We start from the raw sequence: 57,671 nt of genomic DNA on the forward strand, positions 1-57,671 counted from the left end.
TTATTATTATTTCTAATGCGGATTTTTATTAAACTTCATTAAATTTGATATTCGTATAAACGAATGTTATTTGCTTTTTTTCATTAACTAAATTAATTACCCCTGAACTGTTAACTAAAATGTATTTTGATGGCCATAATGTTGAAGTTGATATCTGCCCAGACTTTGTTTGAGGCGTTTGTTATCTATCCAAATCCGCAGTGGCCGGATATTAATCCGGCCATTTAGATTATTAATAATCGTAGAGGTTATCTGGGGCTAACTTCAATGGGGAGAAAATCTGATGCACCCCATTCGGCCCAGGAACCGTCATATAAAGATACAGAACGAGCTTTTATTGCGTGTAACCCCAATGCCAGTACCGCAGCGGTTACGCCGGAACCACAGCTAACAACGATCGGTTTTTCCAGATCGACACCGTTAGATTGGAAAATATCCCGCAGAATCTCTGGCGATTTGAGCTGGCCTTGCTCAATCATCTGCCCCCAGGGAATATTGATGCTGCCGGGAATATGCCCTAATCGCAGGCCGGGGCGAGGTTCCGGTTCCGCGCCAGCAAACCGTGGCGTCGGGCGCGCGTCCAGGATCTGCGTGTCCGGTTCGTCTATAGCGGCGAGAACCTGCTCGTAATTTTTAACAGATTTCTCGTTTAGCGTGGCGGTAAACCACTGTGGAGCCGGATTGGCTGGCCCGCTTTCCAGTGGCAAACCGGCTTGTTTCCACTGTTCAATACCGCCTTCCAGCACGCGAACGTCACGGGCGCCAAAAGTGCGAAATGTCCACCAGCCTCGCGGGGCTGAGAAAAGGTTGCCATCGTCATACAACACTATCGTGTGCTGATCGTTGATACCCAATTTACCCATTGCTTCACCGAATGCTTCGGCGCTGGGCAACATGTGAGGCAGATCGGTACTGTGGTCGGAAACCTCATCAATATTAAAGAAAACCGCACCGGGGATATGGCCTTGCTCAAACTCGGCTTGAATATCGCGTTTAGGGTTTAGCCCCGGCGGTGATAGCCGGGCATCCAGAATAACCACTTGTTTATCGTCTAAATGTTCAGCCAGCCAGTGCGGGCTAACCAGAAAAGAAGGGTTCATCGAAAGTCACCTGTCCGTGGGTTAATGAAAATATTTAGCTTACAACTATATATCTAAATTGGGCACAGAGGCTTTTCTCTCGTCACTATCTTTCCCTATTGCGCGTTGGCTCGAATTTTTCCCGTTCCCTTGGTAGGGATTAATACGGGCTTATCAGTAGCGCCGCGGGGGATTTGTGGTGAATGGCTATACTGTATGGTTAGGCGAGTATGCATGCCAGCCGAGCGAGGTTGAAATTCACCCGTTTCACGACCTTGGGGCTGACTACCCATCATGATGATAGCTGGGAGAAGTGGCTAAGTTTGCGTAGGTTTAATGGATAGCCGCTGAAGATTAAACGAACGACTAAGGCAAATAAAGTCGACATAGTTATTGATTTGTTAATAGTTATTGGGTCATAAAGAACCCTGTAACTCATTAAAATCCTTCGATGATAAGAGGCAAACCGATGGCACTAACCCTTACCCTTAGACCTGTTATAGCACTGGCAACCATCATGTTAAGCCTGACGACTGGTCTAGCACAGGCGGCAGATAGCGTGCGTGTGGGGTCTAAAATCGATACTGAAGGCTCACTGCTGGGCAATATTATTGTGCAGGTTCTGGAGGCCAATAATATTAAAACCACCAACAAATCTCAGTTGGGTACGACCAAAGTGGTGCGAGCGGCGATCAGCGCGGGTGAAATTGATATTTATCCTGAATATACCGGCAACGGTGCCTTTTTCTTCTCAAATGAAAAAGATCCGGCGTGGAAAAACGCTCAGGCCGGTTACGAGAAAGTCAAAGCGCTGGATTATGAAAAAAATAAGCTGGTCTGGCTGGATGCAGCGCCGGCAAACAATACTTGGACCATTGCGGTTCGTCAGGATTTAGCCAGTCAAAATAATCTTAAGACGCTGGCTGATTTAGGCAAATGGATAAGCGATGGTGGTCAGTTCAAACTGGCGGCTTCGGCAGAATTTATTGAACGCCCAGATGCGTTACCTGCGTTTGAGCAGGCGTATGGCTTCAAATTAAATCAGGACCAACTGCTGTCGCTGGCGGGAGGCGATACGGCTGTCACCATTAAAGCGGCGGCGGAGCAAACCTCCGGTGTGAATGCGGCTATGGCTTACGGCACTGACGGCCCAGTGGCCGCTTTGGGCTTACAAACGCTGACTGACCCTAAAGGCGTTCAACCGATTTATGCCCCGGCGCCGATTATCCGCGAAGCGACGCTGAAGCAGCATCCTGAAATTCCTGCCGTGTTGAATCCGGTTTTTGCAACTCTTGATGGCTCAACCCTGCAAAAACTGAATGCGCGGATTGCCGTCGAAGGACAGGATGCGAAGAAGGTTGCCGCGAGCTATCTAAAAGAGAAAGGGTTTATCAAAGGTTAATCCTCGTAATGAAATACTGACCGGCGACGGATTGCATCTTTAGCCGGTCATGGAGACTTTTTGTTTATGTTAGTCAAAAACCGCGTGCTGCTGGCGCTGGTGACGTTGCTGATTTTGGCAGGTGCCGGGCTTCCTTTTCTCAGCCACGCGCAGAATCGGTTGATTTCAGGGCAGGGTATTGCCTTCTTGTCTTTATTACATGGGCCTGCGGGGTTAGTGCTGTTGCCCGTTATCGCTTTGATTGCCCTTTCTTTCGTTTCCCCTAAACCTTGGATTTACGCGGTTATTGTCCTGATGGCGGAGTTGCTGCTATTCGGTTTGGTCTGGTTGGCGGGATTTACTGCCTTTCAGCTTTCCGGTGGCGAAGAGAGCCTGGTTCGCACTTCGCTGAGCGGCGCTTTCTGGCTAATGGCCGGATTAACCTTTCTGATTGCCGTCGATAGCCTTTCCAGAGCAATTACCAGCCCGCTGTGGCGTATGTTAGCCAGCGTGCAGGTACTCGCCCCTGTGATTATTCTGTTGTTTATCGGTCAGTTGGATCAACTGTCGCTGATGAAGGAATATGCCAACCGACAGGACGTCTTCGCTGATGCCTTCTGGCAGCACCTCGGAATTTTGTTGGCGACAGTTATTCCTACCGTTTTGCTGGGAATCCCGCTTGGGATGCTGTGCTTTCGTTCTTATCGCCTGAAAACCGCTATTTTTTCCGTGCTAAATATCATCCAGACGGTGCCTTCTATTGCGTTATTTGGTTTGCTGATCGCGCCGCTGGCGGGGTTAGCCGCAGCCTGGCCGTGGCTGGCAAAGCTGGGAGTGAGCGGGATCGGTCTGGCTCCGGCAATTATTGCATTGGTACTTTATGCCTTGCTGCCGTTGGTTCGCAGCGTGGTTGCCGGATTGGAAAGCGTACCGGATAGCGTGATGGAATCGGCGCGGGGAATGGGGATGACCGGTAGCCAACTGTTTGTTCGGGTGCAAATCCCGCTGGCGTTGCCGTTGATTCTATCGGGCATTCGCATTGTGGCAGTGCAAACCGTCGGGTTAGCGGTGGTTGCAGCCCTGATTGGTGCCGGTGGATTAGGCGCTATCGTGTTTCAGGGATTATTAAGCAGCGCATTGGATTTGGTGTTGCTGGGCGTTATACCGGTGATAGTGATGGCCATCGTTGTTGATTCACTGTTTAAATTTATGGTTTCTTTTCTGGATGTGACCCGCCGATGATTCATTTTTATCAGGTTAGTAAATATTTTGCCGGCAAACTGGCGGTAGATAATCTCTCACTGGATATTGCCAAAGGGGAGTTTACCGTCTTGATCGGCACTTCTGGCTCGGGTAAGTCCACGACGTTAAAAATGATTAACCGGCTGATCGAGCACGATGAAGGGCAAATTCACTTTGCCGGTGAAGAAATTCAAAAATTCAAACCCGAAGATTTGCGCCGTCGGATGGGCTACGCGATTCAATCTATCGGCCTGTTTCCGCATTGGACGGTAGAGCAAAATATCGGCACCGTTCCGCAACTGCTTAAATGGCCGCGTGAGAAAATCCGCCAGCGGGTCACGGAGTTATTGAATCTGTTGCAACTGGATGCGGATCAGTTCCGCCACCGTTATCCTCATGAGCTTTCGGGTGGGCAACAGCAGCGGGTTGGGGTTGCCAGAGCGTTGGCTGCCGACCCGGAAGTGCTGTTGATGGATGAACCTTTCGGCGCGCTGGATCCGGTGACTCGCTCAGCGTTACAGTTTGAAATTGCCCGTATACACCAAATGTCAGGCCGAACCATAGTGCTGGTAACCCATGATATTGACGAAGCCTTGAATCTGGCCGATCGCATTGTGCTATTGGATCAGGGGAAAGTGGTGCAGCAAGGCACGCCAATTCAAATGTTGACGCAGCCGGCTAACGATTTTGTGCGTGATTTCTTTGGCCGGAGCGATTTGGGGATCAAACTGTTGGCACTTGGTTGGGCGGCGCAGCGTATGAGGGTTGGGGAAAGCGTGGCGGGAGAGCCGATTTTGGCGTCAACCAGCCTGCGGGAAGCGCTTTCGCTGTTTGTCTCACGTAAAGCCGATAGATTGCAGGTGATCGATGAATTATCACAGCCTCTCGGCGTGCTCTATTTTTCCGATCTGATCGCCAGTCAGGAGCAGCCATGACCTCATCTATTTGCCGTTGGCTATGGCGTAGAGTTACCGATCCATTGATTTGGGCAATATTACTACTGCTGGGATTGGTATTTGGCATGCCATCGCTGCATGGCCTATTTGCCGCCTGGTTCCCCAATCTCGATCGCCCTATTTATTTACAGGATACGTTCTGGTCGTTATTGGAAGCTCACGTGTTGCTGGTGCTGATTTCCAGCCTGATCGCCGTGTTTTTTGGCGTTGCAACAGGCATTGCCGTTACGCGTCCGGCAGGGAAGGAATTTCGTTCGGTTGTAGAAACGGTGGTGGCGATAGGGCAAACCTTCCCGCCGGTGGCAGTGCTAGCGATAGCGGTGCCGGTGATGGGGTTTAGCGAGAAACCGGCAATTATTGCGTTGGTACTCTATGGGTTGCTGCCGATACTGCAAGGCACGTTGACAGGGCTGGAATCCGTGTCTCAGGCCACCCGTGAAGTCGCTCAAGGCGTAGGTATGAGTGCCAGGCAGATTTTGTGGCGCGTAGAATTGCCGCTCGCCGCTCCGGTTATCGTCGCGGGGATTCGCACATCGGTGATCATCAATATTGGGACTGCCGCAATTGCTTCTACGGTCGGTACCAAAACCTTAGGTTCTCCAATCATTATCGGTTTAAGTGGTTTTAATACTGCTTATGTTATTCAGGGCGCTTTGGTTGTCGCGCTGTTAGCTATCATTACCGATATGTTGTTTGAACGTTGGACGCGAAAACTCGCGGCCTGGCGCGAGTTACAATCGGTATCTCCGTCGAATAACCCGTAATTCAGGCTTGTTATCTTCAGCGATACACAGGAGTTTTTGGTGATCTTCTTAATTGTATTCGGAGTGCATCAAAGTGACGCTTTGCCATTCTGGCTGTGTTGACGCAGGCATTGAATCGCTCAGGCGTGCATCAGCGGGCCGATAGCATGCTTTAGCCAGAAGAGCTATTGGTACATTGGCGGCATCCGGACTGCCACTAGTTTGCTCGGTAAATATATCTAGCGGGTAATTAACCTTAATTAGACAGGGAATTAAAGCGGCCCTAACTGAGCCAGCAGCGTGAGAGAGGCTATTGCTGCTGGATTTTCACGTCACCTCTTTCTCTGAATATACACTGATTAACGATATGTGAATTATCGCGGTCAGACAGGGCTTGGCGAATTTATAACATAAACAAAAATAATTAATTAACGGTATTAATTTGCTTACTTATTAACTGTAGTCAGTTAAATAAAAATCGTGTCTGAAATCATTAATGTCTAACACCAGGGTTGACTCAAATATGATTTATATCAATTCGCTTGATTATAATTAATTTTTAATATGTTTATTTATACAGCGTCGTTTCATTTATTAGAAGAAATACAGCCATTCCCTATAATTAAATTAATTGAAGATAACTGTAAATTCATGTATTTACAAATACATACAAAAATATACAAACATTTTTTTATAAATTACGTTTCATCTTACATCTGATTTTATTGGTTATGCTCGAATTACATTCATATTCTATTAATCAATGGCTTGGCTGGTTTATAAAGTCAAAAATATTAATTAATTGTGATGAGTATGTTTTAATTCGTAATATTAAGTAATTTATTGATTTAATTCAATTGGTTGTAGTTGACTGATTTTCTGGTTGATTGTCTATTTTTTATTAATGTTTTTTTACGATTTAGATAATTTACGAATTTTTTACCTACCTAATTGGTTGTTGCGTCATGTTTTTTTGATCAGGATTAAAATTTCCTTAGAAAATTTATTTTCTTTCTTTATAAATTTTATCGTCTATCTTTAAATACGCATGCGGTTATTACTCATTATTTCATCCCATTCCTAGGGGTTTGTAAGGATTACCTATGTCTACAGATGATCAAAAGGTGGGCCTCATTCCTGTCACCTTGATGGTAGCAGGCAATATAATGGGCTCTGGCGTTTTTCTTTTACCTGCTAACTTGGCTTCAACGGGCGGAATAGCTATTTGGGGATGGTTGGTCACTATTATTGGTGCGCTAGCACTTTCGATGGTTTACGCAAAAATGTCATCCTTAGATGATAGTCCCGGTGGTTCCTATGCCTATGCACGTCGCGCATTTGGGCCATTTTTAGGGTATCAGACCAACGTACTTTATTGGTTGGCCTGCTGGATTGGGAATATTGCTATGGTGGTAATTGGGGTCGGTTACCTCAGTTATTTTTTCCCAATCTTAAAAGAACCTATGGTATTAACCATCACTTGCGTAGTGATCCTGTGGATATTTGTTGGGCTGAATATCGTCGGTCCTAAAATGATTACGCGGGTTCAGGCTGTTGCCACCTCATTGGCATTAATCCCAATTGTTGGGGTTGCGCTGTTTGGCTGGTTCTGGTTCAAAGGCGAGACCTACATGGAGGCATGGAACGTCAGCGGACTAGGGACTTTCAGCGCGATTCAAAGCACTTTAAACGTGACTTTGTGGTCATTTATTGGGGTTGAAACCGCCTCTGTAGCCGCTGGGGTAGTTAAAAATCCTAAACGCAACGTACCTATTGCTACCGTCGGTGGCGTATTGATCGCCGCGGTATGTTACGTCCTGTCCAGTACCGCCATTATGGGGATGATCCCGAACGCCGCGCTGCGTGTTTCTGCCTCGCCTTTCGGTGATGCGGCTCGTTTAGCATTGGGTGATACCGCGGGTGCCGTGGTTTCCCTGTGTGCTGCAGCCGGTTGTCTAGGCTCACTGGGGGGCTGGACGCTGGTAGCCGGTCAAACCGCCAAAGCGGCGGCGGATGACGGCCTGTTCCCGCCGATTTTCGGTAAGGTCAATAAAGCCGGTACGCCGGTAGCCGGGTTGCTTATTCTTGGCGTATTAATGACTATCTTCCAAATCAGCAGCATTTCGCCAAACGCGGCGAAAGAGTTTGGTCTGGTCTCTTCTGTTTCGGTCATATTCACTTTGGTGCCTTATATCTATACCTGTGCGGCCTTGCTACTACTGGGGCACGGGCATTTGGGCAAACAGATCAAGACCTATGTCGCCATTACCATGGTTGCGTTTGTGTACTGTATTTGGGCTGTGGTGGGCTCCGGTGCAGAAGAAGTGATGTGGTCATTTGTGGTGCTGATGGTTATCACTGCGCTTTATACATTTAACTATAACCGTACCCACAAAAACCCGTTCCCGCTGGATGCTCCATTGGATAAAAGCAATTAATTCATCACCCCGCGCCGAAAGGGGCGGGGAAGCATAAATCTGATGTTTTGGTCTTATAACAAGGACAACTACGATGATTGATTTAAGTCGTCACAAAAAACGCAACGTTTTGGTGGTGGACAGTAATATTCTCGAAGCCAATACCGCGAATGGACGAGCCGTTAACGAACTGATTGAAGCCCTGAGGGACATTAATTTCAATGTTATTGCCGCCGCGACCTTTGAAGACGGTATCGCTACGGTCGCTTCAGACTCTTCTTTGTGTTGTATTTTTGTTGATTGGACATCCGGTGGCAATGACGATGCCTCCCACAGCCAGGCTTCCGAGCTACTAAAAGAAATTCGCCGCCGCAATAAGGATGTGCCGGTATTACTGATGGCAGAGCATTCTTGTATTAATAGCCTTAGCCTGGAAACCATGCGCTTGGTGAATGAATTTGTCTGGATGCATGAAGATACCGCTGAATTTATTGCCGCTCGCGCCCATGCGCTGATCGTAAAATATTATGAACAGCTGCTGCCGCCGTTTACCAAAGCACTCTTTAAATATACCGAAGATAACCCTGAATACTCTTGGGCCGCTCCCGGACATCAGGGCGGGGTAGCATTCAGTAAAACGGCTGTAGGCCGCGAATTCCTCGATTTCTTCGGTGAAAACCTGTTCCGTACCGATACGGGTATCGAACGTGAATCATTGGGTTCGCTGCTGGATCACAGCGGCCCGATCAAAGATTCAGAAGCTTACGCCGCCCGCGTTTTCGGGGCGCATATGAGCTATTCCATGCTGAACGGGACCTCTGGTTCTAACCGTGCGATTATGGCGGCGGTAGTGGGAGATAAAGAAGTTGCTCTGTGTGACCGTAACTGTCACAAATCCATCGAGCAAGGATTGGTCATGACCGGCGCGCTGCCGGTGTTCTTTATTCCTACACGTAACCGCTACGGTATTATCGGGCCGATTCCCAAGTCTCAATTCAAGCCGGAGTCTATCCAGCAAAAAATTGAGCAAAACCCATTGAAATCACAGGCTAACAGTACAAAACCAGTCTATGCCGTAGTTACTAACTGTACCTATGACGGTATGTGCTACAACGCTAAACAGGCGCAGGATCTGCTGGCGGAAAGTGTTGATCAGATTCATTTTGATGAAGCCTGGTATGCTTATGCCCGCTTCAATCCAATGTATCGGGATCGCCACGCGATGCGCGGTAATCCGGCGGATCACGATCCCGATGGTCCAACGGTGTTTGCGACCCAATCAACCCATAAACTGTTGGCGGCGCTGTCTCAGGCTTCTTATATCCACGTGCGTAACGGTAAGAAACCGATTGAGCATTCTCGTTTTAACGAGTCTTACATGCTGCAATCGACCACTTCTCCGCTGTACGCCATTATTGCCGCGAACGAAGTTGGCGCAGCGATGATGGACGGCGAGCAAGGACACGCTTTGACGCAGGAAGTGATTAACGAAGCGGTCGATTTTCGTCTGGCGCTGGCCAGAGCCCATGATACTTTCGCTAAGCAAGGGGAATGGTTCTTCAAGCCGTGGAACGCACCGGAAATTACCGATGCTAAAACGGGTAAGAAAGTGCCGTTTGCGCAGGCATCTCGCGAGCAGCTGGCAACGGACCCGTCTTGTTGGGTTTTGAAACCGGGGGAAAACTGGCACGGCTTTGATCAATTGGAAGACGATTGGTGCATGTTGGACCCAATTAAAGCCGGCATTATGGTGCCGGGCATGGGTGACGACGGCAAAATGCTGGACAAAGGGATTCCAGCGGCGGTGGTAACGGCCTACCTCGGTCAGAAAGGGATTGTCCCTTCACGGACCACCGATTTTATGGTGCTGTGCCTGTTCTCAGTCGGCGTAACCAAAGGGAAATGGGGAACGTTAATCAACGTATTACTGGAATTCAAACAGCACTACGATGACAACACGCCAATTGCCCTGTGTCTGCCGAATTTGGCGAAAAACTACCCGCAGCAATATGGAAAAATGGGGCTGAAAGACCTGTGTGACGACATGTTCGCCCACATGAAAACCAGCGAAATGGATAAATTGCAATCTGAAGCTTTCAGTAACTTACCTAAACCGGTTACTTTGCCGCGTAAAGCATTCCAGGATCATATGGCAGGTCGGTGTGAATTGCTGCCGATTGATCAATTGGCGGGTCGTATTTCAGCGGTTGGGGTTATTCCTTACCCTCCGGGCATCCCTATCATCATGCCGGGGGAAAGCTTTGGTTCTAACGATGAGCCTTGGCTGCGCTATATCCAGAGCATCGCGGAATGGGGTGAAAAATTCCCAGGTTTCGAGAAAATTCTGGAAGGCTCCGAGCAGAAAGACGGTAAATACTCTATTTGGGTACTGAATAAATAATATTTGGGTACTGAATAAGTCATTACCGATCGTCAAACCGCAGAGAGAATTCTGTTTGTGGTATTAAAGGGCAAAGAGCGATGGACGCGCACTTTGCCCTTTTGGCGTTTAACGGTCTGACAAAGTTAAGAAATATTTATGATTGACAGGGCGTTATAATTTGGACAAAGGCAATGCAGACGTTGTTAAGGAACTGAAAGAGTAACGGAGGGTTGATCTGTCTATTCGCTGTGCCCCCCTCCGCTCGCAGGTGGTTGAATGGGGGAGGGGCTAACAGTCTTTTTACAGCAGCGATGCATGATGAATAGAGTAGTGATTAAGGCTGCTTTTGACCGGCGTTAGACATCCCGGCCGGCGCGATGTCACCCAGCGGAGAGTGTACCGTTTCGGTTTCCTGCGGCGTGGTTGAACGGGTATACATGTTCAGACCCGCCAGGAATACGCCGCCCAGAGAACTCAGAGCCATCACCGCAAACAGGGCGATCAGTAATTTCTTCTGCATAGTTATATTTTCACTTTTTATCGAAACAGCAGGAATTATAGACGGTTCCCTTAGCGAAACAAGGGCGCGGCTTTTAACGCTTACCAATTAAAAACTTGCCCAATGTTATCAATACGACCGCCGAGACAATAACCGCCAGTGCCAGCCACTCGGTTAGAGACAGACTCTCGCCGGCAAATCCGATGCCCAACAATACTGCCACCACCGGGTTAACGTAGGCATAGCTGGTCGCCACCGCCGGAGGGACGTTTTTCAGCAGGAACATATAAGCGCTAATGGCCAGCATTGAGCCGAATACAATCAGGTACATCAATGCCAGAATTCCGCTGGTGGTTGGCGGTTGCGTCAGTTTTTCTCCGCTTAAGGTTGAGCCCAGCAGTAATACTACGCCAGCAACTAACATTTGAGCCGCGCCAGACATCGCGCCTGCGGGTAATGCCAGTTTGGAACTCCAGATCGAACCAAAGGCCCAGCTCGCCGAAGCCAGTAGAATCATCAGCGCGCCGGTAGGATTTCCCAGTAAATTGCTGCCAGTATTCAGCAAAATGATACCAACCAGTCCCAGCCCAATGCCAGCCCACTCCAGTTTGGTATTCTTCATGCCCCACAGCATACTAAAACACAGGGTAAATAGCGGAACGGTGGCGACCATAACCGCCGCGATACCGGAAGGAACGTGCTGATGTTCAGCAATAGTCACCAGCCCGTTACCAATGGCTAATAGCAAAATTCCGATGGCGCTGGCCGCCAGCCATTGGCGTGGTGTCGGTAACTGATGGCCGCGAATAGCCAGAAAACTGAACAGAATAATCCCCGCCACCAGATAACGAATCCCGGCCATCATCAACGGAGGCCAGCTTTCTACGCCAATACGAATCACCAGATAGGTAGATCCCCAGACGAAATACAGCGTGAAAAGCGCACCAATTAACGCCCACGGGTTACGGCTAGTTTGCTTTAGCATGATTCTTCAACAGGTAAGGACGGGAAAGAGTGGTTTAGTAAACATGATCTGGCTGATGATAAGCAAAGGATTAAATCTGTTTTTTGCCCCATTATCTATGGGGATAAACTCCCCGCAATCAATAGGTCTTTATCTATCGTATTTTTGGCGTCAATGGATTGAGGATATTTGGACACATTTAAACCAATGAAAATTTTTTTCTGATATAGCATGCTGAATAAATCAGCATTTTCAGTTATTGGTTTGGAGTCCCGCTTGAGAATATTGAACATTCGAGGGTCAGTGCCAGGTATTCTGGGGCTGGCGATGACTTACGGGTTGCTAAGCCATAGCGCAGCCGCCAGCCCACCCTATGCATTTTTATCTACTGAAGATCTCCAGAAGAATCGGCAGCTTATTACTGAGCAGCAGGCGCCGGAACTCACTCAAGAAGCGTATTCCCAGCTAATTCGACAGGCGGATAAGGCGTTAGCGCGGGAAAATATGAGCGTGATGGATAAACGCATGACGCCACCCAGCGGTTCTAAACATGATTATCTCAGTCTTAGCGCCTATTGGTGGCCGGACAGCCAGCGCCCTGACGGTTTACCCTGGGTTCGTCAGGACGGCGACATTAATCCGGCCAGTAAAAATGAGGACAGCGACGGCGTTCGGCTGGCGGACTTCACCGCGCAGGTGCAGGCTCTGACACTAGCCTGGTATTTCTCCGGTCAGCAAAAATATGCGGATAAAGCTGTCGGGATGATCCGAGCGTGGTTTTTGGTACCGGCTACGCGGATGAACCCAAATCTTAATTTTGCTCAAGGCGTTCCCGGCGTGGCAGAAGGGAGAGGTTCTGGTGTGCTGGACGGACGTTATTTCGCTATCCGAGTCGTGGATTCGCTGATCATGCTGCGTAAAAATCCGAGCTGGACGGCGCAGGATGAACAACAAATGCATCAGTGGATGACGGATTATTTGTATTGGTTGCAAACCAGCCCGTTGGGAAAAAAAGAGGCGGCGGCTAAAAACAATCACGGCAGTTGGTACAAAGTGCAGGTTGCCGGAATTGCCTGGTATTTGCAGCGTGACGACTTGGTGTTGGACATGGCCGAACAGATGAAGCCGCTGCTGAATTATCAGTTGGAGGCCAATGGCGCACAGCCGTTGGAGTTGGCTCGAACGCGTTCTTTCCATTATAGCGACTTTAATTTACAGGCAGTGACGCAACTGGCTACGCTGGCGAACAACCTGCATTTGGATTTATGGCGCTACCAAACGCCTAACGGCAGCGGGTTACTGAAAGCGCTGGATTTTATGGCACCTTATATCGATAAAAACCTAGATTGGCCTTATCCCACGCGGGATCGCTTTGGCATTCGGTTGATACCTTTATTGAGTCAGGCGGACAAAGCGTTGGGCCAACCTCGTTATCAGCATTGGATCGCTCTGGGCAGTTTCAGCCCCCCGACAGGAAAATCTGTAGCCAAGGCTCGTGGGGCGGTGAACGGGGCTTTACGAGATAACTGGCTGCTCCAGGCTCCCGAGACGCGTTAATGTTGTGTATGAATGAGATTAACATATAAAAAAGCCGGGAATTAATCCCGGCGAATGACCTGAAAAATACTTCATATAAAATGAGGGTAATGCTTTACAGAAGACTTAGAACTGATAAACCAAACCGACGGCAACGATATCGTCATTATTCAGTTTCAGTTTATTGTCGTTGCTCAACTGGTTAATTTTATAATCTACGTAAGTAGACATGTTTTTATTGAAGAAGTAATAAGCGCCTACATCAATATATTTAACCAAATCGACATCGCCTAGACCTTCAATATCTTTACCTTTTGACTGAACATAGGCCAGAGAAGGTTTCAGACCGAAATCGAACTGATATTGAGCCACTAATTCAAAGTTTTGTGCTTTATTTGCAAAGCCGCTCACTGATGTTGGGGTGTTATTAATACTGGCCGTACCGGAAATTGGCGTCATATTACGGGTTTCGGCATAGGTTGCCGCCAGATAAACGCCGTTATCATCATATTTCAGCCCCGTGGCGAAGGCTTCAGCTTTATCGCCTTTACCGAATGTGCCAGCCTTCTGAGCGGTTGTGCGGTTGGAGGAGGTATACGCGGCACCGATGCTAACGCCTGATCCAATTTCATAGCTGGACGCCAGACCAAAGCCGTCGCCGTTCTGTTTCGAAGTCCCGCGGGAAGTATCGTCGTTTTTGCCTTGATATTGCAGGCTAAATTTCAGACCGTCCACCAGACCGAAGAAATCGCTGTTACGATAAGTGGCAACGCCATTGGTGCGGCCAGTCATGAAGTTATCGGTTTTTACATAGCTGTCGCCACCGAATTCCGGCAGCATATCGGTCCACGCGCCGATATCGTATAACACGCCGTAGTTACGGCCATAGTCGAAAGAACCCAATCCGGCGTAGCGCAAACCGGCAAAGCCTAAGCGGGTTTTGGTATCGGCGGTGCCTTCGCTTTCCGCGTGGTTAACCGCAACATGATATTCCCACTGACCGTAGCCGGAAAGTTTGTCATTAATTTGGGTGACGCCTTTAAAGCCAAAACGAACGTAAGATTTATCACCATCATTACTTTTACTGTCAGAAAAATAATGCAAACCTTTTACTTTTCCGTATAAGTCGAGTTTATTGCCGTCTTTATTATAAACTTCCGCAGCGTGTGAAGTAGTGGCAATTAAAAGCGCCGGTATTAACATTGCCAGAATATTAATTTTCATGTTTTTGCCCTGTTTTCTTCATTGAAAGATGCCAATCATCAAAGTTTTTGCTGTATTCAATATCTGTCTGAACTTTCTCAGCGCAGAATTTTTACCGCATCTGTGTGATGTATTTATGACAAAGTGAATTTAAGGATGAGATAATAAAAAATAATTGATAATCAGCGGTGAAGGCGCTGAATTATTCTACGCATTCGCGGTCCCGAATAGGCTGACGTGAGCGGCGCACTGTGGGACAATAGGGCAACATTCAGTTTAGATAAGATATGCATGGCGTTATCCCCCGCAGTAAAAGATCAAATCAGCCAGTGGTATAAGGCCCTTGGGCAACAGATTCCGGACTTTGTTTCTCGCGCTCCGCAGCGTCAAATGATAGCTGAAGTGGCGAAAACGCTGGCCGGCGATGCCGGACGACATTTGGCTATCGAAGCCCCAACCGGCGTGGGGAAGACCTTGTCGTACCTGATTCCCGGTATTGCGATCGGCCGCGCGGAAACCAAGCCGCTGGTGGTGAGCACCGCTAACGTGGCGCTGCAGGATCAGATTTACAGCAAGGATTTGCCGTTACTGAAAAAAATTATTCCCGATTTGAAATTTACCGGCGCATTTGGGCGCGGACGCTATGTTTGCCCGCGAAATCTGGCCGCCATGTGTACCGATGTCTCTGGCCAGGGCGATTTATCGCTGTTTTTGGGCGATGAGCTGGCGCCAGCCAACGGCGAGGAGCAGGCAACCTGCGTGGGCCTGTCTAAAGCGTTGAGCAGCCACGTTTGGGATGGGCTGCGCGATCATCATCAACAATCTATCAGCGATTCTCTGTGGGGCAAGCTCAGCACTGATAAAGCCAACTGCTTAGGGCGCAACTGTCATTATTTTCGTGAATGTCCGTTCTATATTGCGCGTAAAGAGATCGAAACCGCCGATGTGGTGGTAGCCAACCATGCTTTGGTCATGGCGGCGCTGGAAACTGAATCGGTATTACCGAATCCAAAAGAATTATTATTGGTGCTAGATGAGGGGCATCACCTGCCAGATGTGGCGCGGGATGCGTTGGAGATCGAAGGTGAGATCACCGCCGTTTTTGCCAATATGCAGTTGGATATGATTGCCCGCCTGGTGGATCAGTGCATGGTGCAATATCGGCCGAAAAACCCGCCTAAACTGGCTAATTCGGAACGGTTAAAAGATCACTGCGAGCAGATGCGGGAGCTGATTCTGAACGTAGAACAACAGGTTAGCCAATTGCTTCCTACGGATAGTATTCAAGCTACTTATCGTTTTGAAATGGGCATCCTGCCGGAAAGCCTGACAGAAAGCTGCGCCAAATTATTTAAGTTAACCGATGCACTACGCGGTTTAGCCGAGTTTGTTCTTAATGATTTAACCGAACAAACCGGTAAGCACGATATCGTGCGGCTGCATCGGGCGATTTTACAGATGAGCCGTACCTTCGGTTATCTGGAGGCAATGACCAAACTGTGGCGTCTGGCCGCAATGGATAAAGCTTCAAATGCGCCTATTTCTAAATGGGTTACGCGGGAATATCGCGAAAATCAAACTCATCTGTCCTTCCACTGCGTGGGGATTCGCGTGAGTGATCAGTTAGATAAAATGCTGTGGCGCAAAGTCCCCCATGTCATTGTGACGTCGGCTACGCTGCGTTCCCTCAACAGCTTTGCTCGCCTACAGGAACTCTCTGGTTTGAGCGAAAAGACCGGGGATCGTTTTGTGGCGCTTTCCTCCCCGTTTAACCACGTTGAGCAGGGCAAGCTGGTTATTCCCAAAATGCGCGTCGAACCGACGATGGCGAACGAAGCGGAGCATTTGGCCGAAATGGCGCAGTATTTCCGAGCCGAACAGGCCAGCGGTCGCCATAAAGGTATGTTGATTTTGTTTAGCAGCCATCGGGCGATGCAAACCTTTCTGAGCCACATCACCGATCTGCGTTTAATGCTGCTGGTTCAAGGTGATCAGCCGCGCTACCGGTTGGTTGAAGAGCATCGTAAACGGGTGACAAAAGGCACGCCCAGCGTACTCATCGGTTTGCAATCCTTCGCGGAAGGCCTGGATCTGAAAGGGGAGTTACTGACGCAGGTGCATATCCATAAGATTGCATTTCCGCCGATTGATAGCCCGGTGATTTTGACGGAAGGAGAATGGCTGAAATCATTAAAACGCTATCCGTTTGAAGTGCAAAGTTTACCTAGCGCTTCATTTAACCTGATTCAGCAGGTGGGGCGCTTGATCCGCAGTAATGAGTGCCACGGCGAAATTGTCATTTATGATCGCCGTTTACTGACCAAAGGCTACGGCTCACGCTTATTGGCGGCGTTGCCCGTTTTCCCTATTGAACAGCCGGAGATGCCAGAGGCGGTAGCGGTGCCTATTGCGGCGAAAAAAACCTCGGTTAAAGCAGCGACTACGCGAAAAAAAGCCCCTAAACGTCGCCGCACGGACGTTACGTTGGGCAGCTAACGACGTGGTGAAAAATAAGCGAATGGCAGTGAGCAATTCATTGCCATTTTTATTTGTAGCCAGGCATTTCAAACGGTTTCACGCAATTCTCTTTCACCTCAAAAAAATCCGTGGCTAAGATTAAATTAGCCGCAGGTCAGTTAACTCTTATTTGCCAACTCATACGAGTTAAGTCTGGGCGTACCTCCGGCAGTGGCGTAGTTCAGCTTCCAGCCCATTTTAAGGGTCTATCCGGCGTCTGAGGTAAGCAGCATGAAACAGGTTATGGCAGAGTTTATCGGTACTTTCTGGTTAGTTTTGGGGGGCTGCGGTAGTGCGGTGTTGGCGGCTATGTTTCCAGTGGCGGGAATCGGTTTTTTGGGCGTCGCATTGGCGTTTGGTTTAACCGTCGTCACTATGGCTTATGCTTTGGGCCACGTCTCCGGCGGGCATTTTAATCCAGCGGTGTCGCTGGGGCTCTGGGTGGGTGGGCGATTTTCCGGCGCGCAGTTGATTCCCTATATTATTGCGCAGGTTCTGGGGGGATTAGCCGGTGCCACGGTATTGTATCTTATCGCCAGTGGTAAGTCCGGATTCGACGTCACCGCAGGCTTTGCCAGCAATGGTTACGGCGTGCGTTCTCCGGGGGGCTACAGTTTGCAATCGGTGTTGATTGCCGAAGTGATTCTGACAATGGGGTTTGTGATGGTGATTATGGGCGCGACGGATTCCCGTTCACCCGCCGCGGCAGCGCCGTTAGCCATAGGTTTATGTTTAACCTTAATCCATTTGATCTCTATTCCGGTGGATAATACCTCGGTTAATCCAGCGCGAAGTACTGGAGTGGCCATTTTTGCCGGTGGAATTGCCTTACAGCAGCTTTGGGTATTCTGGTTAGCGCCGCTGATAGGCGGTGCTTTGGGCGGTGGCCTTTACCGTGCGTTGTTTAGCCCTACGGCGTCGAAGACCTGATTCTAATTATCCGCTCCCCGCGACGCCGATTGGGCTGCGGGGGCGTTTTCCTCGCGCGGCCAGCAACAAAATCTCCAAAGTTTTACCGCTTATCCAACCCCACAGGCCGCCATGATTGATACCTGACAGTAAAATGGCCAGCACGCTAATCAGCAATAGTAGACAGATAATATCCAATCTCTGCTGGCCTGTATCAAGGAGCAATTCGCATACTTTGCCCCGACAGCCGGCAAAGCTCAGTAAAATCAGCGCTAAATTGAGTAAAAATACCCAACGCCAGCCTAAGGTGCTAACCCGTATTCTGCCCACCACCGGCCCAATCGCCCATCCCGGCTCGTTTACGCCCAACAAAGTGCCTATCTCTGGTGCGGGCTTGTTTCGGGAAAGGCGGCCATCAGGCTGACCGTTACGTATAAAGTACAACCCAGATTGCTCACTGTAATAAGCGAAAGAGATTCATCATCCAAATGCTATCGGCCAGGCCAGCGCTTGGTAATGATAAGCCAAACAGCGGCATCCCCAGATAAAGTATCCGATAGCGAGCGTAGCGACCCGCGGTGACCATAAAAGCGCAGAGTGCCATCAGGAACAATAAAACGCCTCACTGTAGGTTTTCCGCGCTGGCGGAAAATGCCTGTTGAATGGCGGGAACCGCGGTATTGACGATAGTCAAATCGATACAACCTAAAGAACTGGCCAGACTGATACCGGTCAGCATGAGAGCCTATTGTCGACGGGTCAGAGGTAAATCCGAAGTGAGCGCTGAGGACATAGGCATAATCCGGGAAGAAGAAACCCTCACGGTGTAGTGGCTAGTTAAGTGACTCAGTTGCGCCATTTTTTCTTTTTATAGCGGAATTAAATTCTCCAATGGGGTATCAATCAGTACAGATTTATTTAAGATGGGTGATATTCATTGGGCTTTGATAAGGAGAAAGTGATGATTTCCGGCGATCGTTTGCACGGCATACGAGCTTTTGTCCAGGCGGCGCAGGCTGGCAGTTTTAGCCGTGCTGCAGAACAGCTTGGTTTATCCCGCTCAGCGGTGGGTAAAGCAGTGGCGCGGCTAGAATCCCGCCTGTCGGTGCGTTTGTTTCAGCGCACCACTCGTAGCCTCTCTCTCACCGACGAAGGGCAGATTTTCTATGAGGATTGCGTAAAAGCGCTGGATGCGCTGGACGCCGCAGAGATTCAGTTGGCGGCGCGAGCCGTGGCTCCCAGCGGGCGCTTGCGCGTGTCATTGCCGATATTGTTCGGCCAGCAGTGGGTGATGTCGCCGTTGCTCGAATTAGCCGACAGTTTTCCCGCGCTACAGCTGGAAATTTTGTTTTCCAATCGCACAGTGGATTTTGCGGAGGAAGGCGTCGATCTGGCTGTGCGTATTGGGCATATTGGTGATGTTGCCGGGTTGGCGGCGCGAAAACTGGGAGAACAACAGTGGGTGTTGTGCGCCAGTGCTGATTACTTAGCTACCTATGGTCATCCCACTTCCATTTCGGATTTAGCGCATCATCGCACGATTAGTTTGTTACGAAATGGTCGCAGCCAAACGTGGCGTTTAGTGAATGACGCAGGCAAAACCGAATCTATAACGCCAGCCAGTCGTTTACGATTGGATAATATGGCGGCGGTAGCCACGGCTGCGGAAGCGGGGCACGGTATCGCACTACTGCCGCGCTGGCTCGTCAACCCTGCGCTGCAAAGCGGTCGATTGATGGAAACCTTGCCAGGCAACACTGGCGCCGGTTCACCGATTAATATTGTCTGGCTAAAAGGGCAGGTGATGCCCGCGCGGATTCGGGCGGCGATTGATAGGCTGGTGGAGGCATTTACACCGCAGGCTCCCTGGGAGTAAGTGAGCCGGTTTTAGCCGGATCAAACCTGAGTTATGCTAAACAAAATAGCGAGAGGAAGCCTTTGTTGATGGATTACCGCAAAATTATCAAAGAAGTAGGACGTGGCAAAAATCACGCCCGCGATTTGGATCAGCAGACAGCCTGTGAGCTTTATCAACGAATGCTGGCGGGGCAGGTGCCTGAACTGGAGCTGGGGGGCATTCTGATTGCTTTTCGTATCAAAGGGGAATCGGAGGAGGAAATCCTCGGTTTTTATCAGGCTATGCAACAGCAAGTGATGGCGCTACAGGCTCCTGAAGGTCGGCCAATGCCGGTGGTGATCCCCAGCTATAACGGTGCGCGTAAACAGGCTAATTTGACACCGCTTCTGGCGTTACTGTTGTCGCGTTTAGGGCTGCCGGTGGTCGTACACGGCGTGACCGAAGATAGCACTCGCGTGACCAGCGCTGAGATTTTTCAGGCGCTAGGCATGCCTTGGTCTGAGACAAAAGAAGATGCTCAAACTCGGTTGGATAACGGCCAGCCGGTATTTATTCCGGTATCTGCATTTTCCCCAGAGTTAGATTGTCAGCTACAAATGCGCTGGCGTATGGGGGTGCGTAATAGCAGCCATACCTTGGCAAAACTGGCGACGCCATTTCTGCATCAGCGAGCGCTGCGTTTGGCCAGCGTTTCGCATCCAGAATATATGCAAAAGGTCGGTCGATTCTTTCAGGCTATTGGCGCGCCGGCGTTGCTGCTACAGGGAACTGAAGGGGAAGTTTACGCTAATCCGCTGCGCAGCCCGCCGCTCCACGCGATCGTTGGCGGTGAGCAAAGAGTCTTGCTGGAGCGTGCAGAAGAAAGCGGCGTGCCTGATCTACCTGTATCCAAAGATGCAGCAGAAACTGCCCGCTGGATTGAACGCTGTCTGGCTGGCGAGGTGCCGGTTCCGTTGTCGATCCTCAAGCAGTTAGCCTGCTGTCAGGTTATTGCCGGGCAGGCAATATCGGTAGAGCAGGCATTGCGGCAATTTGCTGCTAAATAATCCGGTTTTCACAGAATAAACTGCGCGGTTTCCGCCAGTCTTGGTCCTGATTGGCTTCCCGCTGGCATCAGGTCGGTGAGGGCTTTTAGCGTGATAACCCTATCAATGATGGAAGGAATCCTATGCAACAGGCTTTGAGTTATTTCAACGCGTTGAATCAAGATTATCTGGCAGTGCATCAGGCCAAAGAAGACCTGTTTTGGCAGAATTACATGGGTTTGGGGGATGCCGACGTTGGGAAGCAATTCTCGGCGGCGGAGACGGCATACAAAAGGTTTATTGCGGAAAGTCGCCGTTTAAAAGAGCTGCGTGAGCTGATTACGGCATTAGAAGCCCAGCCAAAAACGCCGGAAAATCAGGATTTGCTTCACGGGCTGCGGGGCTGGTATCGCTTTTTTGACTGTAATGCCATTGAAGATCCTCAGGCGCAGGCTTTGCTAGATGAAATTATTGCCTTCGAGTCCGATCTTTATCAGCGGCGCAAAACTCACCAGCCAATGCATTTTAATGCTAAAGGTGAAAAAGTCGCGGCTTCCCTGGGCGAGTTGCTGACCAATCAGGCTACTAATGAAAATGAAACTTACCGACAAAGTTCTCAGCAGGCGCTGCGCGAAGTAGAGCAATGGCTGTTGCACAATGGCTTGCCTGAGTTGATTATCTTGCGTAACCGATTTGCTCGCCAAATGGGGTATCGTAACTATTTTGACTATAAAGTTAATAAAACCGAACAGATGATGCCGGAACAACTGTTTGCCATTCTGGATACTTTTGAACAGCAAACTCGTGAAGCGAACCGCCGTAGCCTGCAACAACTGGCGGAAAAACAAGGGGAGTCTGCATTAGAAGCTTGGAATATCCGTTTTGCCAGCGCTGGAGACGTCACTCGTCAGCTCGATCCTTATTTTCCTTTTGCCGAATCATTAGATCGCTGGATCAACAGTTTTAAGCGCCTGCACATTGGTTTTCGCGGCGCGGAGATGAATTTGGATTTACTGGTTCGCGCTGGAAAATATGAAAATGGTTTTATGCATGGCCCGGTGCCGCCATTTGTTCAGCAGGGTAAATGGATACCGGCGCGGATCAATTTTACCAGTTTGGCGAAACCCGATCAGGTGGGAAGTGGAGCTTCAGGTTTGAATACGCTGTTCCATGAAGGCGGCCACGCGGCGCATTTTGCTAATATTGTGCAAAATGCGCCTTGTTTCTCGCAGGAATTTCCACCGACCTCAATGGCTTATGCAGAAACTCAGTCGATGTTCTGCGATAGCCTGCTGGACGATGCGGATTGGTTAAAACGTTACGCTAAAAATGCTGCCGGTGAACCGCTGCCAGATGAATTGATTCGCGACAATATTGAATCCAAGCAACCGATGCGCGCATTCAATGAGCGTCATATTTTACTGGTGCCTTACTTTGAGTGGGCTTTGTATCAATGGGATGACGTGCAGCTAACGCCGCAGGCAATTACCCAGCTGGCGCGAGATATTGAGCAAAAGATTCTGGGTATTAACGCCAGCCCAAGGCCAACGCTGGCGATTCCTCATTTATTATCAATGGAATCGGCCTGCTCCTATCAGGGTTATCTATTGGCGTTGATGGCGGTAGAGCAAACGCGCGCCTTCTTCCTGCAACGCGACGGCTATTTAACCGATAACCCGGCAATTGGCTCGGATCTGGCGGAACATTACTGGCGTCCCGGTAATAGCGTTAGCCATGATGAAACCTTACGGAGTTTGACTGGCGAAGGATTTAATCCCGCTTATCTGGCGGCGGCCTGCAATCAAACGGTTGAGCAAGCGTGGGCAGCCGCGCAGGACGCTATTGCCAGCGCGGCGCAGCGGCCACAGCCAGCGGCTGATTTTGATCTGAATGTCAGTATTCGAGTGGTCGATGGTGAACGTGTGCTGGCTGATAATCAGCATGGGGACGAAGCGATGTGTCGCGCTTTCGCCAATGCTATTAATGCCTTGTAATCAACAGAATAGATCGAAAAATGCCCATCAGGGGGTGCTGATGGACATTTTCGAACGGCTGAGGAATATTAGTGATAAATCACTGCGGTGCCGTGCATCAGGTTGTTACCGGTTGCAGAAGTAATGGTGAAGGCTTTAGCGCCAGCAGCATCAGCTTTTTCAGCTAACTGTGCTTTCAGGCTGCTCAGGTCAGTTGCGCCGCTAACGGAAATGACGCCTGCTTTCTGGTACTGAGCCGCGTCCTGTCTATTAACGTGTTCAGCGGCAACGCTGGCAAATGAAAGGGTAGTTAGAGCGAGAACTGCAACAAAGTTTTTGATGTTTTTCATGATGTAATCCTATCCGATTTCGTTAGAGTGAAAGGGCATTTCCTTTCGATAGAAGCTATGTTACGCCTCTGTGATATTTATGAAACCGGATAGAATTGAGAATCTAATTCAATTTTTATGAACAAAAACTAACGTGCGGCGACCCCCTGCGGACGCAGCATATCAAAGCGCTGCTCTTCGGTGACGCCATAATAAGCACTCGGCCCGCCTCCTCGCAGAATAGGCTGCGCCGCCGTGGTCAGATAGGTGCCGTTACTGTCTAGCAATTGACGATTAATATGCACCGCAATCACTTCTCCTAGCACCAGCCAGCTATTGGTATTGCTGCCGTCGGCGGCCTTTAACTGAATGCATTGCGTGAGTTTACATTCAAAGTTCACCGGACTTTCCGCGACGCGATCTACGGCGATTAACCGGCTGGGTTGCGGCGTTAAACCGGCAAACTGGAATTCATCCTGCTCCCGCGAGAGCGGGGCGGAGCTGTTATTCATCGCCTCTGCTAACTGGCGGGTGGCCAGATTCCAGACGAACTCGCCGGTTTCCACAATATTAGCCACGCTGTCTTTCCAACCGTTGCTGGAAAAACCGATGATAGGTGGCGTATAGCTAAAGCAGTTAAAAAAGCTGTAAGGAGCCAGATTACGCTGGCCTTTGGCGCTAACAGAGGAAATCCAGCCGATAGGTCGTGGGCCGATAATGGCGTTTAATGGGTCGTGGGGCAGGCCGTGGCCGCTGGCGGGCTCATAATAGTAATCGTCTTCGGTACTCATAACATCCCTACATCAGGTTTATCATAAGAAGTCAGCTTAGTGGCTAAACGGAATTTCGCGCACTCTCGCTGGAAAATTAACAGGTTATTGGCGGCCTGTTTTGTCACTCGCCCGTTTTAAGGCGATTTATGCTATCTTACGCGCCAGAAAATGCCTATCAGAGACTGAAGACGATGGAAAACAAAAAAATCTTTCCCAAAGAAAAAAGCGGATTACATCCCCGAAATCGCCATCGTTCCCGCTACGATTTTGATGCGCTTTCAGCCAGTTGCCCTGAATTAAGCGCATTTTTGGCTCCGAACGCTTACGGTGATATTTCCGTGGATTTTGCCGATCCCGCGGCGGTAAAAATGTTAAACCGGGCGCTGTTAAAACATTTCTACGGCATTGAATTCTGGGATATTCCTGCAGATTATCTTTGCCCACCGATTCCAGGGCGTGCAGATTATCTGCATCATTTGGCCGATTTGTTGGCTAGCTGCAATGGCGGCGTGATTCCTCAGGGGAAAAGCGTGGCGGTATTAGATGTCGGCGTGGGGGCCAACTGTATTTATCCAATTATCGGTCAGCGTGAGTACGGCTGGCGCTTTACCGGTACGGAAATCGATCCGCATGCGCTGAACGCGGCGAAAATGGTGGTATCGATGAACCCGACCCTGAGAAATACGCTACGTCTGAAATTGCAAAAGCAGCCTCAAGCTATCTTCGAAGGCGTTTGGGCAGTTAACGAACGTTATGACGTCACCCTGTGTAACCCTCCGTTCCACGGTTCTGCGGAAGAAGCTGCGGCGACAACTCGCCGTAAATTGCACAAATTGGGCAAAGGTGAAGTGGCGGCTAAGCCGGTGCAGAACTTTGGCGGCAAGAATAGCGAACTGTGGTGCGAGGGCGGCGAAGAGGGTTTTGTCACTCGCATGGTGCAAGAAAGCGTCGCGAGGGGCAATAATTGCCTGTGGTTCACTTCATTGGTATCGAAAAAAACCAGCCTACCAGCGATTTATCACGCTTTACGCTACGCTAAGGCGGTAGAGGTTCGCACTATTGATATGGCGCAAGGGCAAAAAGTCAGCCGTTTTGTGGCCTGGACATTTCAGACTGAAGAGCAACAGGCGGCCTGGGTGGCTGAACGCTGGTAACGTAGCCTGCTATTCGGTTGAATATAATTGGTTGAAAGTATTGATTAAAAGTATTAAATCAACTCTTGGCTCGGCGGCAACGGTAGCGTTATCTGCCAAATGTTGTCGGGCCCTATTTTATTTCTGCGATCTCCCACTTTTTGCTTTATTCACCCGCCTTTCCAGCCATTTCATCAAAAGTAATCACAGTTTTTATCCGGTTATTGTGTCGAGCAGTTAACAATATCATTACTTTGTTCTACGCTTAGAGGATAAATACCCGACGGGCAATATAGCCTGCTAATAATCATACAAATTACAAAATTTTTCGTTGTGACTTTCTCTGATTTTACAGCAATGTCTCATTCTCCCAGGGTGAAGACTAAAGCCTGCGGAGGACATTTTTAATGTTCTTCGGGCTTTGGCATGTTTTTTGTAAAAAGGCATGTTGATAAAGATAAGGCCTCGGCTTATTCATTATTCGCCATAAGGACTCTCAGCTATGTTCTTAAATTTACGATCTTCTCATGCGCCCTGGCGTTCCGAATTAACCTCGATAGATAGCGCAGTACCGATGATTATATTTAAGCCAGATGGGACGGTAATACAGGCAAATCAGTTATTTCTACAGGCAATGGGATATCAGCGTGAAGAGATAATAGGCAAGCATCATCGAATATTTTGCGATCCCAATTATGTCGCAAGCGAAGCCTATCAACGCCACTGGCAGATATTAAATCAGGGAAAGCCGATCACCGATAATATTAAACGTATTCGCAAAGATGGCTCGGTGGTCTGGTTGCAGGGGACTTACACGCCAGTGCTGGATAGGCAGGGGAAAGTGGTGGAGATAATCAAGATTGCCAGCGATGTCACCGAGCGAATTTTACAGTCTCAAGAGCACCAAAGTCTGCTAAAAGCCCTAAATCGTTCAATGGGCATGATAACTTTCACGCCCGCAGGCATTATTCTGGATGCCAACGATAATCTATTAAATATCATCGGTTACTCTCTTCGGGATATTCAGCATAAACCCCATCAGATTCTCTGTAAGCCTGAGTTTGCCCATAGCGACGAATATCGCCAGCATTGGCAGCGTTTGGCGCGTGGCGAATTTATTGTCGGCCGCTTTGAACGTATGAATAGCCGTGGAGAAGATGTCTGGCTGGAGGCCAGCTATAACCCGATTATGGATCACGATGGGCAGGTGATAAAGGTGGTTAAAATTGCTCAGGATATTACTCAACTGATTCAACAGCAGCAGCATGAAGAAGCGCTGATGCGCAACGTACATCATCTTTCAGTCAATACCGATAAGTCAGCGTCCGAAGGGGCAAATATTGTCCAGCAGGCGGTAAAAGGCATGCTGGAAGTGGAATCCATTGCCCGCGAAACTTCGGACGTAGTCAGCGACTTAGGGCGCTGTTCCAAGGAGATCGGCACCATTGTAGAGTCCATTCGTAAGATATCCTCTCAAACTAATTTGCTGGCGATTAATGCTTCCATTGAGGCTGCCCATGCGGGAGAGCATGGCAAAGGATTTTCCGTGGTGGCCAGTGAGGTGCGTTTGCTAGCGGATCAATCTCGTCAAGCTGCCACTGAAATCGAACATATGACCAAAACGATTCAGAACGGAGTGACCGCGGCGATTAAAGGTATGGGAACCTGCGTGGAACAAGCTGGCGGCGGCGTGGCGCTCACTCAGGATGCGGGGGAAGTGATTAATCAGGTCAATATTGGTATGCAGGATGTGGTGAAGCTGATGGCGGCGTTCGCGCAGATAAAAAACCGGCAAAGTTATAGCGGTAGTTAATTGAGAAAAATTAATAGCGTAAACGTTAATGCGATAAACGGGGATAAGAAATCGTGAAATACCCAGCGGGAGCCAGTAGCCGCCCGCTGGGTAGGGTTATCAGGAAACGTGCTGCAAGAACTCACGTAGCCTGTCGCTTGGCGGATTGGAGATCAACGTATCAGGATCGCCATCCTCAGCCACGCGGCCTTTATCAATAAAGATCAGGCGTGAGGCTACTTTCTGTGCAAAGCCCACTTCGTGGGTGACGATGACCATGGTCATGCCTTCTTCGGCCAAATCTTTCATTACGGTCAACACTTCATGACGTAATTCCGGATCCAGCGCCGAGGTTGGCTCATCAAACAGCATCAGTTTGGGCTTAACCGCCAGCGCGCGGGCGATAGCCACACGCTGTTGCTGGCCGCCAGACAGTTCGGCTGGGTAATGGTGCGCCCTCTCGGACAACCCTACTTTTGCCAACAGGGCTCGCGCCTGTTTTTCTGCTTCAGCCTTACTGGCTCCACGCACCCGAATCGGGCCAAAAGCCACGTTTTCCAGCGCGGTTAAGTGAGGGAACAGATAAAACTGCTGGAACACCATTCCGGCTTCCTGACGAATCAGACGCTCATCGACTTTGGGGTCGTTAACATCCAAACCATCGACAATCAGTTGGCCTTTTGTGATGACTTCCAGCTTGTTGATGCAGCGCAGCAACGTGGATTTACCTGAGCCTGATGGCCCGATAATCACCACCACTTCTCCCTTGGTGATATTCAAATTGATATCGTGCAGCACCTGGGTTTGGCCAAAGTGTTTGGAGACATTCTTGAATTCAATCATATTATTTTCAGTTTTCTTTCTAACCGACGCAGGACAAAGCTCAGCGCCAGCGTGATAATCAGGTAAATCACCGCAACAGCCGTCCAGATTTCCATGGCGCGGAAGTTACCGGCGATAATCTCCTGACCCTGGCGAGTCAGTTCGGCTACACCGATCACGATAAACAGTGAGGTGTCCTTGATGCTAACAATCCATTGGTTGCCCAGCGGTGGCAACATGCGACGCAATGCCAGAGGGGCAATAACGTAACGCAGGGTATCGCGTTTGGATAAACCCAGAGCCAAACCGGCTTCACGGAAACCATTGTGGATTGACAGCACTGCACCGCGGGTAATTTCCGCGATATAGGCGCCGGAGTTGATAATGATGGTGACTACCGCCGCCGAGAAAGGATCGATGCGTACCGGCATCATCATTGGCAAAGCAAAATAGATAAACATCACCTGTACAACGATAGGTGTACCGCGAATCAACTCAATAAAAACTAATGCAATATTTCTACTTAACCAACCACCGTAAGCACGGGCAAAACCGGCTACAACCCCAATTATCAGGCCGCCAAGTAAACCCAGGACCGAGATCCATAGGGTTAACTTAGCGCCTTCAAGCAGGATTGGTATGGCGGGCCAAATAGCGCTCCATTCAAACTGCATGGATATTCTCCTGGTCTAAAAACGGCAAAAATTAATTACTTAGGTTCAACACCAAACCATTTTTTATAGATTTCGTTGTAAGTGCCGTTCTCTTTCAATGTTTTCAGTGCAGCATTTACCTTCACACGCAATTCGCTGCCCTGTGGGAAGGCGATACCGTATTGCTGAGCTTTGATGGAATCACCCACCGCTTTAAACTGGCCATTGCCGGCAGTTTTAATGAAATAAAGGATGTTTGGCGTGTCATGCAAAACTGCATCCGCGCGGCCAGTACCTAATTCCAGGTAGGCGTTGTCAATGTTAGGGAACTGACGCAGATCTTTGGTTTTGATGTTGGCTTTCGCGTAATCAACAGAGCCGGTGCCGCTTTTCACTGCAACAACTTTGCCTTTCAGGTCGGCTTCGCCTTTGATGTCATTATTGGTGGTTTTTACCATGACCAGCAGGCCACTGTTGTAATAACCATCAGAGAAATCAACGGCTTTTTTGCGCTCGTCCGTAATGGTGATACCGGCTAGTGCCAAATCAACGTTCTTGGTTTGCAAAGCAGGAATGATGCCGCTGAAATCCATGGGTTTCAGCTCATAATCCAGATTCAGCTCTTTGGCAATGGCGGCCCAAAGGTCAACATCAAAACCAACGTATTTATCCCCTTGTTTAAATTCGAAAGGAACGAAAGCGGTATCCGTGGCAACAATCAGTTTGTCCGCTGCGTGAGAACTTATTGCAAAGGCCAGAGTGATTGCGGCCAATGAAACTTTTACAAGTGACTTCATATGTGGGAGTTCCTTTGTACTTTGAGTGGAGGAGATCCGTTTTTTTATAATTCAGGGAGCAATATGAAAAGATCGTGCCAAAATTGCAAGTCTTTTAAAAATAAAGCAATTAATCTAAATAATTAGGTTGCAACTACTTAGTTACTGTATTTTGCACTGCTATGGGTCACCACAATGGTGCGTTTTTACCATTTTGGTGCAATCTCTCCATGAGTAACCCATCAGTAACTAATTAGTCAATAATTAATGATTATAGTTTAACAGTTAAATAACAAAATGCGGGTGAGTTCAGGTTTTTTATACGCAAAAAATAATGATCGACATTTATTGATGATAGAAATAACGAAGGGTTAAACAGTCGGTATAAGCGAGTGAGTATGAGAAAGTATAAGAGAAGAAAGAGAAGTTAGCGTAACTGGCTGTCTTTACTGCCCCGGCGGTTATAGCCAGCGTGATCAGCCTGTTGTTTATCGAGGATTTTTTGACAATTGATACAATATCGAACGCCGGTTAGCGCTTTTCTACGCGCCTCAGGAATTTTTTCACCACATTCCAGGCAGTAACAAGCACTCTCGCCCTTACCCAGCGCCTGACGTGCCCGCTGAACCGCATCGTCAACGGTGGAATCAATCTGGTCTTGCACTGCGCCGTCTCCGGCCCATCCGCTTGCCATCGTCAGTGTCCTCCGAAAAGCATAAGGGCCAGCTAAGCCGACCCTCCATAGTGTTTCATCTAACAATTATTAATTAAATTATTCGATATTGGCTTCGATAAACCACAGGAACTGATCCAGATCGCGAGAGGCGGCGGTAAACATATCCGCAGTGTCTTCGTCTTCGACCTGAGTAATCGCCTTACGAATATCATTCGCTACCACCGCATAGCGGTCGGCCAGCGCTTTCAGATGCTCTTGCACGCTATGAATATTAGTCGGATAGCTTTTCAACGGTGATTTATCGTTGACGACTTGGACGGTTCCCAGCGCTACGCCACCGAGTTGCACCGCGCGCTCTGCAAAGGTATCCAGGTGCCCGGTAATGGCGGTACGGAAGCCATCCAGCATTTCATGAACGGCAATAAAATTGGCGCCGCGCATGTTCCAGTGAGCCTGTTTGGTGATCAATGACAGATCGATAAATTGAATCAGCATGTGGTTCAGCGCTTTGATTGCGCCAATTTTTACGCTTTCATCCAAATCATTACGGGTGTAAAGCAGGTCAGAAGATTTCGTTTTTACCAGTTTAGCGGTACTCATAATAGGTATCCTCATGCTGTATTGGTTATTAATTTCTTTACCGGATCAAGTATAGCAGGGTTATATAATTTCGTTGCTCCAATACGGCCTATCAATTAAATTGGTTATAACGTCAGATAATTAGTCATAGACCATGATTGAATAAATTTTTGGTAACGTTATGATTTAAAATAAATTAGCTGAAGCATTTATTCATCTGTGCTCACGGGCCTATTTGTTTTTGGATAAATTCAGTTATTTAACCTGCGCGAAACAATAAGATGTCCATATTTACATGACTGCGGCCTTTAATTCCTGCTCACTAAGATAAAGATAATTATTTATGAAATAAAGCTATTGTAATAATAGGCTCAAACAAGGGGTAATTGAGAGGTTTTCTGGGTTATAAATCAGAGCAATATACGGGCTGATATTCATCGGCAGTAAGCAAATGAATACCTCGCTGATAGCGGCAGGGTTATTCTATCTGCAAGGAAGAAAAACACTTCAGGCCGTTTGAGCGATGATAAACAGGCGAGGGAAAGCCAGCAGCAGGTTGCCATTGCTGTGTACCGGATAGGCCGCCGTGATTTTTAGCAGATAAGCTTGCAAGAAATCTTGCCGATCGGTTTCATTCAAAGGGTCAATAAAAGGACGTAAGCCGGTGGATCGTACCCAGTCAACGATCGCCTGAGCCGAAGGCATCGGGTGGAAATAGCGAGTTCGCCAGATATCCACGCGTTGAGCAAGAGGAGCCAGCAGATCGTAATATTCGCTGGCAGACAAAATTTTAACGCGTTCAGCGTTACTTGCCGCTAATTGTTGTTGCCAGCGGCCTTCAGCGGCGACTTCTCGCATGGCACAGTGGCTGTGTTCGTCACGGTTATCGGGCATTTGGATTGCCAGAATACCCTGCGGGGCCAAATGGCTCATCAATTGAGGAATCAAAAGGCGATGATTTTCTAACCATTGCAGGGAGGCGTTGGCGTAAATCACATTTTGCGGCTGAGGAGGTTGCCAATGCTGAATGTCCGCAGGTTGAAATTTACAGTCTGGCAGCCGCTTTTGCGCGCTTTCCAGCATTGCTTGAGAATTATCGATTCCCACCAGATGGGCGTGAGGAAAACGCTGGCGCAGTAATTCGGTGGAATTACCCGGCCCACAGCCTAAATCGCTGACAAAATCGGGCGTATTGATTGCCACGCGAGCCAGTAAATCTGTCGCCGGTCGGGTGCGCTCCGCTTCAAACTGGCGGTACAAATCAGGATTCCAGTCTTTCATCCTAAAACCTCATTGTTGCTGGCTGAAGAGCTAAGCGCCGACATTAAATATTTTGTAATGGCCCGCTGTACAGTACCGCTCCGGTAGGTTGCCCGGTTGGAGAACCGCCGTGAGGTTCCAGACTGATTGCCATCACGTTGCCTTTGGTTAACGCAACTTTATTGAAAGCGACCTGCGTCGGCCCGCTAGCATTTAACAAGCCGAGAGAGTGAGGTTTTTCGCCTGCCGCAATACTCCACAGTTCAAGGCTATGCTGCTCGCCGATCGGTACTGTGCTTAATGGAGTTAACGTCAGGCTGCGGGTAGATTTATCCATGCTGACAATCCATTGGCCGCTTTGCTCGCTGCTGGCCAGAACCGCAACCGGAATGGGGGCTTCAGGCTGCACCAGCAGGCGGGGGACCAGCAAGAGTGCAGCTAAACAGACTGCGATCGCCCAGCCGAGATATGCGCCACTTGCGCGGCGTATTGAGGAAGTCTCTGCTTTTTCGGGGGGAGGCAATTGGAGCTGGAGTTTTTTCCAAATCCAGGCCGGCGGTGTCACGGGCTGTAAGCTATTGTCCATTTGGCTAAACAGGTTTTGCCAGCGAGACACTTCTTCTGCCAGTTCGGGATTCCGTAGGATTTGTCGCTCAAATTGAATTCGAGCCAGCCCGCGCAGAGTGCCCAGCGCATATTCTGCGGCCAGTGCTGATTGATATTCGCGTCTGTTTTTCATATTCCTACGCAGCTCTTTAAGTGCTCCAGCGCGCGGCGGATCCAGCTTTTCACCGTGCCAAGAGGCTGTTGTAAGTGTTCTGAGACCTCGCTGTGAGAAAGTCCCTGATAATAAGCCAGCATAATACTTTGCCGCTGTTCAGCGGGGAGATATGCCATGCAATGCTCCAACCGCTTGGCTTCGGAACTTTGCTGTAGCTGAGAGACCGGCGAGGGCGCGTCATCAGCTAGGTTATCGGCCTCGTCTTCATCCCATCCCTGCAAACGGTTATCATTACCGCGCATCAAATCTATTGCCCGATTACGGACAATATGTGTGAGCCAGGTAAGGGGAGAACTGAGGCTGGGATTGTAATTAATCGCCTGACTGAGCACGGTAATAAAGCAATCGTGCAATACCTCTTCGGCTCGGGCATGGTTACGTAACATACGTAAGGCAACGGCGAAAAGACGTGGGGAAGTTAACCGGTATAATCGTTCAAATGCCGCTTGGTCGCCTTTGCCAATCGCTTCCAGCAGTTCAATTTGTTCAGCCAAAGACGCTTCATTCATTTGTAATCCCTAAAAGCAAGGTGCAGTGAGACACTGCACCCAGTATAGACCGCTTTTATTTAGGCATTAGAACTGTGTCAATGACATCTATCACACCATTTTTCTGATTCACATCATAAGTGCTGATATTGGCCAGATTGCCTTTGGCATCTTTAATCTGGATATTATGAGGCCCATTATTCATAAACCACAGAGGCTGACCGTTGACGGTTTTCAGCTCGGCGGTACCGCCACCCTCTTTAATTTTTTTCTCAAGCTGTTTCATATCATATTTGCCGGCTACCACGTGATAAGTCAGAATTTGGGTCAGCACGGCTTTATTTTCCGGTTTGACCAGATTCTCAACGGTTCCGGCTGGTAATTTAGCAAACGCAGCATCGGTTGGCGCAAACACGGTAAAGGGTCCTGTACCTTGTAGGGTATCCACCAGACCGGCAGCTTTAACGGCGGCCACCAAAGTTGTGTGATCTTTAGAATTCACGGCATTCTCAATAATGTTTTTACTCGGGAGCATTGCGGCTCCCCCCACCATCACGGTGTCGGACATCGCTGCTGCCATAGATACACTGCTGAATACTAAAGAGGCACAGATCGCGGTACGGATAAGCGTTTTCATAATGTTAATCCTTATTAGTATGGAAGAGGTGAGTCTTGCCTCACATCTACCTATACGAATCAGCCTGCCGTTTTGGATGCCAAAAGAAGTGAATATAATTAATAAAAAACGCTAGTCCTTATAAAACAAGGCATAGCGTGATGAATAAGTCTTGCCTAAACGGTGTTAAATCTGAGCGGTTGGCACCGGAGGCAGAAAACGGTGCATGATGTAAGCATCTACGTAACCCTGTTTCGGGTGTTTAAACGCCTGCGGCAGGGTTGCAATAATGCCGAAGCCCAGTTTTTGCCAAAGGCTGACCGCCAGAGTATTGGTGCTGACGACAAAATTGAACTGAATTGCCCGGTAACCTAGGCGCTGAGCTTGTTCAATGCAGTGCAGCCCCAGCTGTTTGCCAATGCCTAAACCTCTGACGCTGGCATCGACCATAAAAGAGGCGTTGGCAACGTGACAACCTAATCCTCGTTGGTTATCAATCAGCTTATACATCCCGACGATTTTATCTTCATGCAGCGCGACCCAGCAGCGCACGCCGTCACCAAACCAATATTCGTAAGCGACCCGTTCTGGCGTGTCTGCGGTGAAAACGTAGGTGTCTTCACTGGCGATAACCGCCTGAAAAAGTGGCCAGATTGCGGTGAAATCTTCAGGTGTTGCCGGTCTTATTTCCATGCCATCGCTCTCATATTGATTAAGTCAGTTCTTCAATCTTGGGTTTGGCTTTAATCGTTAAAGTTGCACCAATAGAGGCGGCAATAATACAGCCCAGCGCTGACCATTGTATCAATGTCAGATATTCATTCAGGAAAATTAGGCCAGAAACGGCTGCCAAAGCTGGTTCCAGACTCATTAATGTGCCGAAGGTACGGGCCGGAAGTCGGGTTAACGCCACCATTTCCAGTGAGTAAGGCAAGGCGGTAGAGAGAATGGCGACGGCCAGAGCAATAGGCAAAATAGCGGGAGAAAACAGCGCCATACCGTTATAGGCTACGCCAATCGGGCAGAAAACCAGCGCGGCGATCAGGGAACCAATAGCTACGGTACCCGGCCCGTGGTTGCCCCCAGCTTTTTGGCCGGAAATAATATAAATCGCCCAGCAGGCACCGGCGCCCAAGGCGCAGGCGGCACCGAACAGATCGATACTGTCTACGCTTTTGCCCAGCGGCAGTAAGAAGGCTAAACCTATTACGGCCAACCCAACCCACAGAAAATCGATGGGGCGGCGGGAAGAAAACATGGCAACGGCCAGCGGGCCGGTGAATTCAAGAGCCACGGCAATACCCAACGGAACAGTTTTCAAAGACAGGTAGAACAGAAAATTCATTCCGCCGAGCGCCAGGCCGTAAACCAGCAACGGCATGCGGCTACCGGCTGTAAAGCGCATCCGCCAGGGCTTAAAAATCACAAATAGAATAAGCGTACCAATCCCCAGCCGTAGGGAGGTAATGCCCTGCGCGCCGACTAGCGGGAATAGACTTTTTGCCAATGAAGCGCCGCTCTGGATCGAGATCATGGCTATAACCAGCAGGAAAACGGGCAGCAGGGGGAGCGATAATTTGGACTGAGAGGACAGCGACATCCGTTAGAGCCTCGGAAAAAGAGTGAATAATCAGATTTTTGCCAGTGTAAATGAAATGCTGCCGATGTATCTAATAATTCGCAAAAGTAGCGGATCAGAGACGGGAAAAAAGAGAAATAATTTAATCTTGAGTGTTTTTTATGCGTTTTGCGGCTATCTTTTAGACGGCAAACTAAGAATTGTCTGGAATAGCGTTAAGTGAGGAACTTCACAATTTCGACAAAAATTCGGGAAAAGGCGTATACTTTTAGCGAGTTACACTGTTCTTGAAATGATTTGTTACACCATATAAAAGTTTAGACAACGATTCAGGTGCAGAGTTTCTACCTAAGTTTTGTTATATTTTAATGGTGTTTTTGTTTAATTGAAAATAATTTGCGTCTTGAGGTGGTTATGAAAAAAATTGCATGTCTTTCAGCAGTAGCAGCTTGTGTATTGGCAGTGAGCGCAGGTAGTGCATTTGCAGGCCAGAGTACCGTTACTGGCGGTTACGCTCAGAGCGATTACCAAGGTGTTGCTAACAAGGCTTCAGGTTTCAACCTGAAATACCGCTACGAGTGGTCCGATTCCCAACTGGGCGCTATCGGTTCTTTCACTCACACTGAAAAAAGTTCTTTCGGTGACAGCAGCAGCGTTTACAACAAAGCACAGTACAACGCAATCACTGCGGGTCCTGCTTACCGTATCAACGATTGGGCTAGCGTTTATGGCGTAGTTGGTGTGGGCTATGGTCGTTTCACTGCAAACGGCGCGGGTAACCCAGAAGCTAAATCGGGTTCAAGCGATTACGGCGTAGCATACGGTGCTGGTGTTCAATTGAACCCAATGCAGAACGTAGCGCTGGACTTCTCTTACGAGCAGAGCCGCATCCGTAGCGTTGACGTTGGTACCTGGATCGCTGGCGTTGGTTACACTTTCTAAGAGTAATCAGCCGGTTTAGTATTGGTTCTTACGAACTAAATGCGAAATCCAATAAAAATCCGCCTTTGGGCGGATTTTTTATGCTCCGAGTATTATCAGATACAAAATTATGCAGATAGCAGCCTTTATGGAAGCGCATTTTCCAATTTATAGCTAGATAATTATTTTTTTGGTAAATATTAAAATTTATTTATACTGTTTAATTCTTGTAAAGAAAGAATTAACCATTTTTATTCAACGGATATATTCCCTCGCCCTAAGTAAAAGTATTTAATTATATTAATTACAAAAAGTTGACTGATATTAATTGTTGGAACGCAGACGTTCTGGTCTGACAAGGTTATTCATTATTGATGTGAATAAATAATTACATTATCATTTTCCATGTCATTTAATTAATCACATGGAATCGTTAATGAAAGGAATCGGAGCGTTATTACTCAGCTTATTATTAACCGGATGTGGCGGGACTTGGTTCCCGGAAGGCCATTATAGTGAATCTCGTGAACCGAAATTTCGACTTCACGGTGATGAGCGCACAGGTGCAGAACGTATGGCGGATTGTCATCGCACTAAGAGCTGTCGCGGTGATGAGTGGCGCCAACCTAACCCGGATTATGTCGGCCTTAGCGTGACTTACTGATAAACCTGCGTCATCTAGTCTCATTGAATATCATTAATGATGGATAATATTTTAGTCACCGTTATTGATATTCAACGTTAACCATCCCGCGTTCTTGCCGTGCTTAAATAAGACTGACTACGCTGTGTTATATGGAAATTTTCAAATTAATTTACGATGTGGAATGCGTAAATCGACCGCACCAATTCAACAGATTTTGCGATATTCAATATAGCGAAGCTGTTCGCGCTTCTGCCAGTGGGTTTATATTCTAGCCGTTTACCCTGGCATTTCTCTCAATTAAAACCACCTTCGCCGAGTGACATTATCCGGAGCCAGTGACGCTGACTCCGGGAGATTGAATAACTTAATAATTGCTGGCAGCTTCTTCTATTAGTGCGATGATTTCATTGGGATGAGAGGCTAGAGACGCATGGCTGGAGTCCAGCCGAATGGTTTTTTTCGGTTTCATGCGTTCGGTAAACCATTGTTGGGTTTCCGGCGGAATCATATGGTCCTGATTGGATATTTGATACCAGCTTGGCTTAGTCTTCCACGCGGGTTCCGTTGAAGTGTCGGAGAAGCATTTTCCTGAGGTCGGCTTTTGTGCAGCAGCCATGACAACGGCTTCGGTTTTGTCCAAATCCTGACAGAAACTTTCATGGAACTTATCGTATTTTATCCATAAAAAGTCGTCCTGATCCGGAAACAGATTAGCGGCTCCGGAAGGTAAATCGCGCAGTTGGAAAATACTGCCGAGACTTTCGCCTTTATCCGGTGCAAAAGCGGCGACGTAAACCAGTCCTACTAGATTAGGTAAATGTCCAAGCTGAGAAATAACCATGCCACCGTAGGAGTGACCGACCAGAATGGTCGGGCCCTGGAGCGAGGTGGCCAATTTTTCGGTGCGTTCCACATCGTCGGCCAGAGAGGTCAGCGGGTTTTGTACCGCGTACACCGGATAGCCTTTATTATGTAAAGTCGGAATAATATGACGCCAGTGCGAACCATCGCCCCAGGCACCGTGTACCAACAAGATATTCGGTTTTGTCGTCATGTTGTGTCCCATTATCAGAGTGCACTATAAAGTATGATAATCCGCGGCCCCTTGCCGCAATACCACACATCCATCAAAAGTATAGTTTAGATATGTGACTAATTGATGAGGCAGGGCAAACTCACGCATCGGTTTTAGCAATCTCATAACTCAATAAATTCGACTTACGAGCATTTAAAATCAAACGACTAGCATTGAAAACCCAGTCGAAAGATAAATAATAATAATTATAAAACAATAATTTAACCTGTGGGTTAATTCTTAATTTAATTATCTTATTGATTTGTAATTATTCAATGTTGTGACAAACTATAAGATATAAATTATTAAAAACTTTATTAATTGTGCTGGTTTCCTGACTATTCATTAATATAAAACAATAGGTTGAGCCACCATGACTGCGCTAGCACACCCCGTTATCCCTCAGACCCAGGATACCCGACTCGAGCAGCAGATACTTCGACGCTCTATTTTCTGCACTTTGATTATTGCGGGGATGGGGATTGGTTTTGGTATTTTATGTGGGTCGATCTCGATTATTTTTGACGGCATGTTTTCGGCGTTAGATGCCGGTATGTGCAGTTTATCTCTACTGGTGTCACGTTTATTAGGACAGCCGAATAGCCGCCGTTTTCAATACGGCTTCTGGCATGTTGAACCCTTGGTACTGGCATTTAACGGCAGCCTATTAGCCTTTCTATGTCTTTACGCCTTTGTAAATGCTATCAAAGGCATTACAGAGGGGGGCAGGGAGCTGGAATTAGGCTGGGCCATTGCGTATGCGTTAGCGGTCAGTATTTTCTGTTTTACCATTTTCCTGAAGCAGCGCCGGTTAAATAAACAGGTGAAATCAGAGCTGATTGCGTTGGATACCAAAAGCTGGCTGATGTCTGCCTGCATCAGTTCTGCGCTACTGGTGGCTTTTCTGCTGTCCTGGAGTTTGGAAGGCACCGCCTATGAGTATCTGATTGTTTATACCGATCCGGCGGTGTTGGCATTGTTAACTTTGATTTTGATTCCGGTGCCAATTAAAACTGTCATATCCGCCGTGCGCGAAGTACTACAAATGACGCCGGATACGCTTGATGTTTCTATCGAACGTATTATGGAACGCTTAATTCTGGAATACGGTTTCCTGGATTATTCCCATTATGCAACACGGGTCGGCCGAGGTTTATTTATTGAAATTCATGTGGTTATTCCGGAATCTATGGAAAATGATGGCGTACGGCGTTTTGATAAAATCCGCGATGAGATAGCTTTGGCGATTGGAGACCCCGGACCGCATCGCTGGCTGACAATTTCATTTACCCGCGATTCTAAATGGCTGTAATTATTGTTTAGCCTTCAGGCGTTCTCCCCAAAATATCAACGAATGAAGAGGCTTTATTCTGTCGCACTATCTACGGGGGAATGGTTCTGCCAGATTCTATTATTATCCCGCCATTGGATATACATCGGTGAATTACGCTCGATTCCCGCAATCAATTTATATTAAAGATTATCTGATGGCGCTGTATTGCTGTTTTTTTCTAAATATTTCTTAAACAACTGGCGAAAGCTGAGAACTTTTCAAAAAAGGCGTGCTTTAATCCCTGCGCAATAAAAATGCAGTATCTCGTTTGGCGAGGCTCCTATACAAACACAGGTTACTGATCTGACGACATCGAGAGATGCCCAAGGTTAAGACAGGCTTTATCGGATTAAGGTTTAGCCCAAAGTAACTTCTGATGACTCTATCAGATACGTTGTATAGTGCTAAAACCTGGACGCGGAGATAGGCAGTCTGCACTCCCTCTTTGGTTACCGCCCCTATGCGATCACTGTTGAAGTCTTAACAGATATAGGGACAATCATGATTAACTCACTATCACACAATAATGCTCAGCTCAACACCAACGCCGATGTCTGCGAAGATGCATCCGTCGCGGCTTATATGAGCGATAATTTTATTACTATTTCTGAAAAACTGACCGCTAAGGAAGCCTGTGACTATTTGCTTTCTCAGCTTCAGACGGATGAAATTCCTTCTCAATTATTTGTCACCAGCGATGATTATCACCTGTGCGGCGTGCTGTCGGTAAAGAAGTTACTGCAATCCATCGAACCGAACAGCCCGGTCGGCACCATGATGAACCAAACCTTTTTCCATGTTTCCCCTGACGATGAGCGTAATGATGTCGCGCATCTATTAAATAAAGGCGGCGTAGATGTGGTGCCAGTTTTGGTTAATCGGAATTTGGTTGGAGTATTGGGCGAAAAAGAAATTGCTCGTCTGATCGAAGATGAAAACACCGAAGATGCCCAGCGCCAGGGTGCCAGTTTGCCTTTGGATAAGCCTTATTTAAGTACCAGCCCGTGGGAATTATGGAAAAAGCGCTGTCCGTGGTTGCTGATGTTATTTGTGGCCGAAGCTTATACCGGTACGGTAATTAAAGCGTTTGAAGAACAGCTGGAAGCAGTTATTGCATTAGCATTCTTTATTCCATTGCTGATTGGTACCGGTGGTAACAGTGGAACGCAAATTACGTCTACTCTGATTCGCGCTATGGCATTAGGGGAAGTCAGTCTGCGTAATATCGGTAATGTGATCAAAAAAGAGGTCACGACCTCATTAATGATTGCTGTCACCATCGGTGGTGCTGCTTGGATTCGCGCGTGGATTATGGGCGTGGGAATGGACGTTACGTTAGTCGTTAGTCTGGCATTGGTCGCTATTACTATTTGGAGCGCCTTTGTTTCATCCATTATTCCGATGCTGCTCAAAAAAGCCGGAATAGATCCTGCGGTAGTTTCAGCGCCCTTTATCGCCACTTTTATTGATGGTACGGGGCTGATTATCTACTTCAAGATCGCGCAAGTTGTTTTGAATATATAACCAAAGAGTGGGTATGACGACGGAACGCTGCGCTTGTATATGAGTACAGAAATGGTCAATTTTCTGAGTACCAGTGCAGCGTTTTTAATAAAGATGTAGCCGCGGATAAATCAATTATTCGCGGCTAACGTAAAAAGGGATTGAGGAGGTGGTCATCGCAACATATTGTTTGGTAAAAATATTAAGGGGATTATTATAGATTAGATCAAACAAAGGTTTGTTATGAATAACATGACGGTATTTATGTGGTTTCTTGGAATTATCAGCGTATTGGGTTTTGTGGCCATTTATATGAGTGCGAAATGGGATGAATAACAGCAAAGGGTATGATTTTGCCTAGAAGCATCCTTCCTGCAAAAAATGTAGGATGTGCAGGAAGGATGAGCATGCTTAATGATTATCATTGTCAATGAAGTAAGTGAATAAGTGTTTTATAAAATAAAGCAGGTAAAGCTCGGATTTATTTTATAAAATATACAAGGAAGGTGGTTATGGTCTTTTATATTATCGGCATTCTTTATGCCACCTTTATGATTTCTGTCGGTATTTACGAGATTAATCTGGATACGGGAGAAAGTCAGGAAACTTTTTATCGGATATTACTGGTGTTCTCAGGTAGCATAATAGTCGTTGCCTTTATATGGAGCCTGTTACATCGGCTGAAAGGCTCGAAAAAATAAAGAGAAGAGGCTGCGCAAAAGTTAATCATTCGCATTTCTCTTATTAACTGAATTACTAAAGTTAAAGCATCCGGCCTAGGGCGGGAGATTTTTTTATGCCCAAAATCGGTCGATGTAAATCCAGCCGTCGCTAAGTGAGTACGACATGCAAAATGAAAAACAAGACGTTGCCTTGAAGTCTATGGTGGCCAGCGGGTTACTTTCGGTTGGTAAATTTGTCGTGGGCATATTTACCGGAAGTATTGGTTTGATTTCTGAGGGAATTCATTCTCTGACGGACTTTATTGCTACAACTATTACCTGGTGTGCGGTGCGCGTGAGCGATAAACCTGCCGATGAAGATCACCATTTTGGTCACGGAAAGGTCGAGAATATGGCGGCTCTGTTTGAGATTCTACTGTTGGTAATGGCGGCGGGCTGGATCGCCGTCGAGGCATGGAAACATTTCTGGGGGGAAACTCAGCCCATTATCGCTGCGCCAGCGGTTATTGCGACGTTGCTTATTGCAATGGTGATTGATTTCTACCGGGTTCGCGCGTTAAGACGAGTTGCAGCGGAAACAAATAGCGCTGCGCTAGAAGCCGGAGCGTTGCATTTTCTCTCCGATATGATGTCGTCCGGAGTGGTGTTGCTGGGCATGGTATTTGTTTTATTAGGCTATCCAAAAGCCGATGCGGTAGCGGCTATGGTAGTCGCGCTGTTTATTCTGGTGACGGCAATCAAATTAGGAAAACGCTCGTTTAATACCTTAATTGATACCGCGCCCGAAGGAATACAGTACGAAATTACCGGTTCATTGACGCGTTTCCCGGAAGTGCTTGGCGTAGCTAAATGCCGGGTGCGCGATGCCGGAGCTATGCTATTTATCGAAGTGACTATCGTAGTATGCAGAACGTTATCTTTGGAACGTATCGATCGGTTAAAAAGGCATATTTCCGAACAATTGGCGGCGGATTATAGCGAGGCTGAAATAACCCTATTGGCTACGCCGAAGAAAAGAAGCGATGAAAATATGGCGACTCATTTACGGGTTATCGCCGCCAATAATGACGTAGCCATTCATAATTTAACTTTGCAGCAGTTAACTAGCCATACCTGTATTAGCCTGGATTTAGAAGTGCCAGCGCATTTCAGCGTGACTCAGGCCGACGTGGTGGCTAAAGCGATGAAATCGGCTATCCGTAACGATTTGGGCAGAGAAACTGAAGTCGATATTCATATTGAACCGCAGATAAACTACTTGCTCAGCACGGAAGATGTAGCGGAAGAAGAACTGACGATGATTCGCGAGGCTTTACAGCGTTTAACGCAGCAGGACAGCATTTTGCGAGGGATTCAGGATGTCAAAGCGCGAAATACCGACGTTGGTATCGTAGTCAGTTTCAATTGTATCGTGCTGCCTTTTATTTCTGTGATCAAGGCTCACACCGCCATCGATAATATCGAAATGAAGCTGCGCGCACTTTATCCCACCATTTCCCGCGTTGTGGGTTACGTTGAGCCGACACCGGTTAATCCTGCTCCGGCAATAATGGCCACCCCGATCCCCGTCGCTCCCGTGCCTACGACATAAAGTTCAGCAATTATTGCTGTGCATGGCTGTGTGCCGATGGCGCGTTTTACGCGATTAACCGTCAGACAGCCGATATTATTCATGACGGTTTCTGGACAGGAAAGCGGTGACTAAAAGCGTCATTCTCGGCGGGCGATGGGAAATTGTGCAAACGAAGGGCGATACTGCGGCCATATTGTGGCATAATGCGCGCCGAATCACATATTTCTAATATTGATCTCCCCCTATTCAGTAATCCAATCGAGAGCAAGCTCTGTGCTAAGTACTAACAATATCACCATGCAATTCGGCAGTAAGCCGCTGTTTGAAAACATCTCTGTAAAATTTGGCGGCGGCAACCGCTATGGTTTGATCGGCGCTAACGGCTGCGGCAAGTCAACCTTTATGAAAATCCTCGGTGGCGATTTAGTACCGAGCGCAGGCAACGTATTCCTCGATCCAAACGAGCGTTTGGGTAAATTGCGTCAGGATCAGTTCGCCTTTGAAAACAATACCGTACTCGACACCGTGATCATGGGTCATGGCGAGCTGTGGGAAGTGAAAGAAGAACGCGACCGCATTTACGGTCTGGCCGAAATGAGCGAAGAGGACGGCTATAAAGTCGCCGATCTGGAAGTTGCCTACGGTGAAATGGACGGTTACAGCGCAGAAGCCCGAGCAGGTGAATTATTACTTGGCGTAGGTATTCCGGTAGAACAGCATTATGGCCTGATGAGCGAAATCGCACCGGGCTTTAAACTGCGTGTGCTATTGGCGCAGGCGCTGTTCTCCAACCCGGAAATTCTGCTGCTCGATGAGCCAACCAACAACCTGGATATCGATACTATCCGTTGGTTAGAGCAGGTGCTGAACGAACGTAGCAGTACCATGATCATTATTTCCCATGACCGTCACTTCCTGAACATGGTGTGTACCCACATGGCGGATTTGGACTACGGCGAACTGCGGGTTTATCCAGGTAACTACGACGAATATATGACTGCGGCCACTCAGGCTCGTGAACGTCTGTTGTCTGATAATGCTAAGAAAAAAGCGCAGATTTCCGAGTTGCAGTCTTTCGTTAGCCGCTTTAGTGCCAACGCCTCCAAATCTAAACAGGCGACTTCCCGTGCCCGTCAGATTGATAAAATTCAGTTGGATGAAGTTAAGGCCTCAAGCCGTCAGAACCCGTTCATTCGCTTCGATCAGGAAAAGAAACTGTTCCGTAACGCGCTGGAAGTGGAATCTATTACTAAAGGTTTCGACAACGGCCCGTTGTTTAAAAATCTGAAGCTGATGGTGGAAGTTGGCGAGAAGGTCGCGATTCTGGGCCAGAATGGTATTGGTAAAACCACATTGCTGAAATGTCTGGTTGGCGAGACTGAACTGGATTCCGGCAGCGTTAAGTGGTCTGAAAATAGCAAAATCGGTTATTACGCGCAGGATCATGCCAGCGATTTCGACATTGACCTAACGGTCTTCGACTGGATGAGTCAGTGGAAACAGGAAAAAGACGACGAGCAGGCGGTTCGCAGTGTTCTGGGTCGTTTACTGTTTAGCCAGGACGATATCAAGAAGAAAGTTAAGGTGCTGTCTGGTGGTGAGAAGGGCAGAATGCTCTTTGGTAAGCTGATGATGGAGCGTCCAAATATTCTGATTATGGATGAACCAACTAACCACCTGGATATGGAATCCATTGAAGCGTTGAATATGGCGCTGGAAATGTATGAAGGTACTTTGATCTTCGTTTCCCATGACCGCGAATTCGTTAGCTCACTGGCGACTCGTGTGATTGAAATGACTCCAGGCAAAATCCACGACTTTACCGGTAACTACGAAGACTATCTGCGTAGCCAAGGTATTCAGTCTTAATTAATATCGATTAGCGCTGAAATTAAAAAAGGCTGGTGCAAATGCATCAGCCTTTTTGTTTTCTGGCGTAGCCTAACGCTTAGTTTTTACCGCAGACTTCGCAGTGAGGTGCTTTCGCCAGCTTGATGGTGCGGAATTCCAGCGTCATGGCGTCCAGCATTAGAAGCCTACCACGGCGTACCTCGCCGTAACCGCTAAGCAGCTTAATGGTTTCCATTGCCTGTAAACTTCCTATAGTGCCGACCAATGGGGCCATGACGCCGGTTTCCACACAGGTGAGGGGGGTATCACCGAACAAACGACTCAGGCAGCGATAGCACGGCTCATCGTCCTGATAGGTAAATACGCTGATTTGCCCCTCCATTCGAATCGCCGCGCCGGAAACCAGTGGCTTTTTCTGAACAAAGCACAGGCGGTTTAGTTGTTCGCGAATTGCCAGGTTATCCGTGCAATCCAGGACTAAATGATGATCGGCGATAGCGGCTGAGAGCTGCGAATCATCCAGTTGGCGATCCAACGTAGCCACGCTCAAATGCGGATTGATTTCTTCTAAAGTCAGGCGCGCAGACGCGACTTTGCTCATGCCGATCCGGTCATCCCGATGCAGAATCTGGCGCTGTAAATTTGATAAAGACACGGTATCAAAATCCAGCAGCGTTAAATGCCCAACGCCCGCCGCCGCCAGATATTGCGCGGCGGCGCAGCCTAAACCGCCTAGCCCGACGACCAAGACGCGTGAGGCTTTAAGCTTTTCCTGACCGTCGAAATCGAAACCGCGCAGGACAATTTGCCGGTTGTAGCGCAGCATTTCAGCATCTGAAAGTTCCGGCAGCATATCAGCCTCCCAGCAAGCCGTTAAATAGCTCTATGTCTACGCTTTCTCCAACGGCGACCGAACCTCGATCCCGTTCTAAAACGATAAAGCAGTTGCCTTGGCTGAAGGCGCTGAAAACATGCGAGCCTTGATGCCCGGTGGAGCTGACCTCCAGCTTACCGTCGGCACCGCGGGAGAAAATCCCACGCTGGAAATCCAGTCGTCCCGGCGATTTTTTCAATGGCGTAATCGCCGTTGCAGTCAGGCGTAGCGGCGGTTGCCATGAAGTCTGTCCGGCCAGTTTAGCCAGCAGCGGTTGCACCAGTTGATAGAAAGTCACAACGGCAGAAACCGGGTTACCTGGCAGGCCGCAGAACCAGGCGTTCTTCAGTTTGCCGAAAGCGAAAGGTTTACCCGGTTTGATTGCCAGTTTCCAGAAGCCGATGTCGCCCAGTTCTTCTAGCATTTGTTTGGTGTAATCCGCTTCACCTACGGAAACACCGCCGCTGCTGATTACCAAATCAGCCGCTTCATCAGCCTGGCGGAAGGCGTGGCGCAAAGCTTCCTGATCGTCTGGGATCACACCTAAATCGATAACCTGACAACCCAGTTGTTGTAGCATTAAATGTACGGCAAAACGGTTGGTATCGTAAATCTGGCCTTCTGCCAGCGGTTGGCCTACGGCCTGTAGCTCGTCACCGGTAGAAAATATGGCGACTTTCAACTGGCGCATGACCTGCAATTTGGCAATGCCGAGGGAAGCTAACAGGGGCAGTTCGGCTACGCCCAGTTTGACTCCTGCGGGGAACACGCTGGCACCTTGCTGGATATCTTCCCCCGCCAGGCGAATATTTTGCCCAGCTTTTACCGGGGCGGTGAATAACACGCCTTGTTCACTTACGCTGGCCTGCTCTTGCATAATGACCGCGTCGGCACCGCTCGGAACCGGCGCACCGGTCATAATACGAATGCAGCTGTTGGCGGGCCATTCACCGTGGAATGGCGACCCGGCAAAGGCTTTCCCAGCGACGGACAACGCAGTTTGGGCATTCACCTCATGACTGCGTACGGCGTAACCGTCCATTGCCGAATTGGCGAAAGGAGGAACGTTAATGGGGGAAGTCACTGGGCTGGCGGTAATCCGGCCTGCGGCATCTGTCAGCGGAATATTTTCCGTCTCTGTGAGCGGAGTAACCTGCGACAGCATTTTTTTCAGCGCCTGTTCCAGAGAAATTAAATCCGAGGTGTTACAGTGATCCATGCTGGACTCCGTGGTCAGGACATTCCGGCGGGTAAGTCAGTCACCGGCGGTAAAATATCCAATCAAAAAGGGTGAGGGCGGCTATTATGGCAGAGATCGACAAGAGGGTGAATGAATTGACCGGCAAAGGGACCGGCGACGTCACACTCGGAGCAGCGCATCAGGGGATAAACGGGAGCACATATGAATAGCCAACAGATTCTGGATTTCTGGTTTAATGAAATAGACCCGGCATTCTGGTTTACAAAAAGCGATGATTTCGATGCTTTGCTACACAAACGTTTTGGCGCGGTCTGGCAGGCGGCGTCCAAGGGCGAACTGGCGGAATGGCGACAAACTATCGACGGGCGACTGGCAGAAATCATCGTTTTGGATCAATTTAGCCGAAATTTATTCCGCGATACGCCCGCTTCTTTCTCCTGCGATGGTATGGCCCTGGTGCTGGCGCAAGAAGCCATTCATACTGGCTTAACCGGGCAATTAACGCCGGAACAGCGCGGGTTCCTCTATTTGCCGTTTATGCATTCGGAATCACAGAAGATACATCAGCAGGCTTTAGTGTTGTATACCGAGCTTAATAATGGCGACCAGTTGGAGTATGAGCTGCGGCATAAAGCAATTATCGACCGCTTTGGGCGTTATCCACACCGTAACCATATTCTCGGGCGAGTTTCCAGCGCGGAAGAACAGGCGTTTCTTCTGCAGCCAGGGTCTGGCTTCTAAAAATGCCACATCAGAACCTGGCTATTACGAATATAAGATGGCTAGGTTCTTATTTATTTTAGTGATGCTTAAAAAGCAATTTCCGCAGCCATCCTTTATTCTCCTGTTCTATCAGGAATTTTTTAATAGAAAACACATTGGCGTCGGAGTGCCAAATTTGGCCGCGATCGCTACTTCAGTATTACAGCGTTTCTTAAAACATACCGCTTCGTATTCACCATGTTCATTGATGGCATGATCAAGTGCGAAGAAAATAAATGGTGATAAAAATAACGTTCGTCATGTTAGTTAGGTGTTTATGAAGGAATATTTATTGCGATTGAAAATAATGAGGCGTAATTCAATAAAACCAATAAACCCGAGGGGCTATAAGCAGGATTGGCCAATAAAATGGCAAAAATAAATTAATATTTATCGCCTAGGGGAAGGGCATTGAAACGAAATATAATGACAGAGGAGGAATGATTAGTTGGGGAATAAAAATTATTCCCCAATGGAGCGACTTAGTTATGCAGATACTCAGCGTGGAAGCGCAGATGATCTTCAATAAATGTCGCTATGGTGAAATAGCTGTGATCATAACCAGGCTGAATGCGTAGCGTGAGCGGCCAGTCTTTTTGGCGCGCGAGTTCCGCCAGTTTGGCTGGCTGTAGCTGATCGGCCAGGAATTGATCGCCATCGCCCTGATCGACCAGAATCGGCAGCGGCTGGTCACTGTTAAACAGTAAATGACAACTATCATATTGCAGCCATTTTGTTTCATCTTCACCAAGATATTCTGTGAATGCTTTACGCCCCCACGGAACCTGACAAGGATTAACAATAGGAGCAAAGGCAGATACTGACTGATATTGCTGTGGATTACGCAATGCCAGCATTAAGGCACCGTGGCCGCCCATTGAATGCCCGCTGATAGATTGCCGTTCGCTAACGCTAAAGTGTTGGCGAATTAACGCCGGTAACTCTTCGCTGACATAATCGTACATACGAAAATTCGCTGACCAGGGTTTCTGAGTGGCATTCAGGTAGAAACCTGCTCCCTGACCCAAATCGTAGTTTTCGTCATTCGGTACGTCTTCGCCGCGAGGACTGGTATCCGGCATCACCAGTACCAATCCCAGCTCGGCTGCAATACGCTGCGCGCCGGCTTTCAGAGTAAAGTTTTCGTCGTTGCAAGTCAGGCCAGACAGCCAGTACAGCACCGGCGGCGGATTATCATCACGCGGTGGTGGCAGATAGATGCTGAATGTCATGTTGCAATTCAGGCTGCGGGATATATGGCGATAACGCTGCTGCCAGCCGCCAAACATCCGATGCTCTTCGAGAAGTTCAATTGACGTATGCATGTCTGCTCTGCCTCCTGGCTTTATTTATTAAAGTGAATCACGCTGCGAATAGATTTACCTTCATGCATTAAATCAAAGGCTTCGTTGATTTGCTCCAGACCCATAGTATGAGTAATAAAGTCGTTCAGCTGGAATTTACCGTCTAAATATTGCTGCACAATGCCCGGCAACTGGGAGCGTCCTTTTACGCCGCCAAACGCAGAGCCACGCCATACGCGGCCGGTAACCAGCTGGAATGGACGGGTGGAAATTTCTTCACCGGCACCGGCTACGCCGATAATCACCGATTCGCCCCAGCCTTTGTGGCAGCATTCCAGCGCCGAGCGCATAACATTAACGTTGCCAATACATTCGAAGGAGAAATCTACGCCGCCGTCGGTCAGCTCCACGATCACGTCTTGAATCGGTTTCTCATAATCTTTTGGATTAATCAAATCCGTGGCGCCCAGTTTGCGGGCCAGATCGAATTTACTGGTGTTGAGATCGATACCAATAATACGACCTGCGCCAGCCATCTGTGCGCCGATAATGGCGGACAGACCGATGCCGCCTAGGCCAAATATTGCCACCGTATCGCCCGGTTGTACTTTAGCGGTGTTCATTACCGCACCCATGCCGGTGGTGACGCCACAGCCTAGCAGGCAGACTTCTTCCAGCGGCGCTTCTTTATTAATCTTCGCCAGCGAAATTTCCGGTACGACGGTTAATTCGGAGAAAGTCGATGTGCCCATGTAATGGAAAATAGGCTGACCATTTTTAGAGAAGCGGGTAGTACCGTCTGGCATCAAACCCTTGCCCTGAGTAGCGCGAATCGCCTGACACAGGTTGGTTTTGCCGGAGCGACAGAATTTGCATTCTCCACATTCTGGGGTGTACAGCGGAATGACGTGATCGCCCACGGCGACGCTGGTGACGCCTTCGCCCACGGCCTCAACAATACCGCCGCCTTCGTGGCCTAAAATCGCCGGGAAGACGCCTTCGGGATCTTTGCCAGACAGGGTGTAAGCGTCGGTATGGCAAACGCCAGTGGCGACGATACGCACCAGCACTTCGCCTTTTTGCGGTGGCATCAGGTCCACTTCTTCAATGGATAGCGGCTGGTTCGGCCCCCATGCGACGGCGGCGCGGGTTTTGATCATCTCCATGGTGTTGCTCCTCGGTTTTTCACGATAGTGTTATGTAAATTGACTTTTTATGTATACTATTTGTTGCGTTAACGTTTTAAGTTACGGGTTTTGCAGTGGTTTCAATTTGCTCAATAATCAGCTCTTTCAGTGCGCGAACGTTCGGGCTGAAGGCATCTTTTCGCCAGATAAGCCAGGTGGCGGTATCGGCAAATTCAGGGGGTAACGGGTGTACCCGAACCCGTTCGTGGCCGGGTAGTAATGCCAGTACTGAATGGGGTATGAGCGCCAGACCGGCACCGCTGGCAACGCAGGCCAGCATGGCGTGATATGACTGGATTTCCAGAATAGTGCCAGGCAGCACGCCAGCCTGTCGAAACCATGACTCCAGCCTTAAACGGTAGGAGCAACTGGGGCGGAAGGCAAATAGGGTTTCATCCACAGCGTCTTTGGCCTGACTGATCGGCGGGTGATCCAGGCATGAGATGATCACTAATTGTTCTTCGAAAGATCGGCAGCCATGTAGTTCTTCATGGTGAACTGGACCATCGACCAATGCCGCAGCCAGCGTACCGGCGCGTACCTGTTCGATAATTTCGCCGGAAGTGCCGGTGTTCAGCGATAGTGAAACCTGAGAATAGCGTTGATGATAAGCGGCCAGTAAGTTGGGTAAACGCGTGGCTGCGGTGCTTTCCATCGATCCCAATGGAAAATTGCCCGCAGGCTCACCGGCATGGGTAATACGCATGGCTTCTTCACTCAACGCCAGAATACGGTTGGCGTAACAGAGAAAATTATGGCCCATCGGCGACAGGCGCAGACGCTGCTTTTCACGGATAAACAGATCGGTACCCAGCTCAACCTCAAGCTGGCGCAGGCGGGTGGTTAGATTCGACGGCACGCGATGCATCTGTTCCGCCGCTCTGGCTACCGAACCGGTTTCCGCTACGCAGCAAAACATGCGGAGTTGGGTTAAATCCATTACTGTTCTCTTTTTGTGATGAACTTCATGAGTATTATTCATTTTTTGTGATTCTAATGCTGAGGCATGATATTAGCAACTTTCTTTTAACCGGCAGTTTGGGAACAGGCAGAACAGAGTCATGGCGTTAAGAATCGCTTTAAGTGGGTTTCTGGCATTAGTGGTAGCAATGGGGATTGGCCGATTTGCTTTTACGCCGCAGGTTCCTCTCATGATAGCTGAACATCAGTTCAGCCTGACCGGCGCGGGGCTGGTGGCGGCATTCAACTATCTGGGTTACCTGTGTGGTGCCTACGATGCGATGCGAGCCAATCGTTACGTTGAGCGTCGCCTGTGGCTGGGCGTATGGGGCGCAGTGACGCTGACATTGCTCTCCGCCGTAATAGAAGGCCCGTGGTGGCACGGTGTGGTGCGTTTCGCTATCGGTTGGGCCAGCGGCTGGTCAATGGTGTTGGTGGCAGCATGGACTAATGAGCGACTGGCGCACTATGGTCGCCCGGCTTTTAGCGCTGCGGTGTTTGCCGGGCCGGGAGCGGGTATTTTTATTAGCGGTATACTGGCCGTTGTAATTCATAGCTACGGGTTAACGGCATCGCAGGCTTGGCTGGTTTACGGTGTGTTGGCGCTGGTGCTGATTGGCGCGATCAGTATCAACTTACCCAGAGCAGGGGAGTTACATCGCCCGCAGGTAGCGGCGGAACCGTTGATTTTGACGCCTGCGCTGAAGCGTTTGGTCTGGAGCTACAGTCTGGCCGGTTTCGGTTATATTTTGCCGGCGACGTTTCTCTCACAAATGGCGGCCGCGCGTTTTCCAGACAGCCTGTTCGCTCAGTTTGTCTGGCCGGTTTTTGGTGGTGCAGCCGTGGTTGGTATTGGCTTAGGCATTTTGACGCGTCGTTGTCTGACGACTCAAACTCGTCTGGCATTGACGCTGTGGGTGCAGGCATTAGGGGTTCTGTGCGCTGAATTAGTGCCGGGCGTGAGCGGTTTGGCTCTCGGCGCGATGTTGACCGGCGGCGGTTTTCTCTGTGTGGTGCAGCTATCTTTGCAGCACGGGCGAGAGCTGGCACCGAATCACACGCGCTACATGGCCGGTTTGCTCACCACGGGCTATGCCGTTGGGCAATTAGTCGGGCCAATGCTGTCTGCGACCTCCACGGCGTTAACTCACCGGCTAGAGCCTGCGCTGTATGTGGCGGTCGTCGCCCTGATTGTGGCCGGGGCTTTGGTGTTCAATACGGCGGCGCGCGCCGGAGAAAAAACGACGGGATAATTCGGGGAGATAAAGCATCTGAAACCGCTGTGGATAAGGGCATATTGCCCTTATTTCATCATGATATGAAACACAATCACTGGATAATCTGCACGCTCTCATCTAGAGTGGGGCACAAAATCCGGACGTGATCTGCATCAATGTTTATTCCCGCCGGGTGCGTAAGCCTGTTGGAGAGAAGAATGTCATCGCTAAGTAAAGAAGCAATATTGGTCCATGCTGCATTGGAAGCCCGTGGTCTCGAAACCCCGTTACGAGGACAAGTGTTAGATTCTGAAACGCGCAAACAGCGCATTCAGGAGCATATGACAGAAATTATGCAGCTACTGAATCTCGATCTGTCCGATGACAGTCTGGCCGATACCCCAAGACGCATTGCCAAAATGTATGTGGATGAGATTTTCTCTGGTCTGGATTACGCCAATTTCCCTAAAATCACCGTCATTGAAAACAAAATGAAAGTGGATGAGATGGTCACGGTTCGGGATATCACTTTGACCAGCACTTGTGAACATCATTTTGTCACTATCGATGGTAAAGCCACCGTTGCCTATATTCCGAAAGACAGCGTGATCGGTTTGTCGAAAATCAATCGTATTGTGCAATTCTTTGCCCAACGTCCGCAGGTACAAGAACGTTTGACTCAGCAAATTTTGCTGGCGTTGCAAACTCTGTTAGGCACCAATAATGTGGCTGTGTCCATTGATGCGGTGCATTATTGTGTTAAAGCACGCGGTATTCGTGATGCAACCAGCGCGACCACCACCACCTCTTTGGGCGGGCTATTTAAATCCAGCCAGAACACCCGGCAGGAATTCCTGCGCGCGGTGCGCCATAGCAGCTAATTCCTTTATTGAACGAGACGGCACGCTAAAGTGCCGCTAAACAGGATGTCGAGTATGCGTCAACGGATCGCAACTTTGGACAGCGCGAGAGGGTTGGCCATTCTTGGCATTCTTCTCCTCAATATCAGCGCGTTTGGTCTGCCTAAGGCCGCCTATCTCAATCCCGCTTATCTGGGAATGCCTTCGCTGTCTGATGCCTGGACGTGGGCAATTCTGGATATTTTTGCTCAAGCCAAATTCTTATCGATGTTCGCTATTCTATTCGGCGCAGGTATTGAATTGCTGTTGCATCGGGGGAAAGGGTGGATACAGGCGCGGCTGTCTATTTTGCTACTGCTAGGATTAATTCACGGAATTTTTTTCTGGGACGGCGATATTCTGCTGGCCTATAGTCTGATCGGTTTAGTTTGCTGGCGAATGATTCGTGATGCTAAAAGTGCTGAAAGCTTATTAAGAACCGGCGGAGTGTTGTATCTGATTGGCGTCGGCGTTTTGCTATTACTCGGTTTTATCGTCACCGGCGAGCCAGGGCAGTTTTGGATGCCGGGACCGGCGGAATTACAGTACGAACAGTTCTGGAAGCTACAGGGGGGCCGTGAGGCGTGGATAAATCGCGTTGATTTATTGTCTTCCAATTTGATAGCAATCGGCGCGCAATACGGCTGGGAACTGGCCGGCTTTATGCTCTTTGGCGCAGGATTAATGCGCAGCGGCTGGCTGCGTGGGCAGTTTAGTTTGCTGCACTATCGCCTACAGGCCGCGTGGATGATACCGCTTTCACTGGTCATTCAAATCCCGGCTATCGCTCTGCAATGGCATCTACAATGGGAATATCGCTGGACCGGATTTTTGCTGCAAGTGCCGCGGGAACTGGGCGCGCCGCTGCAAACGCTGGGTTATCTGGCGTTGTGTTACGGTTTTTGGCCCAGTTTGTCCCGCCTGCGTATCAGTCACTGGTTAGCCAACGTTGGGCGTATGGCGCTGAGCAACTATCTGCTACAAACGCTGATTTGTATCACCATTTTCTACCGTTTCGGTCTGTATCAGCAATTAGATCGCTTGCAATTATTAGCGGTGGTTCCGGCTGTTTGGTTATGTAACCTATTGTTCTCTAACCTATGGTTATCCTGTTTCAAACAAGGGCCGCTCGAGTGGGCGTGGAGAAGGTTGACCGCACAGGCCTGTGGACAGGTGGCAGAGAGCACTGATAGTAAGAAGTAATCTACTTGATGAATAAACTGAAGCTGGTTAGTTAAAAATTTGTATGTAAGCGTTTTCTTTCCTGTGACGTATTTCACGTAGTCGCAACCCTAAACTGGTTAGGATAAGTGCCAATATCGGCAGTATGCAGAATGAATGCGCTGCCTTCCTCACCACAGGGCGATGTTTCTATGGCCACAGTCAATTCCATTACTATTCGTGATGTTGCCAAACTGGCTGGCGTTTCTCTCGCTACGGTATCCCGAGTGCTGAATAAAAGTGCGGCGATCCGTCCGGCCACGCAGGCCGCAGTGATTAAAGCGGTGGCCGAGCTGGGGTATCGCCCCAATGCCAATGCTCAGGCACTCGCGAACCAAAGTAGTGACACCATTGGCGTGGTGGTCATGGATGTCTCCGATCCCTTTTTTGGCGCCTTGGTCAAAACGGTCGATACCGTAGCGCAACAGCATGATAAGTATGTATTAATTGGTAATGGCTATCATCAGGCTGACAAAGAGCGCCATGCTATCGAAGTGCTGATCCGCCAGCGCTGTAATGCTTTGGTGGTTCACGCCAAAGCGTTAGATGATGCGGAACTGATCGCTTTTTTGGATCAAATTCCCGGAATGGTATTAATAAATCGAATCATTCCCGGCTACGAATCACGCTGCGTTGGGCTGGATAACGTTAGCGGTGCGCAAATGGCCAGCCGATTACTGTTGAAACACGGCCACAGACGCATTGGTTTTCTTGGTTCTAACCACCCCATTGACGATGTGATTCAGCGCCAGCACGGCTATATTCAGGCTTTGGAAGCAGCAGGGGTTTACCCGCAGGAGAGTTGGCGTACCTACGCTACGCCGGATTTGGCCGGTGGAGAAACGGCGATGATCGATTTGCTGAGTCGCAATCTCAATTTGAGCGCGGTTTTTGCCTACAACGATTCTATGGCTGCCGGGGCGCTGGCGGTGCTAAAAGAAAACGGTATCATCGTCCCGGAGCAGTTTTCCCTAGTGGGTTTTGATGATATTCCTATTGCGCGCTATACCAGTCCAAAACTCACCACGGTTCTCTATCCTATTGTTTCAATGGCAATTTTAGCTACTGAATTAGCCCTCTCCGGTGCCAGTCAATCGCGAGAGGATAATGCCAGCTATTGCTTCCAGCCGACGTTGGTTCCGCGTCACTCCGTTACTTCCTGCCAAACTGTGGCATCGCTCACTAGTTGAGTATTTATTATTGTGTAACCGTTTTCAATCTGTGAGAAAATTCACAGATTATTAACAAAGCCCCGTCTATGCTTTATTCGTTTTCTCTCTGCCTGGATCGCAATTTTACCGCTGAGGTAAGGCAAATTACCGGTAATGACCCCGCAGATAGTGTGATGTTGTTTTGCCTTCACTCGCGGTAAGCGGTGCTTTCTCGGGAAACTGACCGTTAAGCACTGATATGTTCGCTGGTGGCAGGCTACTTACACAGCTTTTTCGGAGTTGAGTGAGGTCAAGGACGATAGATATTCAGTTGTCAGCTGCTCTGACCGATGGTTTCGATTATCGCTAAGGCAACGGTGTTATCACCCTGTACTACCCTACATAAACCCGGAGATACAAATGAATAAGAAGGTTTTCACTTTAGCCACTCTGGCCGCTAGCATGCTGTTTGGCGCGGCCGCTCAAGCAGATACCCGCATTGGCGTCACCATTTATAAATACGATGACAACTTTATGTCGGTTGTGCGTAAAGCCATTGAAAAAGAAGCCAAAGGTTCGCCTGACGTCACGCTGTTGATGAATGATTCTCAGAATGACCAATCTAAACAAAATGACCAAATCGACGTATTGCTGGCGAAAGGCGTGAAAGCGCTGGCAATCAACCTGGTTGATCCTGCGGCGGCTCCGGTCGTGATTGATAAAGCCCGCGCAAACGATATCCCGATCGTGTTCTACAACAAAGAACCTTCTCGTAAGGCTTTGGATAGCTACGATAAAGCTTATTACGTGGGTACTGATTCTAAAGAATCCGGTGTGATTCAGGGCGAACTGATAGCCAAACACTGGAAAGCCTCACCGGCGTGGGACCTGAACAAAGACGGCCAGATTCAGTATGTACTGCTGAAAGGTGAGCCGGGCCATCCGGATGCAGAAGCGCGTACCACTTACGTGATTAAAACGCTGAATGATAAAGAAGGCATTAAAACTCAGCAGCTTCAATTAGATACCGCGATGTGGGATACCGCGCAGGCGAAAGACAAGATGGATGCCTGGTTGTCTGGTCCTAATGCCAACAAAATCGAAGTGGTTATCGCGAACAACGATGCAATGGCAATGGGCGCGGTTGAAGCCTTAAAGGCGCACAACAAAACCAATATTCCAGTATTTGGCGTAGATGCATTACCGGAAGCATTGGCATTGGTTAAATCCGGGCAAATGGCCGGTACAGTGTTGAACGACGCGAATAATCAGGCAAAAGCTACCTTTGATTTAGCAAAAAATCTGGCCGCAGGCAAAGACGCGACTGACGGTACTAAATGGAAAGTGGAAAATAAAGTTGTGCGAATTCCATACGTGGGCGTAGATAAAGACAATCTGGCTCAATTTACCAAATAAGTATTTATTACCTGCTGCTCCGTTTCGCTCAGGGGGGCCGGGCGGATCAGCGGGTTTTATCAGGTATCCTTATTTTAAAGCGGTTTTGATCGCCAATGATGCGAAGCCGTTTTTTAGCCAGGTGTAGCTATGGCCGATATTAATACAGCACAGCCGCGCGAGTGGTTGCTGGAAATGAGTAATATTAATAAATCATTTCCGGGCGTAAAGGCATTAGATAACGTTAATTTAAAAGTCCGACCGCATTCTATCCATGCCTTAATGGGAGAAAACGGTGCCGGTAAATCAACGCTATTAAAGTGTCTGTTTGGTATCTATAAAAAAGACTCTGGCAGCATTATCTTCCAGGGCGAAGAAATAGAATTCAAAAGCTCAAAGGAAGCTCTTGAGCATGGCGTTTCAATGGTACATCAGGAATTAAATCTGGTATTACAACGTACGGTGATGGATAACATGTGGCTGGGGCGTTATCCAACCAAAGGTATTTTTGTCGATCAAGACAAAATGTACAAAGATACCAAAGCGATTTTTGATGAATTAGATATTGATATCGACCCGCGTGATAAAGTGGCTACGCTATCGGTATCGCAAATGCAGATGGTCGAAATAGCCAAAGCTTTTTCCTACAATGCCAAAATCGTTATTATGGATGAGCCAACGTCGTCACTAACGGAAAAAGAAGTGAACCATTTGTTCACCATTATCCGTAAATTAAAAGACCGCGGCTGTGGCATTGTTTATATCTCTCACAAGATGGAAGAGATATTCCAGCTGTGTGATGAAATTACTATTTTACGCGATGGACAATGGATCGCCACCCAGCCGCTGGTCGGCCTGGATATGGATAAGATTATCTCGATGATGGTCGGGCGCTCTCTGAGCCAGCGTTTCCCCGATCGGCAAAATAAACCCGGCGAAGTTATTCTGGAAGTTAAAAATCTGACTTCACTGC

Annotated in this window: 53 protein-coding genes and 1 riboswitch (1 of these 54 running past the window's edge); of the genes, 29 read left to right on the forward strand and 24 right to left on the reverse strand. The window is 48.6% G+C overall.

Going from position 1 to position 57,671, the window contains the following annotated elements; all coding sequences use genetic code 11:
* Positions 1-248 precede the first annotated feature (248 nt).
* On the reverse strand, positions 249-1,100 hold the full coding sequence (gene sseA, locus DBA33_RS06465) for a 3-mercaptopyruvate sulfurtransferase (RefSeq protein ID WP_064512644.1): 852 nt from the start codon (positions 1,098-1,100) through the stop codon (positions 249-251).
* 448 nt (positions 1,101-1,548) lie between these two features.
* On the opposite strand from sseA, the gene DBA33_RS06470 reads away from it, so the two are divergent.
* The 6 genes from DBA33_RS06470 (at position 1,549) to DBA33_RS06495 (ending at position 10,219) form a co-directional block, all read left to right on the forward strand.
* Complete coding sequence (locus tag DBA33_RS06470; protein WP_120805938.1) at positions 1,549-2,481, forward strand: ABC transporter substrate-binding protein; 933 nt, start codon at positions 1,549-1,551, stop codon at positions 2,479-2,481.
* A gap of 66 nt (positions 2,482-2,547) precedes the next feature.
* Positions 2,548-3,702: an ABC transporter permease gene (locus DBA33_RS06475; RefSeq protein WP_120805940.1), complete on the forward strand. Its 1,155-nt coding sequence runs from the start codon at positions 2,548-2,550 to the stop codon at positions 3,700-3,702.
* Positions 3,699-4,637, forward strand: coding sequence for an ABC transporter ATP-binding protein (locus DBA33_RS06480; RefSeq protein WP_064512650.1), 939 nt, complete (start codon positions 3,699-3,701; stop codon positions 4,635-4,637). The genes DBA33_RS06475 and DBA33_RS06480 overlap by 4 nt, the downstream gene beginning before the upstream one ends.
* Complete coding sequence (locus DBA33_RS06485) at positions 4,634-5,422, forward strand: ABC transporter permease (RefSeq protein ID WP_162975172.1); 789 nt, start codon at positions 4,634-4,636, stop codon at positions 5,420-5,422. The genes DBA33_RS06480 and DBA33_RS06485 overlap by 4 nt, the downstream gene beginning before the upstream one ends.
* Before the next feature lie 1,082 nt (positions 5,423-6,504).
* Positions 6,505-7,839 (forward strand): arginine/agmatine antiporter, encoded by a 1,335-nt coding sequence (adiC, locus tag DBA33_RS06490; protein ID WP_064512653.1) that lies wholly within the window; start codon positions 6,505-6,507, stop codon positions 7,837-7,839.
* Between the two features lie 73 nt (positions 7,840-7,912).
* Entirely contained in the window at positions 7,913-10,219 is a 2,307-nt protein-coding gene (locus tag DBA33_RS06495; RefSeq protein WP_120805942.1) for an Orn/Lys/Arg decarboxylase N-terminal domain-containing protein, read from the forward strand.
* Between the two features lie 316 nt (positions 10,220-10,535).
* On the opposite strand, the gene DBA33_RS06500 is transcribed toward DBA33_RS06495, so the two are convergent.
* On the reverse strand, positions 10,536-10,721 hold the full coding sequence (locus tag DBA33_RS06500) for a hypothetical protein (protein ID WP_064512658.1): 186 nt from the start codon (positions 10,719-10,721) through the stop codon (positions 10,536-10,538).
* Between the two features lie 73 nt (positions 10,722-10,794).
* Positions 10,795-11,685, reverse strand: a complete 891-nt coding sequence (gene yedA / locus DBA33_RS06505) for a drug/metabolite exporter YedA (protein WP_120805944.1) — start codon at positions 11,683-11,685, stop codon at positions 10,795-10,797.
* Between the two features lie 210 nt (positions 11,686-11,895).
* Between yedA and DBA33_RS06510 the strand changes: the two genes are divergently transcribed.
* On the forward strand, positions 11,896-13,221 hold the full coding sequence (locus DBA33_RS06510; RefSeq protein WP_064512661.1) for an alginate lyase family protein: 1,326 nt from the start codon (positions 11,896-11,898) through the stop codon (positions 13,219-13,221).
* A gap of 105 nt (positions 13,222-13,326) precedes the next feature.
* Here DBA33_RS06510 and ompC read toward each other — a convergent pair whose 3' ends face one another.
* A complete protein-coding gene (ompC, locus tag DBA33_RS06515) occupies positions 13,327-14,424 on the reverse strand; it encodes a porin OmpC (RefSeq protein ID WP_064512662.1) in 1,098 nt (365 codons plus the stop codon).
* A 270-nt stretch (positions 14,425-14,694) separates the two neighbouring features.
* On the opposite strand from ompC, the gene dinG reads away from it, so the two are divergent.
* On the forward strand, positions 14,695-16,899 hold the full coding sequence (gene dinG / locus DBA33_RS06520; protein WP_064512663.1) for an ATP-dependent DNA helicase DinG: 2,205 nt from the start codon (positions 14,695-14,697) through the stop codon (positions 16,897-16,899).
* A 216-nt stretch (positions 16,900-17,115) separates the two neighbouring features.
* The gene (aqpZ, locus tag DBA33_RS06525) at positions 17,116-17,850 is read left to right on the forward strand and encodes an aquaporin Z (protein ID WP_276148114.1); all 735 of its coding nucleotides are present in this window, start codon (positions 17,116-17,118) and stop codon (positions 17,848-17,850) included.
* A 6-nt stretch (positions 17,851-17,856) separates the two neighbouring features.
* On the opposite strand, the gene DBA33_RS06530 is transcribed toward aqpZ, so the two are convergent.
* Entirely contained in the window at positions 17,857-18,273 is a 417-nt protein-coding gene (locus DBA33_RS06530; protein ID WP_128821789.1) for a hypothetical protein, read from the reverse strand.
* A gap of 517 nt (positions 18,274-18,790) precedes the next feature.
* Here DBA33_RS06530 and DBA33_RS06535 point away from each other — a divergent pair.
* The 3 genes from DBA33_RS06535 to DBA33_RS06545 all read left to right on the forward strand — a co-directional run bounded on the left by DBA33_RS06535 (position 18,791) and on the right by DBA33_RS06545 (position 22,706).
* Complete coding sequence (locus DBA33_RS06535) at positions 18,791-19,705, forward strand: LysR family transcriptional regulator (RefSeq protein ID WP_064512668.1); 915 nt, start codon at positions 18,791-18,793, stop codon at positions 19,703-19,705.
* Positions 19,706-19,773: 68 nt separating this feature from the next.
* On the forward strand, positions 19,774-20,733 hold the full coding sequence (gene ybiB / locus DBA33_RS06540) for a DNA-binding protein YbiB (protein ID WP_120805948.1): 960 nt from the start codon (positions 19,774-19,776) through the stop codon (positions 20,731-20,733).
* A gap of 122 nt (positions 20,734-20,855) precedes the next feature.
* Positions 20,856-22,706 (forward strand): M3 family metallopeptidase, encoded by a 1,851-nt coding sequence (locus DBA33_RS06545; protein ID WP_064512672.1) that lies wholly within the window; start codon positions 20,856-20,858, stop codon positions 22,704-22,706.
* 68 nt (positions 22,707-22,774) lie between these two features.
* Here DBA33_RS06545 and DBA33_RS06550 read toward each other — a convergent pair whose 3' ends face one another.
* Both DBA33_RS06550 and DBA33_RS06555 read right to left on the reverse strand, forming a co-directional pair.
* Positions 22,775-23,035 (reverse strand): YdgH/BhsA/McbA-like domain containing protein, encoded by a 261-nt coding sequence (locus DBA33_RS06550; protein WP_064512674.1) that lies wholly within the window; start codon positions 23,033-23,035, stop codon positions 22,775-22,777.
* 128 nt (positions 23,036-23,163) lie between these two features.
* On the reverse strand, positions 23,164-23,805 hold the full coding sequence (locus DBA33_RS06555) for a flavin reductase family protein (protein WP_064512675.1): 642 nt from the start codon (positions 23,803-23,805) through the stop codon (positions 23,164-23,166).
* Positions 23,806-23,978: 173 nt separating this feature from the next.
* On the opposite strand from DBA33_RS06555, the gene rlmF reads away from it, so the two are divergent.
* Both rlmF and DBA33_RS06565 read left to right on the forward strand, forming a co-directional pair.
* Positions 23,979-24,941 (forward strand): 23S rRNA (adenine(1618)-N(6))-methyltransferase RlmF, encoded by a 963-nt coding sequence (rlmF, locus tag DBA33_RS06560; protein WP_179207934.1) that lies wholly within the window; start codon positions 23,979-23,981, stop codon positions 24,939-24,941.
* Positions 24,942-25,422: 481 nt separating this feature from the next.
* Positions 25,423-26,733 carry a PAS domain-containing methyl-accepting chemotaxis protein gene (locus DBA33_RS06565; RefSeq protein WP_120805953.1) on the forward strand — a complete coding sequence of 437 codons (1,311 nt, stop codon included), beginning with the start codon at positions 25,423-25,425 and terminating at the stop codon, positions 26,731-26,733.
* Positions 26,734-26,832: 99 nt separating this feature from the next.
* On the opposite strand, the gene glnQ is transcribed toward DBA33_RS06565, so the two are convergent.
* The 11 genes from glnQ to rhtA all read right to left on the reverse strand — a co-directional run bounded on the left by glnQ (position 26,833) and on the right by rhtA (position 34,963).
* Positions 26,833-27,555, reverse strand: a complete 723-nt coding sequence (gene glnQ, locus DBA33_RS06570; RefSeq protein ID WP_064512679.1) for a glutamine ABC transporter ATP-binding protein GlnQ — start codon at positions 27,553-27,555, stop codon at positions 26,833-26,835.
* Positions 27,552-28,208 (reverse strand): glutamine ABC transporter permease GlnP, encoded by a 657-nt coding sequence (gene glnP, locus DBA33_RS06575; protein ID WP_042528064.1) that lies wholly within the window; start codon positions 28,206-28,208, stop codon positions 27,552-27,554. Before glnP ends, glnQ begins: the two co-directional genes overlap by 4 nt.
* Before the next feature lie 35 nt (positions 28,209-28,243).
* Entirely contained in the window at positions 28,244-28,984 is a 741-nt protein-coding gene (gene glnH / locus DBA33_RS06580; RefSeq protein ID WP_064512681.1) for a glutamine ABC transporter substrate-binding protein GlnH, read from the reverse strand.
* A gap of 406 nt (positions 28,985-29,390) precedes the next feature.
* Positions 29,391-29,657 carry a DksA/TraR family C4-type zinc finger protein gene (locus DBA33_RS06585; protein WP_064512683.1) on the reverse strand — a complete coding sequence of 89 codons (267 nt, stop codon included), beginning with the start codon at positions 29,655-29,657 and terminating at the stop codon, positions 29,391-29,393.
* Between the two features lie 78 nt (positions 29,658-29,735).
* A complete protein-coding gene (gene dps, locus DBA33_RS06590) occupies positions 29,736-30,239 on the reverse strand; it encodes a DNA starvation/stationary phase protection protein Dps (protein WP_049596635.1) in 504 nt (167 codons plus the stop codon).
* Between the two features lie 486 nt (positions 30,240-30,725).
* On the reverse strand, positions 30,726-31,499 hold the full coding sequence (gene tam / locus DBA33_RS06595) for a trans-aconitate 2-methyltransferase (RefSeq protein WP_064512685.1): 774 nt from the start codon (positions 31,497-31,499) through the stop codon (positions 30,726-30,728).
* A 43-nt stretch (positions 31,500-31,542) separates the two neighbouring features.
* Positions 31,543-32,217 (reverse strand): anti-sigma factor, encoded by a 675-nt coding sequence (locus tag DBA33_RS06600; RefSeq protein WP_064512687.1) that lies wholly within the window; start codon positions 32,215-32,217, stop codon positions 31,543-31,545.
* Positions 32,214-32,768 (reverse strand): sigma-70 family RNA polymerase sigma factor, encoded by a 555-nt coding sequence (locus tag DBA33_RS06605; protein WP_064512689.1) that lies wholly within the window; start codon positions 32,766-32,768, stop codon positions 32,214-32,216. Before DBA33_RS06605 ends, DBA33_RS06600 begins: the two co-directional genes overlap by 4 nt.
* Positions 32,769-32,823: 55 nt before the next feature.
* On the reverse strand, positions 32,824-33,384 hold the full coding sequence (locus DBA33_RS06610) for a fasciclin domain-containing protein (RefSeq protein WP_064512690.1): 561 nt from the start codon (positions 33,382-33,384) through the stop codon (positions 32,824-32,826).
* A gap of 165 nt (positions 33,385-33,549) precedes the next feature.
* Entirely contained in the window at positions 33,550-34,056 is a 507-nt protein-coding gene (locus tag DBA33_RS06615) for a GNAT family N-acetyltransferase (RefSeq protein ID WP_120805954.1), read from the reverse strand.
* Positions 34,057-34,075: 19 nt separating this feature from the next.
* Positions 34,076-34,963, reverse strand: coding sequence for a threonine/homoserine exporter RhtA (rhtA, locus tag DBA33_RS06620; RefSeq protein ID WP_064512694.1), 888 nt, complete (start codon positions 34,961-34,963; stop codon positions 34,076-34,078).
* Between the two features lie 393 nt (positions 34,964-35,356).
* Between rhtA and ompX the strand changes: the two genes are divergently transcribed.
* Positions 35,357-35,884 carry an outer membrane protein OmpX gene (gene ompX, locus DBA33_RS06625; RefSeq protein WP_049596628.1) on the forward strand — a complete coding sequence of 176 codons (528 nt, stop codon included), beginning with the start codon at positions 35,357-35,359 and terminating at the stop codon, positions 35,882-35,884.
* Positions 35,885-36,299: 415 nt separating this feature from the next.
* Complete coding sequence (locus DBA33_RS06630) at positions 36,300-36,527, forward strand: hypothetical protein (protein WP_064512696.1); 228 nt, start codon at positions 36,300-36,302, stop codon at positions 36,525-36,527.
* A 346-nt stretch (positions 36,528-36,873) separates the two neighbouring features.
* Here the strand turns inward: DBA33_RS06630 and DBA33_RS06635 are convergent, their stop codons facing one another.
* Positions 36,874-37,563: an alpha/beta hydrolase gene (locus DBA33_RS06635; protein ID WP_064512698.1), complete on the reverse strand. Its 690-nt coding sequence runs from the start codon at positions 37,561-37,563 to the stop codon at positions 36,874-36,876.
* Between the two features lie 394 nt (positions 37,564-37,957).
* Here DBA33_RS06635 and DBA33_RS06640 point away from each other — a divergent pair, with 394 nt between their 5' ends.
* The 6 genes from DBA33_RS06640 (at position 37,958) to DBA33_RS06660 (ending at position 44,545) form a co-directional block, all read left to right on the forward strand.
* A complete protein-coding gene (locus DBA33_RS06640; protein WP_120805956.1) occupies positions 37,958-38,896 on the forward strand; it encodes a cation diffusion facilitator family transporter in 939 nt (312 codons plus the stop codon).
* Between the two features lie 277 nt (positions 38,897-39,173).
* Positions 39,174-39,347, forward strand: a riboswitch (M-box (ykoK) riboswitch).
* A gap of 71 nt (positions 39,348-39,418) precedes the next feature.
* A complete protein-coding gene (locus DBA33_RS06645; protein WP_064512702.1) occupies positions 39,419-40,441 on the forward strand; it encodes a magnesium transporter in 1,023 nt (340 codons plus the stop codon).
* 231 nt (positions 40,442-40,672) lie between these two features.
* Positions 40,673-40,756: a protein MgtS gene (gene mgtS, locus DBA33_RS20625; RefSeq protein ID WP_338063273.1), complete on the forward strand. Its 84-nt coding sequence runs from the start codon at positions 40,673-40,675 to the stop codon at positions 40,754-40,756.
* Positions 40,757-40,932: 176 nt separating this feature from the next.
* Positions 40,933-41,121: a hypothetical protein gene (locus DBA33_RS06650; RefSeq protein WP_064512703.1), complete on the forward strand. Its 189-nt coding sequence runs from the start codon at positions 40,933-40,935 to the stop codon at positions 41,119-41,121.
* A gap of 145 nt (positions 41,122-41,266) precedes the next feature.
* On the forward strand, positions 41,267-42,694 hold the full coding sequence (locus DBA33_RS06655) for a cation diffusion facilitator family transporter (RefSeq protein ID WP_120805958.1): 1,428 nt from the start codon (positions 41,267-41,269) through the stop codon (positions 42,692-42,694).
* A 255-nt stretch (positions 42,695-42,949) separates the two neighbouring features.
* The gene (locus DBA33_RS06660; protein ID WP_071889709.1) at positions 42,950-44,545 is read left to right on the forward strand and encodes an ABC-F family ATPase; all 1,596 of its coding nucleotides are present in this window, start codon (positions 42,950-42,952) and stop codon (positions 44,543-44,545) included.
* Positions 44,546-44,624: 79 nt separating this feature from the next.
* Here DBA33_RS06660 and moeB read toward each other — a convergent pair whose 3' ends face one another.
* Both moeB and moeA read right to left on the reverse strand, forming a co-directional pair.
* Entirely contained in the window at positions 44,625-45,380 is a 756-nt protein-coding gene (moeB, locus tag DBA33_RS06665) for a molybdopterin-synthase adenylyltransferase MoeB (RefSeq protein ID WP_162975173.1), read from the reverse strand.
* Position 45,381: 1 nt separating this feature from the next.
* Positions 45,382-46,620, reverse strand: coding sequence for a molybdopterin molybdotransferase MoeA (gene moeA / locus DBA33_RS06670; protein ID WP_064512711.1), 1,239 nt, complete (start codon positions 46,618-46,620; stop codon positions 45,382-45,384).
* A gap of 183 nt (positions 46,621-46,803) precedes the next feature.
* Here moeA and DBA33_RS06675 point away from each other — a divergent pair, with 183 nt between their 5' ends.
* Positions 46,804-47,343, forward strand: coding sequence for a DUF924 family protein (locus DBA33_RS06675; RefSeq protein ID WP_064512713.1), 540 nt, complete (start codon positions 46,804-46,806; stop codon positions 47,341-47,343).
* A 503-nt stretch (positions 47,344-47,846) separates the two neighbouring features.
* Here the strand turns inward: DBA33_RS06675 and fghA are convergent.
* The 3 genes from fghA to DBA33_RS06690 all read right to left on the reverse strand — a co-directional run bounded on the left by fghA (position 47,847) and on the right by DBA33_RS06690 (position 50,795).
* Positions 47,847-48,689: an S-formylglutathione hydrolase gene (gene fghA, locus DBA33_RS06680; RefSeq protein ID WP_120805960.1), complete on the reverse strand. Its 843-nt coding sequence runs from the start codon at positions 48,687-48,689 to the stop codon at positions 47,847-47,849.
* A gap of 20 nt (positions 48,690-48,709) precedes the next feature.
* Complete coding sequence (locus DBA33_RS06685) at positions 48,710-49,834, reverse strand: S-(hydroxymethyl)glutathione dehydrogenase/class III alcohol dehydrogenase (protein WP_162975174.1); 1,125 nt, start codon at positions 49,832-49,834, stop codon at positions 48,710-48,712.
* Positions 49,835-49,910: 76 nt separating this feature from the next.
* Positions 49,911-50,795: a LysR family transcriptional regulator gene (locus DBA33_RS06690; RefSeq protein WP_064512718.1), complete on the reverse strand. Its 885-nt coding sequence runs from the start codon at positions 50,793-50,795 to the stop codon at positions 49,911-49,913.
* Between the two features lie 121 nt (positions 50,796-50,916).
* Between DBA33_RS06690 and DBA33_RS06695 the strand changes: the two genes are divergently transcribed.
* The 6 genes from DBA33_RS06695 to mglA form a co-directional block, all read left to right on the forward strand.
* Positions 50,917-52,068, forward strand: coding sequence for a YbfB/YjiJ family MFS transporter (locus DBA33_RS06695; RefSeq protein WP_064512719.1), 1,152 nt, complete (start codon positions 50,917-50,919; stop codon positions 52,066-52,068).
* Between the two features lie 182 nt (positions 52,069-52,250).
* The gene (gene folE / locus DBA33_RS06700) at positions 52,251-52,913 is read left to right on the forward strand and encodes a GTP cyclohydrolase I FolE (RefSeq protein ID WP_049596613.1); all 663 of its coding nucleotides are present in this window, start codon (positions 52,251-52,253) and stop codon (positions 52,911-52,913) included.
* A gap of 54 nt (positions 52,914-52,967) precedes the next feature.
* Positions 52,968-54,134 carry a DUF418 domain-containing protein YeiB gene (yeiB, locus tag DBA33_RS06705; protein WP_120805962.1) on the forward strand — a complete coding sequence of 389 codons (1,167 nt, stop codon included), beginning with the start codon at positions 52,968-52,970 and terminating at the stop codon, positions 54,132-54,134.
* Between the two features lie 170 nt (positions 54,135-54,304).
* Complete coding sequence (gene galS, locus DBA33_RS06710; protein WP_064518199.1) at positions 54,305-55,342, forward strand: HTH-type transcriptional regulator GalS; 1,038 nt, start codon at positions 54,305-54,307, stop codon at positions 55,340-55,342.
* 381 nt (positions 55,343-55,723) lie between these two features.
* Entirely contained in the window at positions 55,724-56,719 is a 996-nt protein-coding gene (gene mglB / locus DBA33_RS06715) for a galactose/glucose ABC transporter substrate-binding protein MglB (RefSeq protein ID WP_064512723.1), read from the forward strand.
* Positions 56,720-56,848: 129 nt separating this feature from the next.
* Positions 56,849-57,671 carry the 5' portion of a galactose/methyl galactoside ABC transporter ATP-binding protein MglA gene (gene mglA / locus DBA33_RS06720; protein ID WP_120805963.1) on the forward strand. It continues 698 nt past the right edge of the window, so 823 of the gene's 1,521 nt are visible here — the first part of the coding sequence; its start codon is at positions 56,849-56,851; its stop codon lies off the right edge, out of view.

This window comes from Yersinia sp. IP36721, from assembly GCF_003634395.1.
GTDB lineage: Bacteria > Pseudomonadota > Gammaproteobacteria > Enterobacterales > Enterobacteriaceae > Yersinia > Yersinia entomophaga.

Coding starts and splice junctions, on each gene's coding strand:
- sseA (WP_064512644.1), bottom strand. CDS start 1,100: ATGAACCCTTCTTTTCTGGTTAGCCCGCACTGGCTGGCTGAACATTTA.
- DBA33_RS06470 (WP_120805938.1), top strand. CDS start 1,549: ATGGCACTAACCCTTACCCTTAGACCTGTTATAGCACTGGCAACCATC.
- DBA33_RS06475 (WP_120805940.1), top strand. CDS start 2,548: ATGTTAGTCAAAAACCGCGTGCTGCTGGCGCTGGTGACGTTGCTGATT.
- DBA33_RS06480 (WP_064512650.1), top strand. CDS start 3,699: ATGATTCATTTTTATCAGGTTAGTAAATATTTTGCCGGCAAACTGGCG.
- DBA33_RS06485 (WP_162975172.1), top strand. CDS start 4,634: ATGACCTCATCTATTTGCCGTTGGCTATGGCGTAGAGTTACCGATCCA.
- adiC (WP_064512653.1), top strand. CDS start 6,505: ATGTCTACAGATGATCAAAAGGTGGGCCTCATTCCTGTCACCTTGATG.
- DBA33_RS06495 (WP_120805942.1), top strand. CDS start 7,913: ATGATTGATTTAAGTCGTCACAAAAAACGCAACGTTTTGGTGGTGGAC.
- DBA33_RS06500 (WP_064512658.1), bottom strand. CDS start 10,721: ATGCAGAAGAAATTACTGATCGCCCTGTTTGCGGTGATGGCTCTGAGT.
- yedA (WP_120805944.1), bottom strand. CDS start 11,685: ATGCTAAAGCAAACTAGCCGTAACCCGTGGGCGTTAATTGGTGCGCTT.
- DBA33_RS06510 (WP_064512661.1), top strand. CDS start 11,896: ATGCTGAATAAATCAGCATTTTCAGTTATTGGTTTGGAGTCCCGCTTG.
- ompC (WP_064512662.1), bottom strand. CDS start 14,424: ATGAAAATTAATATTCTGGCAATGTTAATACCGGCGCTTTTAATTGCC.
- dinG (WP_064512663.1), top strand. CDS start 14,695: ATGGCGTTATCCCCCGCAGTAAAAGATCAAATCAGCCAGTGGTATAAG.
- DBA33_RS06535 (WP_064512668.1), top strand. CDS start 18,791: ATGATTTCCGGCGATCGTTTGCACGGCATACGAGCTTTTGTCCAGGCG.
- ybiB (WP_120805948.1), top strand. CDS start 19,774: ATGGATTACCGCAAAATTATCAAAGAAGTAGGACGTGGCAAAAATCAC.
- DBA33_RS06545 (WP_064512672.1), top strand. CDS start 20,856: ATGCAACAGGCTTTGAGTTATTTCAACGCGTTGAATCAAGATTATCTG.
- DBA33_RS06550 (WP_064512674.1), bottom strand. CDS start 23,035: ATGAAAAACATCAAAAACTTTGTTGCAGTTCTCGCTCTAACTACCCTT.
- DBA33_RS06555 (WP_064512675.1), bottom strand. CDS start 23,805: ATGAGTACCGAAGACGATTACTATTATGAGCCCGCCAGCGGCCACGGC.
- rlmF (WP_179207934.1), top strand. CDS start 23,979: ATGGAAAACAAAAAAATCTTTCCCAAAGAAAAAAGCGGATTACATCCC.
- DBA33_RS06565 (WP_120805953.1), top strand. CDS start 25,423: ATGTTCTTAAATTTACGATCTTCTCATGCGCCCTGGCGTTCCGAATTA.
- glnQ (WP_064512679.1), bottom strand. CDS start 27,555: ATGATTGAATTCAAGAATGTCTCCAAACACTTTGGCCAAACCCAGGTG.
- glnP (WP_042528064.1), bottom strand. CDS start 28,208: ATGCAGTTTGAATGGAGCGCTATTTGGCCCGCCATACCAATCCTGCTT.
- glnH (WP_064512681.1), bottom strand. CDS start 28,984: ATGAAGTCACTTGTAAAAGTTTCATTGGCCGCAATCACTCTGGCCTTT.
- DBA33_RS06585 (WP_064512683.1), bottom strand. CDS start 29,657: ATGGCAAGCGGATGGGCCGGAGACGGCGCAGTGCAAGACCAGATTGAT.
- dps (WP_049596635.1), bottom strand. CDS start 30,239: ATGAGTACCGCTAAACTGGTAAAAACGAAATCTTCTGACCTGCTTTAC.
- tam (WP_064512685.1), bottom strand. CDS start 31,499: ATGAAAGACTGGAATCCTGATTTGTACCGCCAGTTTGAAGCGGAGCGC.
- DBA33_RS06600 (WP_064512687.1), bottom strand. CDS start 32,217: ATGAAAAACAGACGCGAATATCAATCAGCACTGGCCGCAGAATATGCG.
- DBA33_RS06605 (WP_064512689.1), bottom strand. CDS start 32,768: ATGAATGAAGCGTCTTTGGCTGAACAAATTGAACTGCTGGAAGCGATT.
- DBA33_RS06610 (WP_064512690.1), bottom strand. CDS start 33,384: ATGAAAACGCTTATCCGTACCGCGATCTGTGCCTCTTTAGTATTCAGC.
- DBA33_RS06615 (WP_120805954.1), bottom strand. CDS start 34,056: ATGGAAATAAGACCGGCAACACCTGAAGATTTCACCGCAATCTGGCCA.
- rhtA (WP_064512694.1), bottom strand. CDS start 34,963: ATGTCGCTGTCCTCTCAGTCCAAATTATCGCTCCCCCTGCTGCCCGTT.
- ompX (WP_049596628.1), top strand. CDS start 35,357: ATGAAAAAAATTGCATGTCTTTCAGCAGTAGCAGCTTGTGTATTGGCA.
- DBA33_RS06630 (WP_064512696.1), top strand. CDS start 36,300: ATGAAAGGAATCGGAGCGTTATTACTCAGCTTATTATTAACCGGATGT.
- DBA33_RS06635 (WP_064512698.1), bottom strand. CDS start 37,563: ATGACGACAAAACCGAATATCTTGTTGGTACACGGTGCCTGGGGCGAT.
- DBA33_RS06640 (WP_120805956.1), top strand. CDS start 37,958: ATGACTGCGCTAGCACACCCCGTTATCCCTCAGACCCAGGATACCCGA.
- DBA33_RS06645 (WP_064512702.1), top strand. CDS start 39,419: ATGATTAACTCACTATCACACAATAATGCTCAGCTCAACACCAACGCC.
- mgtS (WP_338063273.1), top strand. CDS start 40,673: ATGACGGTATTTATGTGGTTTCTTGGAATTATCAGCGTATTGGGTTTT.
- DBA33_RS06650 (WP_064512703.1), top strand. CDS start 40,933: ATGGTCTTTTATATTATCGGCATTCTTTATGCCACCTTTATGATTTCT.
- DBA33_RS06655 (WP_120805958.1), top strand. CDS start 41,267: ATGCAAAATGAAAAACAAGACGTTGCCTTGAAGTCTATGGTGGCCAGC.
- moeB (WP_162975173.1), bottom strand. CDS start 45,380: ATGCTGCCGGAACTTTCAGATGCTGAAATGCTGCGCTACAACCGGCAA.
- moeA (WP_064512711.1), bottom strand. CDS start 46,620: ATGGATCACTGTAACACCTCGGATTTAATTTCTCTGGAACAGGCGCTG.
- DBA33_RS06675 (WP_064512713.1), top strand. CDS start 46,804: ATGAATAGCCAACAGATTCTGGATTTCTGGTTTAATGAAATAGACCCG.
- fghA (WP_120805960.1), bottom strand. CDS start 48,689: ATGCATACGTCAATTGAACTTCTCGAAGAGCATCGGATGTTTGGCGGC.
- DBA33_RS06685 (WP_162975174.1), bottom strand. CDS start 49,834: ATGGAGATGATCAAAACCCGCGCCGCCGTCGCATGGGGGCCGAACCAG.
- DBA33_RS06690 (WP_064512718.1), bottom strand. CDS start 50,795: ATGGATTTAACCCAACTCCGCATGTTTTGCTGCGTAGCGGAAACCGGT.
- DBA33_RS06695 (WP_064512719.1), top strand. CDS start 50,917: ATGGCGTTAAGAATCGCTTTAAGTGGGTTTCTGGCATTAGTGGTAGCA.
- folE (WP_049596613.1), top strand. CDS start 52,251: ATGTCATCGCTAAGTAAAGAAGCAATATTGGTCCATGCTGCATTGGAA.
- yeiB (WP_120805962.1), top strand. CDS start 52,968: ATGCGTCAACGGATCGCAACTTTGGACAGCGCGAGAGGGTTGGCCATT.
- galS (WP_064518199.1), top strand. CDS start 54,305: ATGGCCACAGTCAATTCCATTACTATTCGTGATGTTGCCAAACTGGCT.
- mglB (WP_064512723.1), top strand. CDS start 55,724: ATGAATAAGAAGGTTTTCACTTTAGCCACTCTGGCCGCTAGCATGCTG.